General features: G+C 60.5%; 57 protein-coding genes and 1 pseudogene (2 of these 58 cut by a window edge). 31 read left to right on the top strand and 27 right to left on the bottom strand.

Translation table 11 applies throughout. The annotated features are described in order from the left end of the window. The 12 genes from RWK44_RS07470 to RWK44_RS07415 all read left to right on the top strand — a co-directional run. Positions 1-493 carry the final stretch of an ABC transporter substrate-binding protein gene (locus RWK44_RS07470; RefSeq protein WP_025394888.1) on the top strand. Its footprint begins 743 nt before the window's first position, so 493 of the gene's 1,236 nt are visible here — the last part of the coding sequence; its start codon lies beyond the left edge, outside the window; its stop codon occupies positions 491-493. 179 nt (positions 494-672) lie between these two features. Continuing rightward, positions 673-1,578 (top strand): carbohydrate ABC transporter permease, encoded by a 906-nt coding sequence (locus RWK44_RS07465; RefSeq protein WP_012757807.1) that lies wholly within the window; start codon positions 673-675, stop codon positions 1,576-1,578. After that, a complete protein-coding gene (locus RWK44_RS07460) occupies positions 1,571-2,515 on the top strand; it encodes a carbohydrate ABC transporter permease (protein ID WP_017960808.1) in 945 nt (314 codons plus the stop codon). Before RWK44_RS07465 ends, RWK44_RS07460 begins: the two co-directional genes overlap by 8 nt. A gap of 4 nt (positions 2,516-2,519) precedes the next feature. After that, positions 2,520-3,611, top strand: coding sequence for an ABC transporter ATP-binding protein (locus RWK44_RS07455; RefSeq protein ID WP_222061093.1), 1,092 nt, complete (start codon positions 2,520-2,522; stop codon positions 3,609-3,611). 346 nt (positions 3,612-3,957) lie between these two features. Continuing rightward, positions 3,958-6,417, top strand: coding sequence for a beta-mannosidase (locus RWK44_RS07450; protein WP_316028616.1), 2,460 nt, complete (start codon positions 3,958-3,960; stop codon positions 6,415-6,417). Between the two features lie 37 nt (positions 6,418-6,454). Next, positions 6,455-7,216 (top strand): sugar phosphate isomerase/epimerase family protein, encoded by a 762-nt coding sequence (locus tag RWK44_RS07445; RefSeq protein ID WP_222061095.1) that lies wholly within the window; start codon positions 6,455-6,457, stop codon positions 7,214-7,216. Between the two features lie 9 nt (positions 7,217-7,225). Next, positions 7,226-8,359 (top strand): Gfo/Idh/MocA family protein, encoded by a 1,134-nt coding sequence (locus tag RWK44_RS07440; RefSeq protein ID WP_222061096.1) that lies wholly within the window; start codon positions 7,226-7,228, stop codon positions 8,357-8,359. Between the two features lie 273 nt (positions 8,360-8,632). After that, positions 8,633-9,664 carry an L-glyceraldehyde 3-phosphate reductase gene (mgrA, locus tag RWK44_RS07435; protein WP_221943784.1) on the top strand — a complete coding sequence of 344 codons (1,032 nt, stop codon included), beginning with the start codon at positions 8,633-8,635 and terminating at the stop codon, positions 9,662-9,664. A gap of 94 nt (positions 9,665-9,758) precedes the next feature. Continuing rightward, the gene (locus tag RWK44_RS07430; protein WP_316028615.1) at positions 9,759-11,372 is read left to right on the top strand and encodes a glycoside hydrolase family 43 protein; all 1,614 of its coding nucleotides are present in this window, start codon (positions 9,759-9,761) and stop codon (positions 11,370-11,372) included. A 507-nt stretch (positions 11,373-11,879) separates the two neighbouring features. Next, complete coding sequence (locus RWK44_RS07425) at positions 11,880-12,806, top strand: ABC transporter ATP-binding protein (RefSeq protein ID WP_025394881.1); 927 nt, start codon at positions 11,880-11,882, stop codon at positions 12,804-12,806. Further along, positions 12,803-13,564, top strand: coding sequence for an ABC transporter permease (locus RWK44_RS07420; RefSeq protein ID WP_020050299.1), 762 nt, complete (start codon positions 12,803-12,805; stop codon positions 13,562-13,564). Before RWK44_RS07425 ends, RWK44_RS07420 begins: the two co-directional genes overlap by 4 nt. Positions 13,565-13,678: 114 nt before the next feature. Further along, a complete protein-coding gene (locus tag RWK44_RS07415) occupies positions 13,679-14,416 on the top strand; it encodes an SDR family oxidoreductase (protein ID WP_131642366.1) in 738 nt (245 codons plus the stop codon). Here RWK44_RS07415 and RWK44_RS07410 read toward each other — a convergent pair. The 5 genes from RWK44_RS07410 to RWK44_RS07390 all read right to left on the bottom strand — a co-directional run bounded on the left by RWK44_RS07410 (position 14,379) and on the right by RWK44_RS07390 (position 17,873). After that, the gene (locus RWK44_RS07410; RefSeq protein ID WP_131642367.1) at positions 14,379-15,302 is read right to left on the bottom strand and encodes a LysR family transcriptional regulator; all 924 of its coding nucleotides are present in this window, start codon (positions 15,300-15,302) and stop codon (positions 14,379-14,381) included. The two genes, RWK44_RS07415 and RWK44_RS07410, sit on opposite strands and share 38 nt — an antisense overlap. A gap of 130 nt (positions 15,303-15,432) precedes the next feature. Continuing rightward, positions 15,433-15,870, bottom strand: coding sequence for an EamA family transporter (locus RWK44_RS07405; protein ID WP_025394880.1), 438 nt, complete (start codon positions 15,868-15,870; stop codon positions 15,433-15,435). 285 nt (positions 15,871-16,155) lie between these two features. Next, a complete protein-coding gene (locus RWK44_RS07400; RefSeq protein WP_131642368.1) occupies positions 16,156-16,857 on the bottom strand; it encodes a TIGR02281 family clan AA aspartic protease in 702 nt (233 codons plus the stop codon). Then, a complete protein-coding gene (locus tag RWK44_RS07395; RefSeq protein WP_131642369.1) occupies positions 16,854-17,072 on the bottom strand; it encodes a DUF1289 domain-containing protein in 219 nt (72 codons plus the stop codon). The genes RWK44_RS07400 and RWK44_RS07395 overlap by 4 nt, the downstream gene beginning before the upstream one ends. A gap of 18 nt (positions 17,073-17,090) precedes the next feature. Then, positions 17,091-17,873 carry an adenosylcobinamide-GDP ribazoletransferase gene (locus tag RWK44_RS07390; RefSeq protein WP_131664950.1) on the bottom strand — a complete coding sequence of 261 codons (783 nt, stop codon included), beginning with the start codon at positions 17,871-17,873 and terminating at the stop codon, positions 17,091-17,093. 156 nt (positions 17,874-18,029) lie between these two features. On the opposite strand from RWK44_RS07390, the gene cobT reads away from it, so the two are divergent. Both cobT and RWK44_RS07380 read left to right on the top strand, forming a co-directional pair. After that, a complete protein-coding gene (gene cobT / locus RWK44_RS07385) occupies positions 18,030-19,046 on the top strand; it encodes a nicotinate-nucleotide--dimethylbenzimidazole phosphoribosyltransferase (protein WP_131642371.1) in 1,017 nt (338 codons plus the stop codon). 139 nt (positions 19,047-19,185) lie between these two features. Further along, complete coding sequence (locus tag RWK44_RS07380) at positions 19,186-19,575, top strand: diacylglycerol kinase (protein ID WP_077978392.1); 390 nt, start codon at positions 19,186-19,188, stop codon at positions 19,573-19,575. A gap of 105 nt (positions 19,576-19,680) precedes the next feature. Here the strand turns inward: RWK44_RS07380 and RWK44_RS07375 are convergent, their stop codons facing one another. Then, positions 19,681-21,216, bottom strand: a complete 1,536-nt coding sequence (locus RWK44_RS07375; RefSeq protein WP_221944267.1) for a sensor histidine kinase — start codon at positions 21,214-21,216, stop codon at positions 19,681-19,683. 106 nt (positions 21,217-21,322) lie between these two features. Between RWK44_RS07375 and RWK44_RS07370 the strand changes: the two genes are divergently transcribed. The 5 genes and pseudogenes from RWK44_RS07370 to RWK44_RS07350 form a co-directional block, all read left to right on the top strand. Then, complete coding sequence (locus RWK44_RS07370; RefSeq protein ID WP_221943763.1) at positions 21,323-21,880, top strand: thermonuclease family protein; 558 nt, start codon at positions 21,323-21,325, stop codon at positions 21,878-21,880. 4 nt (positions 21,881-21,884) lie between these two features. After that, positions 21,885-22,517 (top strand): uracil-DNA glycosylase family protein, encoded by a 633-nt coding sequence (locus tag RWK44_RS07365; protein WP_025394873.1) that lies wholly within the window; start codon positions 21,885-21,887, stop codon positions 22,515-22,517. A gap of 69 nt (positions 22,518-22,586) precedes the next feature. After that, the gene (locus tag RWK44_RS07360) at positions 22,587-23,075 is read left to right on the top strand and encodes an Lrp/AsnC family transcriptional regulator (RefSeq protein ID WP_003540387.1); all 489 of its coding nucleotides are present in this window, start codon (positions 22,587-22,589) and stop codon (positions 23,073-23,075) included. 719 nt (positions 23,076-23,794) lie between these two features. Then, positions 23,795-24,856 carry a porin gene (locus tag RWK44_RS07355; protein ID WP_221943761.1) on the top strand — a complete coding sequence of 354 codons (1,062 nt, stop codon included), beginning with the start codon at positions 23,795-23,797 and terminating at the stop codon, positions 24,854-24,856. A 292-nt stretch (positions 24,857-25,148) separates the two neighbouring features. Next, positions 25,149-25,370, top strand: a pseudogene (locus RWK44_RS07350) (LysR substrate-binding domain-containing protein); the annotation flags it as partial. 11 nt (positions 25,371-25,381) lie between these two features. On the opposite strand, the gene RWK44_RS07345 reads toward RWK44_RS07350, so the two are convergent. Together RWK44_RS07345 and RWK44_RS07340 are read right to left on the bottom strand one after the other, a co-directional pair. Continuing rightward, positions 25,382-26,065, bottom strand: coding sequence for a DNA alkylation repair protein (locus RWK44_RS07345; protein WP_221943759.1), 684 nt, complete (start codon positions 26,063-26,065; stop codon positions 25,382-25,384). Next, a complete protein-coding gene (locus RWK44_RS07340) occupies positions 26,062-26,931 on the bottom strand; it encodes an NAD(P)-dependent oxidoreductase (RefSeq protein WP_221943757.1) in 870 nt (289 codons plus the stop codon). Before RWK44_RS07340 ends, RWK44_RS07345 begins: the two co-directional genes overlap by 4 nt. Positions 26,932-27,094: 163 nt before the next feature. Here RWK44_RS07340 and RWK44_RS07335 point away from each other — a divergent pair, with 163 nt between their 5' ends. From RWK44_RS07335 to RWK44_RS07290, 10 genes are all read left to right on the top strand, one after another. Beyond that, positions 27,095-27,463 carry a hypothetical protein gene (locus RWK44_RS07335; protein WP_221943755.1) on the top strand — a complete coding sequence of 123 codons (369 nt, stop codon included), beginning with the start codon at positions 27,095-27,097 and terminating at the stop codon, positions 27,461-27,463. A 177-nt stretch (positions 27,464-27,640) separates the two neighbouring features. Next, positions 27,641-28,606, top strand: coding sequence for an aliphatic sulfonate ABC transporter substrate-binding protein (locus tag RWK44_RS07330; RefSeq protein ID WP_316028614.1), 966 nt, complete (start codon positions 27,641-27,643; stop codon positions 28,604-28,606). Between the two features lie 358 nt (positions 28,607-28,964). After that, positions 28,965-30,155 (top strand): FMNH2-dependent alkanesulfonate monooxygenase, encoded by a 1,191-nt coding sequence (gene ssuD / locus RWK44_RS07325; RefSeq protein WP_168336018.1) that lies wholly within the window; start codon positions 28,965-28,967, stop codon positions 30,153-30,155. Positions 30,156-30,232: 77 nt separating this feature from the next. After that, the gene (locus RWK44_RS07320; protein ID WP_077978382.1) at positions 30,233-31,069 is read left to right on the top strand and encodes an ABC transporter permease subunit; all 837 of its coding nucleotides are present in this window, start codon (positions 30,233-30,235) and stop codon (positions 31,067-31,069) included. A 10-nt stretch (positions 31,070-31,079) separates the two neighbouring features. Beyond that, positions 31,080-31,907, top strand: coding sequence for an ABC transporter ATP-binding protein (locus tag RWK44_RS07315; RefSeq protein ID WP_077978381.1), 828 nt, complete (start codon positions 31,080-31,082; stop codon positions 31,905-31,907). 232 nt (positions 31,908-32,139) lie between these two features. Further along, positions 32,140-32,463: an ArsR/SmtB family transcription factor gene (locus RWK44_RS07310; RefSeq protein ID WP_003540367.1), complete on the top strand. Its 324-nt coding sequence runs from the start codon at positions 32,140-32,142 to the stop codon at positions 32,461-32,463. Further along, positions 32,460-32,870 (top strand): SRPBCC family protein, encoded by a 411-nt coding sequence (locus RWK44_RS07305; protein WP_316028613.1) that lies wholly within the window; start codon positions 32,460-32,462, stop codon positions 32,868-32,870. Before RWK44_RS07310 ends, RWK44_RS07305 begins: the two co-directional genes overlap by 4 nt. Before the next feature lie 57 nt (positions 32,871-32,927). Beyond that, the gene (locus tag RWK44_RS07300) at positions 32,928-33,149 is read left to right on the top strand and encodes a hypothetical protein (protein WP_003560044.1); all 222 of its coding nucleotides are present in this window, start codon (positions 32,928-32,930) and stop codon (positions 33,147-33,149) included. 11 nt (positions 33,150-33,160) lie between these two features. Next, a complete protein-coding gene (locus tag RWK44_RS07295) occupies positions 33,161-33,631 on the top strand; it encodes a DUF1801 domain-containing protein (protein WP_077978380.1) in 471 nt (156 codons plus the stop codon). Between the two features lie 100 nt (positions 33,632-33,731). Then, the gene (locus tag RWK44_RS07290; RefSeq protein ID WP_077978379.1) at positions 33,732-34,199 is read left to right on the top strand and encodes a DUF1801 domain-containing protein; all 468 of its coding nucleotides are present in this window, start codon (positions 33,732-33,734) and stop codon (positions 34,197-34,199) included. Between the two features lie 78 nt (positions 34,200-34,277). Here the strand turns inward: RWK44_RS07290 and RWK44_RS07285 are convergent, their stop codons facing one another. From RWK44_RS07285 to RWK44_RS07270, 4 genes are all read right to left on the bottom strand, one after another. Then, on the bottom strand, positions 34,278-34,754 hold the full coding sequence (locus RWK44_RS07285) for an SRPBCC family protein (RefSeq protein ID WP_131642378.1): 477 nt from the start codon (positions 34,752-34,754) through the stop codon (positions 34,278-34,280). Next, on the bottom strand, positions 34,751-35,092 hold the full coding sequence (locus tag RWK44_RS07280) for an ArsR/SmtB family transcription factor (protein ID WP_131642379.1): 342 nt from the start codon (positions 35,090-35,092) through the stop codon (positions 34,751-34,753). The genes RWK44_RS07285 and RWK44_RS07280 overlap by 4 nt, the downstream gene beginning before the upstream one ends. Beyond that, positions 35,089-35,775, bottom strand: a complete 687-nt coding sequence (locus RWK44_RS07275) for a glutathione S-transferase family protein (protein ID WP_316028612.1) — start codon at positions 35,773-35,775, stop codon at positions 35,089-35,091. Before RWK44_RS07275 ends, RWK44_RS07280 begins: the two co-directional genes overlap by 4 nt. A 128-nt stretch (positions 35,776-35,903) precedes the next feature. Next, entirely contained in the window at positions 35,904-36,722 is an 819-nt protein-coding gene (locus RWK44_RS07270; protein ID WP_168287468.1) for a class I SAM-dependent DNA methyltransferase, read from the bottom strand. 132 nt (positions 36,723-36,854) lie between these two features. On the opposite strand from RWK44_RS07270, the gene RWK44_RS07265 reads away from it, so the two are divergent. After that, positions 36,855-37,580 (top strand): DUF2270 domain-containing protein, encoded by a 726-nt coding sequence (locus RWK44_RS07265; protein WP_168336029.1) that lies wholly within the window; start codon positions 36,855-36,857, stop codon positions 37,578-37,580. 60 nt (positions 37,581-37,640) lie between these two features. Here RWK44_RS07265 and RWK44_RS07260 read toward each other — a convergent pair whose 3' ends face one another. The 4 genes from RWK44_RS07260 to RWK44_RS07245 all read right to left on the bottom strand — a co-directional run bounded on the left by RWK44_RS07260 (position 37,641) and on the right by RWK44_RS07245 (position 40,649). After that, complete coding sequence (locus RWK44_RS07260) at positions 37,641-37,907, bottom strand: usg protein (RefSeq protein ID WP_003540344.1); 267 nt, start codon at positions 37,905-37,907, stop codon at positions 37,641-37,643. 221 nt (positions 37,908-38,128) lie between these two features. Continuing rightward, a complete protein-coding gene (locus tag RWK44_RS07255; protein WP_025394854.1) occupies positions 38,129-38,959 on the bottom strand; it encodes an ABC transporter permease in 831 nt (276 codons plus the stop codon). Further along, positions 38,956-39,762 carry an ABC transporter permease gene (locus tag RWK44_RS07250; RefSeq protein ID WP_025394853.1) on the bottom strand — a complete coding sequence of 269 codons (807 nt, stop codon included), beginning with the start codon at positions 39,760-39,762 and terminating at the stop codon, positions 38,956-38,958. The genes RWK44_RS07255 and RWK44_RS07250 overlap by 4 nt, the downstream gene beginning before the upstream one ends. Before the next feature lie 113 nt (positions 39,763-39,875). After that, the gene (locus RWK44_RS07245; RefSeq protein ID WP_077978374.1) at positions 39,876-40,649 is read right to left on the bottom strand and encodes a transporter substrate-binding domain-containing protein; all 774 of its coding nucleotides are present in this window, start codon (positions 40,647-40,649) and stop codon (positions 39,876-39,878) included. A gap of 331 nt (positions 40,650-40,980) precedes the next feature. Between RWK44_RS07245 and RWK44_RS07240 the strand changes: the two genes are divergently transcribed. After that, entirely contained in the window at positions 40,981-43,143 is a 2,163-nt protein-coding gene (locus RWK44_RS07240; protein WP_131664982.1) for an OmpA family protein, read from the top strand. 270 nt (positions 43,144-43,413) lie between these two features. Here the strand turns inward: RWK44_RS07240 and RWK44_RS07235 are convergent, their stop codons facing one another. The 11 genes from RWK44_RS07235 to RWK44_RS07185 all read right to left on the bottom strand — a co-directional run. Continuing rightward, positions 43,414-44,502: an ABC transporter ATP-binding protein gene (locus tag RWK44_RS07235; protein ID WP_131664983.1), complete on the bottom strand. Its 1,089-nt coding sequence runs from the start codon at positions 44,500-44,502 to the stop codon at positions 43,414-43,416. Positions 44,503-44,722: 220 nt separating this feature from the next. Next, on the bottom strand, positions 44,723-46,177 hold the full coding sequence (locus RWK44_RS07230; protein WP_316028611.1) for an ABC transporter substrate-binding protein: 1,455 nt from the start codon (positions 46,175-46,177) through the stop codon (positions 44,723-44,725). Between the two features lie 44 nt (positions 46,178-46,221). Further along, positions 46,222-47,250, bottom strand: a complete 1,029-nt coding sequence (locus RWK44_RS07225) for a carbohydrate ABC transporter permease (protein ID WP_077978370.1) — start codon at positions 47,248-47,250, stop codon at positions 46,222-46,224. Beyond that, a complete protein-coding gene (locus RWK44_RS07220; RefSeq protein WP_077978369.1) occupies positions 47,247-48,122 on the bottom strand; it encodes a carbohydrate ABC transporter permease in 876 nt (291 codons plus the stop codon). Before RWK44_RS07220 ends, RWK44_RS07225 begins: the two co-directional genes overlap by 4 nt. Next, complete coding sequence (gene rbsK / locus RWK44_RS07215) at positions 48,119-49,051, bottom strand: ribokinase (RefSeq protein WP_316028610.1); 933 nt, start codon at positions 49,049-49,051, stop codon at positions 48,119-48,121. Before rbsK ends, RWK44_RS07220 begins: the two co-directional genes overlap by 4 nt. A gap of 12 nt (positions 49,052-49,063) precedes the next feature. Then, positions 49,064-49,519 carry an RbsD/FucU family protein gene (locus RWK44_RS07210; protein WP_025394845.1) on the bottom strand — a complete coding sequence of 152 codons (456 nt, stop codon included), beginning with the start codon at positions 49,517-49,519 and terminating at the stop codon, positions 49,064-49,066. Between the two features lie 158 nt (positions 49,520-49,677). Continuing rightward, complete coding sequence (locus tag RWK44_RS07205; protein ID WP_316028609.1) at positions 49,678-52,065, bottom strand: aldehyde dehydrogenase family protein; 2,388 nt, start codon at positions 52,063-52,065, stop codon at positions 49,678-49,680. 5 nt (positions 52,066-52,070) lie between these two features. Continuing rightward, positions 52,071-53,099, bottom strand: a complete 1,029-nt coding sequence (gene deoC / locus RWK44_RS07200; RefSeq protein ID WP_165503828.1) for a deoxyribose-phosphate aldolase — start codon at positions 53,097-53,099, stop codon at positions 52,071-52,073. 174 nt (positions 53,100-53,273) lie between these two features. Next, complete coding sequence (locus tag RWK44_RS07195; RefSeq protein ID WP_316028608.1) at positions 53,274-53,996, bottom strand: DeoR family transcriptional regulator; 723 nt, start codon at positions 53,994-53,996, stop codon at positions 53,274-53,276. A 376-nt stretch (positions 53,997-54,372) separates the two neighbouring features. Continuing rightward, a complete protein-coding gene (locus tag RWK44_RS07190; RefSeq protein WP_131642389.1) occupies positions 54,373-55,131 on the bottom strand; it encodes an alpha/beta fold hydrolase in 759 nt (252 codons plus the stop codon). Between the two features lie 54 nt (positions 55,132-55,185). Further along, positions 55,186-56,247, bottom strand: the 3' portion of a protein-coding gene (locus RWK44_RS07185; protein ID WP_316028669.1) for a cytochrome c biogenesis protein DipZ. It continues 714 nt past the right edge of the window; 1,062 of the gene's 1,776 nt are visible here — the last part of the coding sequence; the start codon falls outside the window, past its right edge; the stop codon is at positions 55,186-55,188.

The following is a 56,247-nucleotide window of genomic DNA, read 5'->3' as shown; positions in this document are numbered from 1 at the left end:
GGCCACCAACCTTGTCATCACGGGCAAGGCCGGCGGCCAGATCATGGGCGACTGGGCGCAGGGTGAATTTGCGCTGGCCGGTCAGAAGGCCGGTACCGACTACACCTGCCTGCCGGGCCTCGGCGTGAACGAGATCATCTCGACGGGTGGCGACGCCTTCTACTTCCCGCTGCTGAAGGACGAAGAAAAGTCCAAGGCGCAGGGCGTGCTTGCCAAGACTCTGCTCGATCCCAAGACCCAGGTTGCCTTCAACCTGAAGAAGGGTTCGCTGCCGGTTCGCAGCGACGTCGATCTCGCTGCCGCCAACGATTGCATGAAGAAGGGTCTCGAAATCCTTCAGAAGGGCAACGTGATCCAAGGTACCGACCAGCTGCTTTCGGCCGACAGCCAGAAGCAGAAGGAAGACCTTTTCTCCGAATTCTTCGCCAATCCGTCGATGACGCCGGAAGACGCTCAGAAGCGTTTCGCCGGGATCATCGCTTCTGCTGACTGATCAGCAGACTTGCTGCCTTGCGGTCCGGCTCCTATGGGGCCGGATCGGTCCGGACGGCCGGTGATCGTCCGGAGGGTGGCGGCGTCTCTCCGGTATCTTCAACAGGTTCGGAGATGGGGACGACAGACGGCGTCTTGCCGTTTTGTTACTGTCGCAGTTGCGATTGAGGAGAAGTGTTTATGACGGGTCAAGCGCGAGCAGGCCGGCCAAACAAGTTACTGCGCAATCTGAATGCTAAGATTGCGTCTATCCCGATGATCCTGACAGCGTTGGTGATCTTTGTCGGCGGCACGTTCTGGACGATCTTTTATTCTTTCACCAATTCCAAACTGCTTCCGCGGTTGAGCTTTGTCGGATTCGATCAGTACCAGCGCCTCTGGGCGGCACCCCGCTGGGTGACGGCGATCGAGAATCTGGCGGTCTACGGCATCCTCTCGCTGATCTTCAGCCTGGTCATCGGTTTCATGCTCGCCGCGCTGATGGACCAGAAGATCCGTTTCGAAAACACCTTCCGCACCATCTTTCTTTATCCCTTCGCGCTGTCCTTCATCGTGACGGGCCTCGTCTGGCAATGGGTTCTGAACCCTGACTTCGGCATTCAAGCGGTGGTGCGCTCTATCGGGTGGACGAGCTTCACCTTCAATCCGCTCTATACGCCTGAAATCGTCATCTACGGCATTCTGATCGCGGCGCTGTGGCAAGGAACGGGTCTCGTCATGTGCCTGATGCTTGCCGGCCTCCGCGGCATTGACGAGGACATCTGGAAAGCGGCGCGCGTGGACGGTATTCCGATGTGGAGGACCTATCTCTTCATCGTCATCCCGATGATGCGGCCGGTCTTCATCACCACGATCGTGATCATCGCCTCCGGCATCGTCAAGGTCTACGACCTCGTGGTCGCGCAGACATCGGGCGGACCGGGCATTTCCTCTGAAGTGCCGGCGAAATATGTCTACGACTACATGTTTCAGGCACAGAACCTGGGGCAGGGCTTTGCCGCCTCGACGATGATGCTGGTCACGGTCGCGATCATCATCGTTCCGTGGGCCTATCTGGAATTCGGTGGAGGGCGCAAGCGTGGCTAATATAGAAGCTCTCAACACCGTTGCTGCCGGCATCGACGCCGTTGCGCCGAAGCTTGGCGACGGCCCCAGTGGCCCGAAGCCACGCCCGGCGCTGTCGGCGCGCAACATTATGCTCTACGGTACGCTGATCGTCGCAGCGCTTTACTATCTGCTGCCGCTCTATGTGATGGTCGTGACTTCGCTGAAGGGCATGCCGGAAATTCGTCTCGGCAACATCTTCTCGCCGCCGGTAGAGATCACTTTCGAACCCTGGGTGAAGGCCTGGGCGCAGGCTTGCACCGGCCTGAACTGTGATGGTCTGTCGCGTGGGTTCTGGAACTCGGTTCGCATCACAGTGCCGTCGGTCATCATCTCGATCGCAATCGCCTCGGTGAACGGCTATGCGCTGGCCAACTGGCGCTTCAGGGGATCCGAGCTTTTCTTCTCGATCCTGATCATCGGGGCATTCATTCCCTATCAGGTGATGATCTATCCGATCGTCATCATCCTGCGCGAAATCGGCATCTACGGCACGCTGACCGGCCTCGTCATCGTCCATTCGATCTTCGGCATGCCGATCCTGACGCTGCTCTTCCGCAACTATTTCGTGTCGCTGCCGGAGGAACTGTTCAAGGCGGCGCGTGTCGACGGGGCGGGCTTCTGGCAGATCTTCCTGCGGATCATGCTGCCGATGTCGCTGCCGATCTTCGTCGTCGCGATGATCCTGCAGGTGACCGGCATCTGGAACGACTTCTTGTTCGGCGTGGTTTTCACCCGGCCGGATACCTATCCGATGACCGTGCAGCTCAACAACATCGTCAATTCCGTCCAGGGCGTGAAGGAATACAACGTCAACATGGCGGCAACGATCCTCACCGGTCTCGTGCCGCTCATCGTCTACTTCGTGTCGGGACGGCTTTTCGTCCGCGGCATCGCCGCCGGCGCAGTGAAGGGTTGATCTCATGAATATGAATGCAAGCGTCTCCATCAAGGATCTGTCCCTGAACTTCGGCTCGGTCAGCGTGCTGAAGGATCTCAATCTCGACATTAACGACGGCGAATTCCTGGTTCTGCTCGGCTCGTCCGGCTGTGGCAAGTCGACCTTGCTCAACTGCATCGCCGGCCTGCTCGACGCCTCGGAAGGGCAGATCTTCATCAAGGGCAAGAACGTCACCTGGGAAGAGCCGAAGGACCGCGGCATCGGAATGGTGTTCCAATCCTATGCGCTCTATCCGCAGATGACCGTCGAGAAGAACCTGTCCTTCGGTCTTCGCGTCGCCAAGGTGCCGCAGGCAGAGATCGACAAGCGGGTGGCGCGTGCCTCCGAAATCCTGCAGATTCAGCCGCTCCTGAAGCGCAAGCCGGCCGAGCTTTCCGGCGGCCAGCGCCAGCGCGTGGCGATCGGACGGGCACTGGTGCGCGATGTCGATGTCTTCCTGTTCGATGAGCCGCTGTCCAATCTCGACGCCAAACTCCGCTCGGAGCTGCGCGTCGAGATCAAGCGCCTGCACCAGTCGCTGAAGAACACGATGATCTACGTCACCCACGACCAGATCGAGGCGCTGACGCTTGCCGACCGCATCGCTATCATGAAGAGCGGCATCATCCAGCAGCTCGACGATCCGACGACGATCTACAACAGGCCGCGTAACCTCTTTGTCGCGGGCTTCATCGGCTCGCCGTCGATGAATTTCCTGCGCGGCGAGCTGGTCAAGTCAGGCGACGGCATTGCCTTTTCGGCCAATGGCGTCATTTTCTCGCTCGCTGCCTACGACGCTAGCGAGGCGCTGCAGCCCGGCCGCAAGGTGGTGCTCGGCGTTCGTCCGGAACACATCAAGGTCAACGAGAACACCGGCGGCGAAGAACATGACGCCACCGTCGATATCGAGGAGCCGATGGGCGCGGACAATCTTCTGTGGCTGAAACATGCCGGTCACACGATGTCGGTACGCGTCAACGGCGCGCGCCGCTTTAACGTCGGAGCCAAGGTGAAGCTCAGCTTCGACATGTCGGTCGCCTCGGTCTTCGATGCCGAAACGGAGGACAGGATTTGATTGGCCGTCGGGCCTCCCACCGCTCCTGTCCGCTCCCCTGGCTCCAGCGGAGAAGAAGGGGACCAAGGCGCTGCTACACATCTCTTCTCCCCAGCGGGGAGAAGGTGCCGGCAGGCGGTTGAGGGGGTGAGCGACGACAGGAGCGAATGCACTGAGCGTAAGCGAGGGGCAATGAAGGGTGTGCCGTGTGGCCCCCTCATCCGACCCTTCGGGCCACCTTCTCCCCGCTGGGGAGAAGAGGGGAGCAAGCCGGAACCTCAGTCATCCACCGGACCCTGACGAACGACAGCTACCGGACGACGACCATGCGCCGTCTCTTTCAAAAACGTAAATCGGAAACGATATCGTGACGCATCGATCAACTACTCCCAACATCGACCTTTCCGGTTCGTGGCAGCTCGCCTCTGTCGACGGCGAGATCCGCACAGCGATCATGCTGCCGGGCGACGTTCACACGGCGCTTCACCGGGCAGGGCTGATCCCCGATCCTTATTTCGGCCGCAACGAGGAAAAGGTGCAGTGGGTCGCCGAGCGCGAATGGGCGGTCGAGCGTAGCTTCACACTGCAGGAGGTCGAGGGCGACTGGTATCTCGATATCGACTATCTCGACACGGTTGCCAGCGTCCACGTCAACGGCTTTCTGGCGCTCGAAGCCGATAACAGCTTCCGCCGCTACCGGCCCGATGTCTCCAGCATGCTGAAGTCAGGCGATAACAGCATCCGCATCGTCTTTGCCTCCAACGTCGCCGTCGGCGCCGCGCGACAGAAGCAGCAGCCCTTCTACATTCCCTACAGCACGGGCAACTCGCCGATCCCCGACGGCAACATGCTGCGCAAGCCGCAATGCCATTTCGGCTGGGACTGGAACATCGCCATTGCCCCGCTCGGCCTCTACGGGACGATCGCACTGAAGAAGCTCGAAACTGCGCGCATCGAACATGTGGTCACCCGCCAGACCCACAATAACGATGGCTCGGTCGACCTCAAAGTGACGGCGACGCTGTTTTCCAAGGGGCCAGACATTGCTCAGGTTTATTTCGACCTCGATGGCGAACGCGTGCGCCTGGATGTCGGCGTCAATGGGGAGACCCATGTCAACCATCTCTTCCATATCGACAATCCGCGCCTCTGGTGGCCCTCCGGCAGCGGCGAGCAGGCGCTCTACAGGCTTTCCGTCGAATTGCCGACGGATGAGGTGATCAAGCAGATCGGTCTTCGCACCGTCGAACTGGTCACCACGCCGGATGCGGCCGGCAGCCGCTTCGCGTTCAAGGTCAACGGCCGCGAGATCTTCTGCCGCGGCGCCAACTGGATACCGGCCGACGCGCTGTTTTCGCTGTCTTCGCCTGAGAAGACCGAAGACCTGCTGCAATCGGCCAAAGCGGCCAACATGAACATGATCCGCGTCTGGGGCGGCGGCTTCTATGAGCAGGATCATTTCTACGATCTCTGCGACCGGCTGGGCCTGATGGTCTGGCAGGACTTCATGTTTGCCTGCAACCTCTATCCGTCGACCGAGGACTTTCTCGACAATGTGACGATCGAGGTCGATTACCAGGTGCGCCGGCTCTCCTCGCATCCCTCGATCGTGCTCTGGTGCGGCGACAACGAACTGGTCGGGGCGCTCACCTGGTTCGAGGAATCGAGGAAGGACCGCGACCGCTATCTCGTTTCCTATGATCGCCTCAACCGCACGATCGAGCAGGCAGTGAAAAAGGCGCTGCCCGGCGCGCTGTGGTGGCCGTCGAGCCCGGCTTCCGGTTATCTCGATTTCGGCGATGCCTGGCATGCGGACGGGTCCGGCGATATGCATTACTGGTCGGTTTGGCACGAGAACAAGTCGTTCGACAATTACCGCTCGGTGCGTCCACGCTTTTGCTCGGAATTCGGTTTCCAGTCCTATACGTCGCTGCCTGTGATCAAGACCTATGCCGAGGCGAAAGACATGAACGTCGCTTCCCCGGTCATGGAGCTGCACCAGAAGAATGCCGGCGGCAACGAGCGCATCGCCGGCACGATGTTCCGTTATTTCCGATTCCCCAAGGATTTTCCGAATTTCGTCTATCTCTCCCAGATCCAGCAGGGGCTGGCGATCAAGACGGCGGTGGAATACTGGCGGTCGCTCAAACCCCATTGTATGGGCACGATCTACTGGCAGCTCAACGACACTTGGCCGGTCGCCTCCTGGTCGAGCCTCGATTATGGCGGCCGCTGGAAGGCGATGCACTATCTCGTCAAGCGCTTCTTCCAGCCGGTCGCGGTCGCTGCCATTCCTTCCGACGACGAGAAGACGATCCGCTTCTCGCTGGTCAACGATACGCTTGCCGATGTCAGCGTCGACCTTTCGATATCGCTGCTGACGACGCAGGGCGAGCGCCGGCACCTGAGAGACGTACAGGCCATATGTTCGCCGGATGCGGCCGTCACAGCGACGAGCATCGACGTTTCCGATATTCCCGAGGGAACGTTGCTTGCCTGGCGTTTCACCGCATCGAACGGCACCGGCGGCGAGGGGCACCATGTCAAAGGTACCTACAAGGCGCTGGAACTGGAACCTGCGGGGCTGACAGTCACCCACGAATATGTCGAGGAGAATGGCTCCGTCGACATCAACGTCACCGCAAAGGGACTTGCGCTTTTCGTGATGATCGAAACCGAGACCGACGGCAAATATTCCGACAACGCCTTCGATCTTGCGGCCGGCGAGAGCCGCCGCATCACCTTTACCCCGGCACGACCGCTTGATCGTGGCGCGCTTCCGGAGTTCCGGTTCTACGACCTGTATTCCTGCCAGTCGGCGGATTGATCTTGCAAGAATGGGCACGAGGCCCAAGGAGAACATGATGACGAAACTCAGCTACCAGCTCTATAGCGCCCGCAACTTCCAGCCCTATTCGGCGATCTTCAAAAAGCTCGGCAAGGCTGGCTATGCCGAAGTCGAGGGCTTCGGCGGCATCTATGCCGATCTCGACGATGCCGGGCTGAAGAGCCTTCGCGCCGACCTCGACAAGAATGGCCTGGTCATGGCGACCGGCCATTTCAGCCCTGATTTTCTGGAGAAGGAAGTCGAGAAGTCGCTTGATATTGCCAAGATTCTCGGCATGGATTCGATCTATGCGCCGCATTTGGCCGCCGACCAGCGGCCCTCCGACGCCGCCGGCTGGGTCGCCTTCGGCAAGCGTCTGCAGGAGATAGCCAAGCCCTACAAGGCTGCCGGCTACGAATTCGGCTGGCACAATCATGATTTCGAATTCTTCAAGCTGCAGGACGGCTCGCGGCCGATCGAGCGCATCTTCGAAGGCGCGCCCGATATTTCCTGGGAAGCCGACATCGCCTGGGTTATCCGCGGTGGCGCCGATCCCTTCGGCTGGGTCGAGAAGCTTGGGTCCCGCATCACCGCCGTGCACGTAAAGGACATCGCGCCGGCCGGCGAAGCGAAGGACGAGGACGGCTGGGCCGATGTCGGTCACGGCAAGGTTGAGTGGGCCAGGCTGATGACGGCATTGCGCGCCACCAAGGCCAAGCACTACGTCGTCGAACACGATAACCCGAATGACATCGACCGCAATATCAGCCGCTCGATCGCATCCTTCCAGACCTACTGAGGCTTCATCATGACCAGGGAACTTGGCGTCGGCATCATCGGATGCGGCAACATCTCCACCACTTACTTTTCGCTGGCACCGCTCTTCAAGGGGCTGAAGGTGCTGGCTTGCGCCGATATCAACGTGCAGGCGGCCGAAGCGCGCGCCAAGGAATATGGCGTCAAAGCGCAGACGATCGACGAGCTTCTCGTCAATGACGAGATCGACGTCGTCGTTAACCTGACGATCCCGGATGCGCATTTCCCGGTATCGAAGGCGATCCTCGAGGCCGGAAAACACGTCTATTCCGAAAAGCCGCTGGTGCTTTCGCTCGAAGAGGGCGAGGAGCTTCGTCGCATCGCCAAGGAAAAGAACCTCGCCGTCGGCTGCGCCCCTGACACGTTCCTCGGCGGCGCCCATCAGCTCGCCCGCAAGTTCATCGACGACGGCGGCATCGGCCGGGTGACCTCGGGCGCCTGCTACGTGATGAGCCCCGGCATGGAAATGTGGCATCCGAACCCGGATTTCTTCTTCCTGCCGGGCGGCGGCCCGATCCTCGATCTCGGTCCTTATTACATCGCCAACCTGATCAACCTGATCGGTCCGGTCAAACGTGTCGGCAGCATGACCTCGATGGCGTCGCCGACCCGCACCATCACCAGCCAGCCGCGCAACGGTGAAATCATCCCGGTCAAGACGCCGACGACGATCCAGGCGCTGCTCGAATTCGTCAACGGCGCCACGGTGACGCTGACGGCGAGCTGGGACGTGTGGTCGCACCGCCATGCCAATATGGAACTCTATGGCACCGACGGCTCGCTCTACGTGCCGGATCCGAACTTCTTCGGCGGCGTAGTCGAGGCAAGCGGCCGTGACAAGGACATCAAGCCGCTCGATGCCTGGGAGCATCCGTTCGGCAAGATCAACCAGGAAAGCCCGAGCGGATCGCGCGCCAACTACCGCACCGCCGGCTTGGCCGACATGGCCATGTCGCTGATCGAGGGCCGCGATGCGCGCTGCTCGCTCGACCGCACGCTGCATGGCGTCGACGTCATGACCTCGATCCTAAAGTCGGGCGAAGAGGGCCGTTTCATCGACCTGACCACGACCTGCACGCAACCGGCCGCGCTTGGTATCGAAGAAGCGCAGGCGCTTTTGAAGTAGAGGTGAGGCTTGGTTTGGGGCTTGGCTAAAACCGGTCCCGGATCATCATCAGGGCACCACGCTAGCGTCGTCATCCTCGGGCTTGTCCCGAGGACCTACTGATGGCGCGGCAGATCCTCTGGACAAGCCCGAGGATGACGGTGTTTGAGGGCAGGGCCTGCCAGTGCCGACGCGCTCGGTCTGACATGAGGGCGGCGACGTTTTTAGCTTTCGACCGCCGCTCTAGGCGGATACGAAAGAGAAGCAATTTTTATAAGTTGAGGAGACATTCAGATGAGCTGGCAACCGGCCGCAGACCGTTATTCGAAAATGAAATATAACCGCACGGGCCGTTCCGGCCTGAAGCTGCCGGCTGTCTCGCTCGGCCTTTGGCATAATTTCGGCGGCGACACGCCGCATGACCGCAAAATCGATATGTGCCGCACGGCCTTCGACCTCGGCATCACCCATTTCGACCTCGCCAACAATTACGGCCCGCCTCCCGGCAGCGCCGAGACCGCCTTCGGCGAAATCATGCGCACCGAATTCGTCGGGCTTCGCGACGAGCTGATCATCTCCTCCAAGGCCGGCTACGACATGTGGCCCGGCCCTTACGGCGAATGGGGCAGCCGCAAGTATCTGATCGCCTCCTGCGACCAGAGCCTGAAGCGGATGGGCCTCGACTATGTCGACATCTTCTATTCACACCGCTTCGACCCGGAAACACCGCTGGAAGAGACCTGCGGCGCTCTCGACCATATCGCCCGTTCCGGCCGGGCACTCTATGTCGGCATTTCCTCCTATAATTCGCAGCGCTCGCGAGAAGCCGCCGCAATCCTCAAGGAGCTCGGTACGCCGTGCCTGATCCACCAGCCGAGCTATTCGATGCTCAACCGCTGGGTGGAGGATGACAGGCTGCTCGATACGCTGGATGAGGTCGGCATGGGCTCGATCGTGTTCTCGCCGCTTGCCCAGGGCATGCTGACGACGAAATATCTCGGTGGCATTCCGGAAGACAGCCGCGCGGCGCAGAACCACTTTCTCAAGCGCGACTACATCCGCCCCTCGATCATCGACAATATCCGCAAGCTCAACGAGATCGCCGAAAGACGCGGTCAGACGCTGGCGCAGATGGCGATCGCCTGGGTACTGCGCGGCGGCCGTGTGACTTCGGCGCTGATCGGCGCAAGCCGCTCGTCGCAGATCGTCGATTGCGTCAAGGCGCTCGACAATCTCGAATTCAGCGTCGAGGAGCTTGCAGAGATCGATGTCTATGCCCGCGAGGCCGACATCAACCTCTGGGCCAAGTCCGCCGAACGCGAATAGTCATCTCAGGCCCGGAGGCAAGTCTTCCGGGCCTTTTTCTGCTATAATCTGATGTACGTACAGCAAAGCACCGCCGGTCGGAGGAGACCCTGTCATGATCCGCAATCCCATCCTGCCCGGGTTCAATCCCGATCCGTCGATCTGCCGCGTTGGCGCGGATTATTACATCGCCACCTCGACCTTCGAATGGTACCCCGGCGTGCAGATCCACCATTCGCGTGACCTGGCGAACTGGACGCTGGTGCGCCGGCCGCTGGAGCGGAGATCGCAGCTCGACATGCGCGGCAATCCCGATAGCTGCGGCATCTGGGCGCCGTGCCTGTCCTATGCCGACGGGCAGTTCTGGCTGGTCTATACCGACGTCAAGCGCTACGACGGCAATTTCAAGGATGCGCCGAACTACATCGTCACGGCACCCACGATCGAGGCCGAATGGTCCGAGCCGGTCTATGTCAATTCCTCCGGCTTCGATCCCTCGCTGTTCCACGACGATGACGGCCGGAAATGGTTCGTCAACATGCAGTGGAACCACCGCACCGAAAGCTATGGCGGCTCGCCGAAATCGCCGGCCTTCGACGGCATCCTGCTGCAGGAATGGGATCCGGTGGCAAAGGCGCTGAAGGGGCCGATCAAGAACATCTTCGCCGGCAGCCCGCTCGGCCTCGTCGAAGGCCCGCATCTCTTCAAGCGCAACGGCTGGTATTATCTGACCACCGCCGAAGGCGGCACCGGCTACGACCATGCCGTCACCATGGCGCGGTCGCGTGATATCGACGGACCCTATGAGATGCATCCGAACATGCATCTCATCACCTCCAAGGATCATCCGGGCGCAGTGCTGCAACGGGCAGGGCATGGCCAATATGTCGAGACGCCGGAGGGGGAGGCCTATCACACCCATCTATGCGGCCGCCCGCTGCCGCCGAAGCGGCGCTGCACGCTGGGGCGCGAGACATCTTTACAGAAATGCGTCTGGCGCGACGATGACTGGCTCTATCTTGAAAACGGCACCTCAGTGCCCGATGTCGATGTGCCGGGCCTCTTTGGCGCGGTGCCGGTGGAAAAGCCGATGCGCAGCGAATACAGCTTCGATGGCGGCACGCTGCCCGCCGATTTCCAATGGCTGCGCACGCCAGAGCCCGCGCGCATCTTCAACCTGACGGATCGTCCCGGCCATCTGCGCCTGATTGCGCGCGAAAGCATCGGCTCCTGGTTCGAACAGTCGCTGGTTGCCCGCCGCCAGGAGCATCACAGTTTCCGTGCCGAGACCGTGGTCGAATTCTCGCCTGACACCTACCAGCAGGTGGCGGGGCTGACGCATTACTACAACCGCCACAAATTCCACGCCGTCGCCGTGACGCGGCACGAGACACTCGGCCGCTGCGTGACAATCCTCTCTTGCAACGGCGACTACCCGAACGGACGCCTGAGTTTTCCCGCCGAAAGCGGCGTGGCGATTGCCGCCGAAGGTCGTGTCCAGCTCGCCATGGAAATCCGGGAGAACGACCTGCAATTCTTCTGGCAGACCGAAGGCAAGGGCGCCTGGCAACCGATCGGCCCAGTCCTCGATGCCGGCGTGATCTCAGACGAGGGCGGGCGCGGCGAACACGGCTCCTTCACCGGCGCTTTCGCCGGCGTGTTTGCCTTCGATACCTCAGGCCGGGCGAAGGCCGCGGATTTCGACTGGTTCAATTACGACGAGCTGTGAGGGATACCCTTAGTCCCTTTCATCCGCAGCGAGTCACGGAAAGAGCGAGGTGCGGAGGAACGAAAAAAGAAAGCCGGCACAGGGCCGGCTAAGACGAACGCGGCTGAACAGGGATACTGGCCGGTTCCAAGCACTTCGTGACTGAACAATAACTTTCACTACAAGCCGAGGCAGCAAAAAAGGGGCGCAACGAGAACACCCAAGACGGCTCCGCAAAGGGGTGGGCGGCGGGGCGGATACCGGTGCTGGCCTCGGTTCTCTTATCGGGCACGAAGATCACCGGATGATGACATCTGAAACCAGCTGCCGCTTTTCTTTTCGCCGGTGAGGTCGGCTTCCTGGGAAGACCCGATGCCGGCTATCTCACCAGTGGGTCGCCTAAGCCCTCCGGGCCAACTGTGTTAACGGCGCGCGAATGCAGTGTTCATGCGCTTAAGGATGTTAAAGCGTTACAAAGGGACTATATAGCGGGCCGAAGTAACTTCCGAGAATCCGCAAGAGTCCCGCATGGCCCCCATCATTTCCGTTCAGAACCTCACCAAGACCTACTCCAATGGGTTCGAGGCCCTGAAGGGCATCAATCTCGACGTCGAAAAGGGTGAGATTCTTGCGTTGCTCGGGCCGAACGGCGCGGGCAAGACGACACTGATCTCGATCATCTGCGGCATCGCCAATCCAAGCGGCGGCCGGGTGCTGGTCGCCGGCCACGACGTCGTGAAGGATTTCCGCGCCACCCGCGGGATGATCGGGCTGGTGCCGCAGGAGCTGACCACCGATCAGTTCGAGACGGTGTTCAATACAGTCAGCTTTTCGCGCGGGCTGCACGGCAAGAAAGCCGATCCTGCCCATATCGAGAAGGTGCTGCGCGCGCTCTCGCTGTGGGACAAGAAGGACAATATGCTGCGCCAGCTCTCCGGCGGGATGAAGCGGCGCGTGCTGATCGCCAAGGCGCTCTCCCATGAACCGGATATTCTTTTCCTCGACGAGCCGACCGCCGGCGTCGATGTGACGCTGCGCAAGGACATGTGGCATGTCGTCGAAGAGCTTCGGGCCTCCGGCGTCACCATCATCCTGACCACCCATTATATCGAAGAGGCCGAGGAAATCGCCGACCGTGTCGGCGTCATCAACGGCGGCGAGTTGCTGCTCGTCGAGGACAAGGCGGCGTTGATGGCCAAGCTCGGCCGCAAGCAGCTCATCCTCGATCTCACCGAACCGCTCAACCGGCTGCCGGATTGTTTTGCCGGCAACGGGCTGACGCTGGAGGCAGACGGCAACCGGCTGACCTATGATTTCGACACTGACGACGAGCAGGAGAGCATTGCAGCTCTGCTGACCAGGCTCGGCGAGAACAATATCCATTTCAAGGATCTCTCGACGCGGCAAAGCTCGCTCGAGGACATCTTCGTGGCGCTGGTGGGAGCGGAAAAATGAACGTCGAGGCCGTCAAATCGATCTATTTCTTCGAGATGGCGCGCACGCGCCGCACGCTGCTGCAGAGCGTCATCTCGCCCGTCATCTCGACCTCGCTCTATTTCATCGTCTTCGGTGCCGCTGTGGGATCACGCATTCAGGAGGTGGAGGGCGTGTCCTACGGCGCCTTCATCACGCCCGGCCTGATCATGCTGACGCTGCTCGGCCAGTGCATCAGCAACGGCTCTTTCGGCATCTATTTCCCGAAATTCACCGGCACGATCTACGAGGTGCTTTCCGCGCCGGTGGCGATGACGGAGATCCTGCTCGGTTATGTCGGTGCGGCGGCGACCAAGGGCATGATCATCGGCTTCATCATCCTCCTCACCGCCACTCTCTTCGTCGACGTCAGGATCGAGCATCCCTTCATGATGATCCTGTTCTTCCTGTTGACGGCGATCACCTTCAGCCTGTTCGGCTTCATGATCGGCATCTGGGCCGGCAATTTCGAGCAGTTGAACCTCATTCCCATGCTGGTCGTGCCGCCGCTGACCTTCCTCGGCGGCAGCTTCTATTCGGTCAGTATGCTGCCGCCCTTCTGGCAGGCGGTCAGCCACCTCAACCCGGTGCTTTATCTCGTCAGCGGCTTCCGCTGGAGTTTTTACGGGATCGCCGACGTCAACCCGGCGATCAGCCTGGCGATGATCACGGTGTTCCTGGTGATCTGCCTGGGAACCCTCGGCTGGATCTTCAAGACCGGCTACCGGCTGCGGAACTGATCAATCCACGCGAACACGCGCCATCGGAAAACCCGATGACACCATCGGTTTCTTCCGTTTTTCTTCGACTCTGATCCGAGGCATCTGCTGCATCAGCCGAGAAGGAGATGGCAGATGACAGATATCAGGATCGAAGGCGCGAAGATCGTTATTGTTGGCGGCAGTTCCGGAATGGGCCTGGCGCTGGCGAGGCGTTTGCTCGGGGAAGGGGCGGCGGTGACGATCGCCGGACGCAGCGAAGATAAGCTTACGGCGGCCCGTCGCGATCTCGGCGAGCATCCTGGATTGGCGACGGTTGCCGTCGATATATCGCGCGAGGAAGAAGTCGCGGCGCTGTTTTGCAATAGCGGGCCGGTCGATCACATCGTCAGCACGGCGGCCGATATCGAAGGCGCCTATCAGCTGCTGCCGTCGATCGAACTTGCGGCGGCGCAAAGGGTGGTCGAAAGCAAGTTCTACGGGCCGCTGCTGCTGGCGAAATATGGTGCCGTCCATCTGCCGCCCTCAGGATCGATTACCTATACGTCAGGTGTCGCGGCCTACAGGCCGGCGGCGCGTGGATCGGTGGTCGCAGCCGTCAATGCGGCGCTCGAAGGCCTGGTCAGGGCGCTGGCGGTCGAGCTGGCGCCGATCCGGATCAACGCAGTGTCGCCCGGATGGGTGGATACCCCGATCTGGAGCTTCGTCGCCGGCGACGCCAAACAGGCGACACTTGATGCGATGGCGCAGCGCCTGCCGGCCGGACGCGTTGGACGGCCCGATGATATTGCCGATGCGATCCGCTTCCTGATCGGCAACGGATTCACGACAGGCACTATCCTGCATGTCGAAGGCGGGCATCGCCTGGTCTGAGCGGCGAGAGTTCTTCGCTTGCCGATTGCAGCAGGAGGGTAAGCGCCGGCGGCTGCACGCGCCTGCGCCGCCACATCATCACCAGCGAGGCTGCGGGTGGTTTGCCCGGCCATGGCAGTTCGACGATGTTGTCCCGCATTGCCGCCGGGCCGACGGCAATGCGGGGGACGAGGCTAAAGCCGGCGCCGGATGCAACGAGCCGGACGATTGTCGCGATGCTGTCGGCTTCAGTCACGATTGGTGGTGCTGCAATATGTGCTTCGGCAAAGGCAGCGTCGAACAGGTGACGGTAGACGCAGCCGGTTTCGGTGGCGACGAAGGGGGCGGTGCTCAGCGCCGCGAGGCTCTCCGGTGGCCGGGCTTGAAAATCGCGACCGGCAATCAGCACCAGCGGTTCGCTGCAGATGCGGCGCGTCAAGAAGCGCTCATCCTGCTGTCCGCGATCGAAGGTGAAGGCGATGTCGATCGCGCTCTGCTGCAATTGCGCAAGCAATTCGCCGCTGCTGGTGACCTTGAGCTTGAGGCCGACGTCTGGGTTGTCCTTGCGAAACAGTGACAGCCAGGGCGCCAGCCGCCCGGAGGCGATGGTTTCGAGCGTACCCAAGGTGATGGACTGTCCGGCGCTGCCGGCTGCAGCACTGACGGCAGCCTTCGCCTCGTCGTTCAGCGCCAATATCTCTTCGGCATAGGCCTTGAGGACTGCACCTGCGGGTGTCGGGATGACGCCCTGCAGGGAGCGGAGGAAGAGCTCTGCGCCCAATTCCTCTTCCAGCGCCTGTATCTGGTCGCTGAGGCTTGACTGAGCGAGATTGACCTCGGCAGCGGCGCGCGTGAGACTTTCGTGCCGGATCACCGCGAGGAATGATTTCAACTGTCTTGGGTTCATGTCGGGCTCCGGTATGGGCGCAGAAGCGCCTTGACGGCAGGATATCAACAAAGCTGAAGGAGCTGCAACGCAGGAGCATGTGGCGGCGAACTGCTCGTCTTCTGCTGCTGCATATTGCGCCAGTTTTCCGTCAGGCGCTGCTGACGAGAAGGGCGCCGGAGATGATGAGTAGGGTGCCGGCGACGAGCTTTACGATGTCGAGCTCGGAGGCTTCGCCGAGAAAGACGGCGCCGATCGCCAGTGTCACCAGCACGTTGCAGCTCCAGATTGGGGCGAGTTTCGAGACCGGGACACCATAAGTGAAAAGCGCAAAGCTGATGAGGCCGGTGCCGACGGCAAAGCAGGCGCCTGATGTAGCGGCAAAGCCGAGACCTTCGGCGGTCCAGGGGGCGGGGCGCCAGATCAAGGCGGCGATCAGGCCGGCGAGCGCGCAGGTAGCGCCGAAGGCGATCAGGTAGACGGCCGAGCCGGTGGCAGCCGTGGCGCTCTGCTTCTGGAAGATGGCGGTAATGCCCCAGAACAGGGCGGGCAGAACGCCGCCGATAACGATCGGCCAGAGTGAATTCATTGCGAAGCTCCTGTCGCACCCATGGGTCAAGGCCTCGCTGCGGGCGAAGGCCGGCCGAACTGTGGTGCCACCAGACTACAGCGCCGCGCGTCTTTTCAGACGCGCAAAGGACGCTGTAGCACTTTGAATTGTTGCATAATTCCTTAAATCGATTCCGATTTAAGGAATTATGCGGCAGGAGTTTCTTTTTGCTCTTTGTAGTCTTGTTGTTGCCCTTGAAAGTGACAGATCCGACCGTTGCCGTAAAGGCGCCTGCAGCGGCAGCGGATCATGAGCGCTGCGAGGCTAATCGCGCATGCGGAGTTCGTCGGTCTGCATCTGCAGCGAGCCCAGCGTTTCCAGGAAGCTCATGCCGAGCAGGCTCTGGTCGAGCCGGCCGTCCTCGGCGACGCTGGCTGCGACATTGTTGCGGACGATCGGGCCGATCGCCACCTGGTCGAGGGTGACGGGTGCTGCACGGCCGCGGCCGTTGGCTGTCATGATAGTCATGGAATAGGTGAGGCGGGAGAGATCGATGCCGATCCGTTCGGCATCTTCGCGCGACAGCGCCACCATGCTGGCGCCGGTATCGACGAGCATCTCGATCGTCTGGCCATTGACCGCGACATCGGCTTCGAAATGGCCGTTCAGCAGCTTGTGCAGAATGATCTCCTGGCCGCCCTCGCTTGTCGTGACGACGACTGCGCGGCCCGGAACGAGGCCGGCGAGCAGCCTGTTGCCGACGCCGAGCGCTTCCTGGCGATAGAGATAGACGGTTACGAGCGCCAGGATGATGACCAGCCAGATCATCATCTGGCGCATCGTTTCGCCGACACTGCGCCGGCTCGCCCAGATGCCGGCAGACAGCATCAGTGCGATCGGCAGCAGATAGACGACGCGGCCGAAGTCATCGCTCTGCAGGCCAAGGATGCGGCTGTTGTCACTGTTGAGGATCAGCACGGCAAGGCCGATGCCGATTACGACGAGGAAGACGGTCAAACGAATCATAGAGGCCGCTCCGGCCCGGCGACGAGGCTTGATTTCATATGGTTCGGCACCGTGGCGGAACCTGCAAGCCTTGCCGGCAGCAGCGCCATGATCCGCCTTCGCTCAATGTCGGAATAGCTCGTCCAGCTGCCGATTTCCTGAAGAGTCCGGCCGCAGCCGGAACAAAATCCGGTGGCTGAAACCAGGGAGCAGACGTGAACGCAGGGTGTTTGCATGGAGGATATATCGGAATTTCAAAGAGCGGTGGCAAGGGCGCAAAGGGTGGCGATCTCGCAAATTTGTTGCGTTGCGCCCAAGGTATCGCCGGTGTGACCGGCAAGCTTGCGGCGGATGAAGGCGGTGAAGGCGAGCCCTGCGATGCCGGTGGCGAGCAGGCTTGCGATGAGCGGCCGCAAGCCGAAGGCGGGCCAGATCAGAAGCGCTGCGACAAGGCAGGCTGAGGCGAGCGAAAACTGCATCGCCGCCTCGTCTGGTTGGCCGGTCGAGGCGGCCACGCCGTCGGCCTTTGCCGGCGCCAACCGCTGCCAGTGCCAGGCAATGGCACCGCGGCTGAGGGCCGCGACAGCGGGAATGGCGAGGGCTGCCGCGAGCGGCGAGGAATGGCGGGCGATGGCGGCAAGCGCGGCTGCGCGGATCGCGAAGGAGAGGATCAGCGCTATCGCGCCATAGGTGCCGATCCGGCTGTCTTTCATGATGAGGAGGCTCTGTTCGCGGCTCTTGCCGCCGCCGATGCCGTCGGCCGTATCGGCCAGGCCGTCCTCGTGCAGCGCGCCGGTGACGAGGGCCTGGATGGAAAGCGCGATCAGGGCCGCCATCAGCGGGTCCGCACGCAGCCCCAAAAGGAGGAGGATGGCGAGTGCGGGGACGAAACCGATGACGATGCCGGCGAAGGGAAAGGCGCGCACCAGCCGGCTGAGCCTGCCGTCATAGCCTTTGAACAGCGATTGCGGCATGGGAATGCGGCTGAGGAAGGCGACGGCGCGGGCGGTATCGACCGCATAGTCCTTGATCTTCATTCTGCTTCGTTCTGCCGAAGGTTTCGGCTTATGGTCGCGGCGGCGCTTTTGGAGTTGTTCGCCTCGTCCGCCCGCTTTAAGAGAGTGGCCACCCGCAAAGAAGCTGATTTGCGGGAAAAAAACAAGAATACCCGGATTCATAGGAAAACCGCACAGATGAGCGTTTCAGGCCTGCCGTTCGACGATTTCCGTACCCTGCTCCGTGACCTGCCGGGGCCGGATGCCCGCGCGCTGGTGGCGGCGCGCGAGCGTGACGCGCAGCTGACCAAGCCGCCCGGCGCGCTCGGACGGCTCGAGGAAATCGCCTTCTGGCTTGCTGCCTGGACGGGCCGCACACCTGCCGTCAACCGGCCGCTGGTGGCGATCTTTGCCGGCAATCACGGCGTCACCAGGCAGGGCATCACGCCCTTTCCGCCAACGGTGACGCAACAGATGGTCGAGAATTTTGCAGCCGGCGGTGCTGCAATCAACCAGATCTGTGTCGCCTATGATCTCGGGCTGAAAGTCTTCGATCTGGCCCTCGATTATCCCACCGGCGACATCACCGAGGAGGCAGCGCTTTCCGAGCGCGATTGCGCCGCGACCATGGCCTTCGGCATGGAGGCGATCGCCGGCGGTACCGACCTGCTTTGCATCGGCGAGATGGGCATCGGCAATACGACGATTGCGGCGGCGATCAACTATGCACTCTACGGCGGTTCGGCGCGTGACTGGGTGGGGCCGGGCACCGGCTCGGAAGGCGAGATGCTGGAGCGCAAGATCGCGGCGGTGGAAAAGGCGGTGGCGCTGCATAGCGACCATCTCGACGATCCGCTCGAGATCATGCGCCGGCTTGGCGGCCGCGAGATCGCGGCGATGGCCGGCGCGATCCTTGCTGCGCGCATAGAGCGCATTCCGGTGCTGATCGACGGTTATGTCGCGACCGCAGCGGCGGCGATCCTCAAAGCGGCCAATCCGTCGGCACTCGATCATTGCCTGATCGGCCATGTCTCCGGCGAGCCCGGACATCTGCGCTCGATCGAGATGCTCGGCAAGACGCCGCTTCTGGCGCTCGGCATGCGGCTCGGCGAAGGCACCGGTGCGGCGCTAGCCGCCGGCATCGTCAAGGCGGCCGCCGCCTGCCATTCCGGCATGGCGACCTTCGCCCAGGCAGGCGTGTCGAATAAGCATTAAGGCCGCGGTAGGCGCCGTCGATCCGCACGCGTTCGCTTGCGCGGCCTAAGCGGATTCGGTATTTGCGTATTCGCTCATCAAAAAGGAGACGGCAAAGCCTCTCCCGGTCTGTGATGCAACGGAAAGAGGAGAGGGCATCTTGACGAAGCCTGCGGTGACGAAAGAGACCGGACTTCGGCATTTCATCGCCGCCGCCAGCTATTCCTGGGCGGGCTTCCTGAGGGTGCTGAAAGAGGCAGCCTTCCGCCAGGAACTCGGCTTCTTCGTCGTTTCGATCGCGGCGCTGGCGCTGGTGGGAGCTAGTGCTGGCGAGATCGTCGTCGCGGTGCTTCTGTTTCTCGGGCTCTTTTCGATGGAGGCGATGAATACCGCCGTTGAAGAGGTGATCGACCGGATTTCGCCGGAGATTTCAATCGTCGGCAAACACGCCAAGGATCTCGGCTCCTTCGCGGTGACCTGCATGATCGCCGCCTGCTGCCTCTATCTCGGCTTCGTTCTCGGCAAGCATCTGTTCTTTGGATCCGGATGATTTCACGCTGGATCGGCCGAATGTCATCCGGATCCAAGTCTAAGAATTGAAGCATGATGTTGCCCGAAAACCGCTCACACTTTTCGGCATCATGCTTTCGCTGAATCAGGCAAAACTTTTGCGCTTGCGCGCGACGGCCTGGGCCTCCTCGACGGCCGGCAGGCTCTGGAGCACGCGCCTGGCGGGCAGGATGGCGATAACTTCGGTGCCCTCGCGCAGCTTCGATTTCAGCAGGAACTGTCCGTCATGCTTGGCAAGGATCGCCTGGACGATCGGCAGGCCGAGGCCGGTGCCCTGTTCGGCGCTCTTGATGGCGATCGAGCCTTGGCCGAAGGCCGACAGGACGACGGGAATCTCTTCTTCCGGAATGCCAGGGCCGTTGTCCTTGATCGAGATGTACTGTCCGCCGCCGGCCGTCCAGCCGACCTTGACGTGGATCTCGCCGCCCTGCGGCGTGAACTTGACGGCATTGGAGAGAAGATTGAGCACCACCTGGCGCATCGACTTCTCGTCGGCCCAAATGGCCGGCAGTTGCCGCTCGAACTGGTCCGAAATGGCAATGTTCTTGGCGCGGGCGCGCAGCTGGACCATGCCGATGCAATCTTCGGTGATATCAAGAAGCGAAATCGCCTCCTCGCTCAACTCGTATTTGCCGGCCTCGATGCGCGACAGGTCGAGGATCTCATTAATGAGATCGAGCAGATGCTGGCCTGAACGGTGAATGTCGCCCGCATATTCCTTGTAGGTCGGATTGGCGAGCGGCCCCATGACTTCGGCAGACATCACTTCGGAAAAGCCGAGGATGGCGTTGAGCGGGGTTCTGAGCTCGTGCGACATGGAGGCAAGGAAGCGCGACTTGGCGAGGTTTGCCTCTTCGGCGCGGCGGCGAGCCTCATCCGACATCGACTTCGCCACTTCCAGCTCGGCGATCAGGTCGTCCTTCTCCGATTGGTAGGAAAGGATCCTGAGGTTCGACTTGAAGAGCCGGTCGCTGATATAATTGAAGAAGACGAGGGTGGTGATGAAAAGCCCCGTCAGGCTGATTTCGAGGAGATCGCGCGACAGGCCGCTCTTGGCGGCAAGCGCCAGGACCGCCGGCGAGAAGGCGGCGAGCACGGCGGGCGTCAGCATGAAGTTCGACATCGCCGTGATGGAGAGCGCGATCAGCAGCGTGGCGCCCTTATAAAGAATGAAGCTCGATGGCTCGCAGGTGTCGCAGCCCTGCAGCGCGAAGACGGCCCAGCAGCAGCCGAGCAGGAACTGGCCGGTGAGCAGCAGGCGGCGCCATTTGCGGGCGCTCTCGGCGGTGATCTCCTGCCGGCGCGCCCGCCTTGCAAGCAGGATATTGCCGGCGTGACAGGTGACTGTCAGCAGCGACCAGAAGAGCAATTGCGTATCTTCAGTGAAATAGACGCCAAGCGCGGTGATGATGACGACGAAGAGCGGCATGATCGTCGCGCCCTGCAGCACCGACGCCACATACATGTCGAGCACGTCACGATCGAAGGAGGAATTGGACGCATGACCGGACTGAAGACGTTCGCGCGTCTGCCGCACGGCCTTGGAAACGGCCTTGTTGCGGTGGCTGCGCGACCTGTCGACGATGATCTTGTCGGTCGATGTGCTTACGCCGGTACTCATGTGCACGTTGAAACTTCATCCCAGGGTGGATAAGAGCTTAACCGGCAATTCTTAAGAAGATGTTTGCCATCTTTGCCAAGGATTTGTTTTTTAAGGAGGCAAAAGCGTGACACGGGGCCTGCGCCTGATTCGCGACGGCGTCACCGCTTTTGCCCTGCTGGCGCTCGTGGCGCTGATCGCTGCCAAGCTCAACGATGCAGCAAAAATCGAGCATGCGGGCGCCTTCCATGCTGCCGACGGCGACAGCCTGGTATTGGGAGACGAACGTTTGCGCCTCGAAGGCATCGATGCGCCGGAACTCAACCAGAGCTGCGAGCGGGCGGGGAAGGGCTGGGCCTGCGGGCGGGCGGCGCGCGAGGCGCTGCAGGACATGGTGCTGGCATCGGGAACGCTTTGTCAGGGCAGCCGGCACGACCGCTACGAAAGGCTGCTCGTCGTCTGCCGGAGCGGGGCGGGCGGCGACATCAATGCCGCCATGGTGCGCCGGGGCATGGCCATCTCCTATGGCGATTATGGCAAGGAGGAGGCCGAGGCGAAGGCTGAGAAGGCCGGTCTCTGGGCCGGGACTTTCGAGCGGCCGCGCGATGTGCGCGATCATGCGCGCCAGAGTTCCGGCTTCGATGGCGCCCTGCGCTTCATCGGGCAGATCGTCGGGTGGGAGTAAAGCCATGAGCGACGAAGCCATGCTGGAGACGCTGCGACGGGAGATCGCCTGCTGTCGCATCTGTCGCGACGCACCGGCGAAAGGCCTCGAATACCGGCTGCCGCACGAGCCGCGGCCAGTGGCGGTGATCTCATCGAGCGCGCGCATCCTGATCGCAGGGCAGGCGCCCGGGCTTCGGGTGCATGAGAGCGGCCTGCCATTCGACGATGCATCGGGCGACCGGCTGCGATCATGGCTCGGCGTTGACAGGGCAAGCTTCTATGACCGCGGCCGATTCGCCATCGTGCCGATGGGCTTCTGCTTTCCCGGCTATGATGACAAGGGCGCGGATCTGCCGCCGCGGCGCGAATGCGCGCCGTTCTGGCGGCAAAGAGTGATCTCGGCCATGCCGCAGATCGAACTGGTGCTGGTCATCGGCCAATATGCGCAGGCCTGGCATATGGCCGGTGAAAGACAGGACAATATGACCGAGACGGTGCGAGCGTGGCGCGACAGTCTTCGGTCCGACCGATCGCCGGCGGTGCTGCCGCTTCCGCATCCGAGCTGGCGCAATAGCGGCTGGCTGAAGCGCAATCCCTGGTTCGAGAAAGAATTGCTCCCGATCCTGCAGGAACGGACGAAAATGCTGCTTTCCTGAAACAAAATTCTTTTCGTTGCGCGGAATCGAGTTATACAAAGAAAATAATTCGAAAGGACTGTTGTGCGCATGGATCGCCTCGACCGAAAAATACTGCGTCTTCTGCAAGAAGATTCGACGCTTGCCGTTGCCGATCTCGCCAAGAAAGTGGGTCTCTCGACGACGCCATGCTGGCGGCGCATCCAGAAGATGGAAGAAGACGGTGTCATCAAGCGCCGAGTCGCCATCCTCGATCCGGAGAAGGTCAACACCAAGGTCACCGTCTTCGTGTCGATTCGCACTGCCACCCATTCGATCGAATGGCTGCGCCGCTTTTCCGAAGTGGTCGCCGAATTCCCCGAAGTGGTCGAATTCTACCGGATGAGTGGCGATGTCGACTATCTCCTGCGAGTCGTCGTGCCCGATATCGCCGCCTATGACGCCTTTTATAAGCGGATGATCGCCAAGATCGAGATTCGCGACGTTTCCTCCGCCTTTGCGATGGAGCAGATCAAGTATTCGACGCAACTGCCGCTCGACTACATGATTCTCGACAATGCCAAGTCCAACGAGGATTGAGATCAAGCGTGCGGCCGTGACCGCACGCGACACTGCAAGGGTTCAGCGGGCCTCATATCAGGCGTGAGTCTGCGACCTCGGATATGCCCGTTGGAGGCGACTTGTGACATCCTGGCCGCACCTGGGAATGCCAGTTAGCAAGGCCGAGTTTGGTGATGTGTGGTCCCCCGATTGAAAAAAAGCCTCAAAAATAGCGAAAAAACGCTCAAATCGCCCCTAATTCCTGAAAAAATGAATAGCCTGGTAAGGATTCCGGGGTTATGGTCGATGTAACCAATGGGCGATGTGTCATAATTTTGTCTCATTGGTATCGAATTCAGGACACTATGTTCTAAGCCGCCACCTTGTTTGTGCTTGTTAGCCGGCGGTAGAGTTTATGCGCTTCACCAGCATGTTCGACGGGGGTCGGACGGTGGAGAATTTGACAAATGGGGTGTAGCGTTTGCGGCTTGCGATGGAGGATTTCCGTCGCGAAGCCGTTTGGCGTGTTTTTTCTATAAATATTTGAAATTGTTGTATAAAAATCACGTTGTCGAGGAAAGTAGCCCGTGAGAACCCATCTGGCGTGTATCGAGAATTGCTTGATAGGGCCTTGTATGTGATGACGGTTTGGCGGTTCGATCGATCCGCACGCCGAGATGGCTGTTCAAACTGGGCCGGCTTCAAATCGACTACCCGATCTGAAGCCAGCCCCGATCGACAAAGGAATGGATTGGTAAATGAACATCAGAATGGTTTTGCTTGCATCAGCAGCAGCATTTGCTGCATCGACGCCGGTTCTTGCAGCTGACGCTATCGTTGCTGCCGAGCCGGAACCGGTTGAATATGTTCGCGTCTGCGACGCCTACGGCACCGGCTACTTCTACATCCCGGGCACCGAAACCTGCCTCAAGATCGAAGGCTACATCCGTTTCCAGGTCAACGTTGGCGACCAGCCAGGTGGTGACAACGATTCTGATTGGGATGCAGTAACTCGCGGTCAGGTTCAGTTCACGGCCAAGAGCGACACCGAGTATGGTCCGCTGACCGGCGTCATCGTCATGCAGTTCAATGCTGACAATGCCACCGATCAGGATGCCATCCTCGACTCCGCTTACCTCGACGTCGCGGGCTTCCGCGCCGGTCTGTTCTACAGCTGGTGGGACGATGGTCTCTCCGGTGAAACCGACGACATCGGCTCCGTCGTAACCCTGCACAACTCCCTCCGCTATCAGTACGAAAGCGGCACCTTCTACGCTGGCCTCAGCGTCGATGAACTGGAAGACGGCGTTTACCAGGGTACCGTGGACCCCGTCACCGGCGACTTTACTGCGGACGATGGTCCGAACAATGTCGGCGTTGCCTTCGGCGTTGGCGGCACTGCCGGCGCATTCAGCTACCAGGTCACTGGCGGCTGGGACTTCGACAACGAAGACGGCGCCATCCGTGCGATGGGTACGGTTGAAATCGGTCCCGGCACGCTCGGCCTCGCCGGCGTATACTCTTCCGGCCCGAACTCGTACTACTCTTCGGCTGAATGGGCTGTTGCTGCCGAATACGCTATCAAGGCAACCGACAAGCTCAAGATCACCCCGGCCGTTCAGTACTACGGCAACTACTTCGGCGGTGGCACGGAAGTTCCGGAAGACTTCGACGGTCTCGGCGATGCATGGAAGGTCGGTCTGACGGTTGATTACCAGATCGTCGACAACTTCTACGCCAAGGCTTCGGTTCAGTACCTCGATCCGGATGATGGTGAGGACTCTACTTCGGGCTACTTCCGCCTGCAGCGTTCGTTCTAATCCACTTGGTGGATGCTCCCGGTCTTCGGATCGGGAGCACTACAATCAGTTTCTGATCCGAGTGACCTCCGATCAGCTACGGGGACGGGTCCGGTCTTCCCTGCCGGACCGTCCTTGCAGCGTTTTTAGTGTTGCAGTCTTCAAGGCAGTCGATCACGATGGCCCTTCAGGTGAGCCGAACCGGCGTTGCGTATCGTATGTCGGCATCCCTGCCAGCCTCGTTTCTTGAAGCACCCGGATTTTAATTTTTTCAACGAGTTGGATCGACCGTGCGGACGGCTATCGATCCGTTCTGACCGCCATCCTCGACGCGGCTCGTGCTGGCCTCGGCTTTGGACTTTTACTCGAAAGTGCCTGTGAGGCCGATCTCCAGGCTGGCAAGCTGGTGCGGGTGCTGCCGGACTGGCAGTCGGAGGAGAGCCAGTTCTATATCGTCTTCACGACGGCCAAGGGCATGGCGCCGGCGGTGCGGGTGCTGATCGATTTTCTGGTCGAAAAATCCAGGCAGCATTGACGGCCTCGGGCTTATCTCAGCCGTGCCCGCAGCTTTTCGCCGGTTAGCTCCCTAACCGCATCCTTGCCGATCCAGCGGGCGGTTTTGTCAGGGCTTTCCGCTAGGGACTGTGCGAGTGCCAGCGCCGGCGCATGGCAGGCGAGATTGCGTTTGCCGATGTTGCGCAGCGCCCAATTAACCGCTTTGCGCACGAAGTTTCGAGGGTCGCCGGAATGAGTCTCGATCAGCGGCAGCCATGCGAGAATAGTCGCATCAGGTTCCTTCTTCAAGTGAACCGTAGCACCGGCAATCATGGCGAAGGCTGTGCGCCTGATAAATTCACGCTCGTCGGCGGCGAAGTCTGAGATGAGCTCGTCCAGCCCCGCCTCGACGAAGAGATCGGCGGCGCAATCGACGATCTCCCAGGAGTTGAAATCATCGGCCCAATGTCGGGCTTCTTCCGTCGTCAACCGCTTCGGTTCGGCTGTGTAGAGGGCGAGCAGGCGGGCTTCGCGGATATCGCTTCGCCAGAGCTGCATTGCCCTGAGGTGATCCTTCTTCGCCAGTCTGGCGACCGCCCGGATATCGGGATTGGAGATGCCGAGGGCGCCGCCGGTAGCGATGCCGAAGCGCGCCATGCTGGCGACATTCTCCTCCGAACGCAGCGTTTCGAGATGCGCGATCAATTCTGCCGCATCGGAGGAGGGGCCGATCATTTCTCGAGGCGGGCGAGCAGCGAGGATGTGTCCCAGCGATTGCCGCCCATTGACTGCACGTCGCCGTAGAACTGATCGACGATGGCGGTGACCGGCAGTTTGGCGCCGTTGCGGCGGGCTTCAGTGAGCACGATGCCGAGATCCTTGCGCATCCAGTCGACCGCGAAGCCGAAGTCGTATTTGCCAGCGTTCATGGTTTTGTGGCGGTTTTCCATCTGCCAGGAACCGGCCGCACCCTTGGAAATCACCTCGACGACTTTTTCAATATCGAGGCCGGCGCGCTTGCCGAAATGCAGCGCTTCGGCAAGTCCCTGGACGAGACCGGCGATGCAGATCTGGTTGACCATCTTGGTCAGCTGGCCCGAGCCTGCCGGCCCCATCAGGCCAACCATGCGGGCATAGGCGTCGATGACAGGCCTGGCGCGTTCGAAAACGGCCTCGTCGCCGCCGCACATGACGGTCAGGATACCGTTTTCGGCGCCGGCCTGGCCGCCGGAGACGGGAGCGTCGATGAAGTCGACGCCTTTTTCCTTGGCCGCGGCATAAAGTTCGCGGGCGACCTCAGCGCTGGCGGTGGTGTTGTCGATCAGCACCGAACCGGGCTTCATGCCGTGTAAAGCGCCGTTCTCGTCCAATGTCACCGAGCGGAGATCTTCGTCATTGCCGACGCAGACGAAGACGAAATCGGCACCGGCGGCGGCCTCGGCCGGGGTGGGGGCGGCGTGGCCTGAAAATTTCTCGGCCCAGGCGGCGGCTTTTGCCGGCGTGCGGTTATAGACGGTGACATCGTGGCCGCCTTTCGTCTTCAAATGCCCCGCCATAGGGAAACCCATGACGCCGAGACCGATGAACGCGACTTTTGCCATATGTCCTATCCTTTTCCTCAAGTGCAGGCCCGAGGATTAACCGAAACGGCGGGAGCAGAAAAGCCCGTGAAGGCGGACTTCGTTCCGATTGACGCAGATGAGGCTGGCCGCCGTTCGGCCGAGCCCTAGATCGGGAGAAGGCAAAATGTTTCCGGGAGGTGACATGACGGAAATTCCGACGATCGAGCCGCGGCGCAAAGGCCGCAGCGGAATGCAGGCGATGCTCATTCCATCGCAGCAGATGGTCGCAGAGCAGATTCGATCGGCACCGGAAGGTGTCATCACCGAAGTAGGCACTCTCCGTCGCCGTCTCGCCGCTCAATACGGGGCGGACGCCTGTTGTCCGGTGACCGTGCAGCGGCATTTGCGTGCGATCGCCGAGTTGTCATTCGGCGCGCTGGAGAAGGGCGAGCCGGTTTCGACAGTTACGCCCTATTGGCGCATGGTCGATCCCGCAAGCTTGCTTGCGAAGCGTCTTGCCGGCGGGCCCACCTTCATCCGTGAGCGCCTGGCCGGCGAAGGTCGGGAGTGAGGGACGCGCGAAAAAAATCCGCTTGAGGCCGATTTCCCGGCTGCAAAATTTCAGCAAAGGCCATATGTTGCAAATAAATTTGTCGATATAAATTATCGATTTCATCATCATGAAGCTCGTAACTGACAGGTCGTCCAGCCGAAGGCAGGCCCGACACCGTACAAGAAGGGGATAGTCATGATTTCACGTCGACAAACGCTCGGGCTTTTTGGAGCTGCTGCGGCCACGGCAATCCTGCCGGCAGTCAGAGCGGCATGGGCTGCCACCAGCGAGTTCCGTATCGGCTGGCAGAAGAACGGCGTGTTGGCGCTCGCCAAGCGGCGTGGCGCACTTGAGAAGCGGCTTGCCGATCGCGGCATTACCGTCAGCTGGTTGGAATTCACCTCCGGTCCGCCGCTTCTCGAAGCGCTGGGTGCCGGGGCTCTGGATTTCGGTGCGACCGGCGATGTGCCGCCGCTCTTTGCCCAGGCGGCCGGCGGGCAGCTCTATTATGTCGGTCTCTACAAGGGCAGCCCGGCAGCGTCGGCCATCCTCGTGCGCAAGGATTCGCCCATCAAGACGCTTGAAGATCTCAAGGGCAAAAAGGTTGCCTTCAAGCGCGGCTCCAGCGCGCATAACGTAACCGTCAAGATTCTGCGCCAGGCGGGGTTGAAGCCCGAAGATGTCGAGCAGCTCGACCTTTCGCCGCCGGATGCCGCGGCCGCCTTTAAGAATGGCAGCATCGACGCCTGGTCGATCTGGGATCCCTATCTGGCGATTGCCGAAGCCGATCCGGAGACGCGTATCCTGACGACCGCCGAAGGCATCGTCGACTCCTACAGTTTCTTCCTCGCCAATCGCGATTTCACCGATGCCAACGGGCAGGTGGTCGTCGATGTGATCGATGAGCTTGCCAAGGTCGGCACGTCGGCTCAGAGCAATATCGACGAGACGGTGAAGGAGCTTTCCGAGATCACCGGCGTGCCGATTGACGTGACGCGCGTGACATTGACGCGAAAGGGTGCCGATCTCGGCAGCGTCTCGACCATCACCGATGCCGCCGCCGCCTATCAGCAGGCGCTCGCCGACGAGTTCCACGGGCTCGGCATCCTGCCGAAGAAGCTTACGACCGGCGATATCGTCTGGCGTCCCAAGGCAAGCTGATTTTCCGGCCGGGCCAAGATTTCCGCGAGGCGGCATGGAGAGGGCCCCATGCCGCCGAACCGGAAAAATATTCCCCAAAACGGATTAGAATAGCAAATTGATATTGTCGATCTAATTGGTGGTCTATGTCACTATCCTCATGATCGAGCAGACACCGAAAGGTATCTACCTGCTGCCATCCGATCGACAGGGATATTTCAGATGCTCGCACATAGAAAGACAGCCGGCCTTCTTGCCGCCTCCGCCGCCACTACGATCCTCCCAAGCATCTGTCCGGCGGCGCTATGCAAGGCAGACAGAGAGCCATCTCGACCAGCGAGTTGATTTTCGAATTCCGCAGCTAAAGGACCGTCTTCCAATGACCACCATCTCCCATACTGGCCAATCCGAGCCCATCAATTTCCTCTGGTTCATCCCGACATCGGGGGACGGCACCTATCTCGGCTCCGCCGATCTCAACCGCGCGCCCGAGATCGGCTATCTCACGCAGATCGCCCAGGCCGTCGACCGGCTCGGCTATTCCGGCGTGCTGCTGCCGACCGGGGTTGCCTGCGAAGAATCCTTCGTGACAGCGGCTGCCCTTGCCGCCAAGACCGAGAAGCTGCAGTTCCTGGTGGCGATCCGCCCGGGCACGGCGTCTCCTGCCTATTATGCGCGTCTGGCTACGACGCTCGACCGCATCTCCAACGGCCGCCTGCTGCTCAACATCGTCGTCGGCGGTAGCCCGGCGGAGCTTGCCGGAGATGGCATCCATCTCGAGCATGACGAGCGCTACGCCCATGCCGAAGAGTTCTTCACCGTGTTCGAGGAACTGCTGGAAAAGGGAACGGCAAGCTTCGACGGCAAATACATCAAGGCAACCAACGCGCGCCTCGGCTTTCCCTCGGTGCAGAACCCGCGTCCGCCGCTCTATTTCGGCGGCTCGTCGGATGCCGGCATCGACTTCTCCGTCGGACGCGTCGACAAATACCTGACCTGGGGCGAGCCGCCGGCACAGGTTGCCGAGAAGATCACCAAGGTGCGCAAGGCCGCCGGCGAGCGCGGCCGCGAGGTGAGCTTCGGCATCCGTCTGCACTTCATCGTGCGCGAAACCGACGAGGAGGCGTGGGAGGCGGCCGAGCGGCTGATCCGCCATCTCGACGACGAGACGATCCGCGAGGCGCAGGAGCGCTTTGTCCACGAGTCCGACTCGGTCGGCCAGAAGCGCATGGCCGCCCTTCACGGTGGCCGGCGCGACAAGCTCGAAGTCTCGCCGAACCTCTGGGCCGGCGTTGGCCTGGTGCGCGCCGGTGCGGGCACGGCGCTGGTCGGCTCGCCGAAGACGGTGGCCGCGCGCCTTCGCGAGTATCAGGAGATCGGCATCGATACGGTGATCGGCTCCGGCTATCCGCATCTCGAAGAGGCCTATCGCGTCGCCGAGCTGCTTTTCCCCGAACTCGGCATTAGCCGCGAGCAGCAGCGCCTGGGCTTCAACAACGAGTTCGGCCGCAAGCAGGTCTTCGCAGGCGGAAGCCATGGCGGCAATCTGAAAGTCGTCTCCGGCTCCTGATCTCGAACAGAGCGTGACATGTCGCAAGCCGTTCAAGGCTTGCGGCATCCTGCTTTCGATAAGCGCGAGGATAATGCATGTCGACTTTCGATACTCCGTTCGTACGGTCTGTCGTTTCCGAAAAGGCCGGGAAGGCGGGTTTGCGCCTGCCGCTACCCGGCCTGGAGAAGCTGACGCCCTATCTGGTGCCGGTGGCGATCGTGGCGTTCTGGCAGCTTGCCTCCTCGGCCGGCTGGATCTCATCGCGGATCATGCCGTCGCCGGCCGATGTCGGCCTTGCCTTTTGGTCGACGATGGTTTCCGGCCAGTTGCCGAATGACGTGCTGGTGAGCGCCGGCCGCGCCTTTGCCGGTCTTCTCGTCGGCGGCTCGATCGGCTTCCTGCTCGGTATTGCCAATGGCGTATCGCGCATCTCCGAACAGCTGACGGATACGACGCTGCAGATGCTGCGCACCATCCCGCATCTGGCGATGATCCCTCTTGTCATCCTGTGGTTCGGGATCGGTGAGGAATCGAAGCTGTTTCTGACCTCGCTCGGCGTGCTCTTCCCGGTTTATCTCAACACCTATCACGGGGTGCGCAATGTCGATCGCGATCTGATCGAGATGGGCAAGGTCTATGGCATGGGCAACTGGACGCTTTTCCGCAAGGTGATCTTTCCAGGTGCGCTGCCGTCGATCTTCGTCGGCCTCAGATATGCGCTCGGCATCATGTGGCTGACGCTGATCGTATCGGAATCGATCGCCGCATCGTCAGGCATCGGCCACATGGCCAACAATGCCCGCGAATTCATGATGACCGACGTCGTCGTTCTCGCCCTCGTGATCTATGCCGTGCTCGGCAAGCTTGCCGATGTCATCGCCCGGGTGCTGGAGAGGCGGCTGCTTGCCTGGAACCCGGTCTATCAGAAATAGGAGAGACGCCATGACATCGATCGCACATGAGCGTTTTCACGCCGTCGCCGAAGAGCCAGCTTATGCGCGCGAAAACGCGCCGGCAGTGGGCCGTAGTGCGCCCGCGGCGATCAGCCTGACGGGGCTTGAAAAGAGTTTTGGGGCCAACCGCGTGCTGCGCGGCATCAACCTGCATATTCCGGCCGGCCAGTTCGTCGCCGTGATCGGCAAGAGCGGCTGCGGCAAGAGCACGCTGCTTCGCATCCTGATGGGCCTCGACGAGCCGACTGCCGGCGAGCTGCATTTCGAAGATGCCGACGGCGCGCCGGCGAGCCCGAACGCGCGTATCGTCTTTCAGGAGCCGCGGCTGCTGCCCTGGCTCAGTGTCGCAGACAATGTCGTGGTCGGGCTCGGCGACGGCATCGACAGCCGGGCGGCGGTAAAGGCGGCCGATGCCGTGCTTGCCGAAGTCCAGCTTGGCGAAAAAACCGGGGAATGGCCGGCGCGGCTTTCCGGCGGGCAACGGCAGCGCGTGGCGCTGGCGCGGGCGCTGGTCAGCCGGCCAGGCGTGCTGGCGCTCGACGAACCGCTCGGTGCCCTCGATGCGCTAACGCGGATCAGCATGCAGGAGCTCATCAACCGTGTCTGGCGCGAACTCGGCTTCACCGCAGTGCTCGTCACTCATGATGTCAGCGAGGCGGTTCATCTCGCCGATCGGGTCATCGTGCTCGATGAGGGGCGGATCGCACTCGATCTTCCCATTCCGTATCCGCGTCCGCGCCGGCACGGCCATCCTGGCCTCGCCGAGCTGGAAGGCCGGCTGCTTGCCGCGATTCTCGGCACCGACGGCGGCCATTGATCCCAAGTCTATTCGCGACGCTACATGACCTCGGCATAGGCGAGGCGTGTTCGCGCAAGCATGCATGTCTAATGGCGAAAATGTATAGCCGCTTGGGTATGTGAAATTTACTCACCTCTGCCACGCGCACTAGATGCAGCAATATTTTCTCGAGTTGTTTTACGTCCAGCTTGACTTACTCATATCTCCATGGCTATACGTTAATCCATAGCTAACGGGGTATGGATTGTAGATGTCGGACACCCAGGATGTGCTCTTCAGAACGCTCGCCGACCCGACCCGGAGGGCTCTTTTCGAACGGCTGTGCCGCGAAGGGGAGAAGACGGTCGGGGCTCTGACGGCTCGGGCCGGGGTCTCGCAACCGGTCGTCTCGAAACATCTCGGAATCCTGAAGCAGGCCGGATTGGTGCGTGATCGTCACGAAGGTCGCCAGACCCACTATAGTGCCCAGCTCGGTGCGCTGGCACCGCTGGTCGACTGGACAAGTGAGATGGCGGGCTTTTGGCAAAATCGGTTCGACCAGCTGGAAGATCTATTGAAAAGGATGGACCAATGACCGAAATTTCAAACGAAACCCGTTCCGTCATCGTCGAACGAGAGATCCCTTTTCCGCCGGAAAAGATCTGGCGCGCGCTCACGCAGCCGCATCTGATCGCTGACTGGCTGATGAAGAACGACTTCGTGCCGGTCGCGAATCACCGTTTCAAGCTGAGCGGGGATTGGGGCTCCGTCGATTGCCAGGTCCTGGAAGTCGAGCCGAACAAGACCCTGTCTTACACCTGGGCTGCCTATGATCTCGAAAGTGTCGTCACCTGGACTCTCACGCCCACGGGCGCGGGCACGCAGCTGCGCATGGAGCAGTCGGGCTTCCGGCCGGATCAGCGGCAGGCTTACGGGGGCGCCAAACGCGGCTGGCAGCAGTTCTTCGCAAAGCTGGAGCAGGTGCTGACGCGGATAGAGTGAGACCGTTGCCAAAACGGATCACGCCATCCGCTTCGCTTGTTTTCGCAGGAGGTTCCCTTGAACTGGAATAACTGGCTTCGGCAGATCCACCGTTGGCTGTCCATTGCCTTTACGCTGGCCGTCATAATTAATATCATCGCGATGGTGCAAGAGAAATCGTCCGTCTGGGTGGGCCTCATGGCGCTGCTGCCGCTGACCTTGCTGCTGCTCACCGGTCTCTACTTGTTCGCGCTGCCATATGCCACCAGGTGGCGCGGCGCAGGACGCAGCGGAGGGTAGGAGTGAAGGCAATGTCCGGGAAGACATCCAAGACCGCGGCAAAGGTCACGAAGAAGACAGTCGCCAAGCCTGATACCGCGGAGCCGGTCCTTCTCTCGGGCGGCAATCCTCAGATCGCCAAGGGTTACGGCGACGCTCCCGTGCAAGCCTACATCGCCGCCATGCCCGGCTGGAAAAGCGATGTCGGGCATCGCCTCGATGCGCTCATCACGCGCACGGTGCCCGGGGTGTATAAGGCCGTGAAATGGAACTCGCCCCTCTACGGCATCGAAGGGCAGGGCTGGTTCCTCGGTGTCCATTGCTTCGCGAAATATATCAAGGTTGCTTTCTTCCGCGGCACGTCGCTCAGCCCCATCCCGCCCGGCGAGTCCAAACAAAAGGAAGTGCGTTACTTCCACATCCATGAAGACGACCAACTCGACGAGGCTCAGTTCGCCGCCTGGGTCGAGCAGGCCAGCCAATTGCCCGGCGAACGAATGTGAGCGGAGACGAAGATTGAAAGAGTAGAGCGTCCTTTGTGCGTCCGAAAGGACACACAGCGCTCTAGGCCATCAGCACCTAAGGGATGGAGGGGAGATATCGATGAAGAAAGTCACGGCAACCCTGAAGAAGAGCGACTCCAGCGAAGAGAAGGTGGGAGACTCTCCTTCTCGTTTAATCGATGCGAGAATCGAGGAGTTGAGCGATTGGCGCGGCGAGATGCTCGCCCGCGTCCGAACTCTCATCAGACAGGCCGAGCCCGACGTGGTCGAGGAATGGAAGTGGAGAGGCGTTCCGGTGTGGGAGCACGCCGGGATCATCTGCACTGGCGAGACCTACAAAAGCGTGGTGAAACTGACCTTCGCCAAAGGCGCCTCGCTGGAGGACCCTTCAGGCCTCTTCAACTCCAGCCTTGACGGCAATACCAGGCGCGCCATCGATTTTCGTGAGGGCGACGAGATTGACGAGGAGGCGTTGAAGGCGCTCATTCGCGGTGCTGTCGCACTCAACACCTCAAAGCGGACCGCCGCTCGTCCTGCCGGCTCGGGCAAGAAACCAAGCAGCGCTTGAGGCTTGGCTTATTTCGCCTGAAACGCGTCGCGTCAAACTTGATTCATGCGAGGCGATTTGGTTTTGCGTGACATGCGATCAGTGGATCGGGCTTTCCTCGCGCTCGAGGAAGAGTTGCAGATTGTCGAGGCCGATCTCGGTGCCCTGGAGGCGGGCGCCGTTGTCGGCGTAGCCGTCGAGGAAGACCACCTGTTCGGTGAAGACCATCCTGGTGCCGCCGGGTGCGGCTTCGAAGGCAACGGTTGTGAGCGACGCGGAGATGCGGCTTTCCCCAAGCTTCATCTCATAGGCATAGATGATGCGGGCATCGGGCACGATATCGATGTAATGGGCGTCATAGGCGTGCAGGAGGCCGTCAGTATCGGCGACGTAGTTCCTTTCCGTGCCGCCGGGGCGGAAATCAAGCCCGTAGTCCAGCGGCACCCACTCGCCATGGCACGCGAACCATTGCCGTTTGGATTCCGGTGTTGACCAGGCGCGGAAGGCGCGGGAAATCGGCGCCTTGAGGTGGCGTTCGATGACGAGAGTGGCGTGTTCGGCGGATCGTGTCGTCATTCGGGGAGGGTCTCCGTCTCGTCGGTGAGAAAGTGGTCCAGCCTGTCAAAGGTGCTCGTCCATTGGATCTTCCGCTGTTCCACCCAGCGCTCGACGGCGGCAAGCGCGTCCTGCTGCAAGCGGTAGGTTCGCACCCGGCCGGATTTTTCGGAGAAAACGAGGCCGCTTTCCTCCAGCACCTGCAGATGTTTCATCACCGTCGGCAGGGCAACCGCGAGCGGCGCGGCCAGTTCGGTGACGGAGGCCGGGCCGCGGCCGAGACGATCGATCATGCCGCGGCGGCTGCGATCGGAAAGTGCATGGAACATGCGGTCGAGATCCGCCTGGCCGTCCATCATTCCGCCGCATTCCGGAAGCGAGCCGGCAGTCTCTCTTTGTAGGGGTAGAATTTGAAGTAGGGGCGGGCCTCTTCCAGTGCCCTTGCAAAGGACGGGCGGGCCAGCAGTCGATCGTAGTAGCCGCGAAGGTTCGGCTGTTCCGATGAAAACGGAACCAGAGTCTCGGCATAGAACAGGGCGGGGGCGGCGGCGCAATCGGCCATGGTGAAGCCGTCGCCTGATATCCATTGCTTGTCGGCGAGCTGCTTTTCGATCATCGCATAGGCGGTCGCGAGTGTTGCTTTGGCGGCTGCCACCTCCATTTCATCTGCCGTGCCCTCGGGGCGCCGACGATTGCTGACGATGGTCTGCATCGGTGCCTGGACATAGTTGTCGAAAAAGCGGTCCCAGAGGCGAACCTGCAGCGCCCGATCGATCTCCGGCGGCAGCAGGCGAACGGGGCCGGGATAGTATTGCTCGAGATATTCGATGATGATCGATGTCTCGGGAATGGTGCTGTCGCGCGCCTCGTCCCGCAGCAGCGGCATCTTGCCGATCGGCCAGAAGCGAAAGAAATCGGCGCGCGAGCTCTCGTCGGAAAGATCGACGATGCGATTCTCGAAGGGAGTGCCGTTTTCGTAAAGCGCGATCAGCACTTTGTGGCAGAAAGAGGCGAGCGGATGCCCATAGAGCACGAGCGACATGCGGCGACCTTTCCTATCGTTGTGGTAAACTTTACCGATCGACTAACTATCAGGTCGTGACGCATTTTGCAACAGATACTTCGCCAACCGGGCAAGTCTTCCGTCAGCCGATATATCAGGTGTTGGCGTCAGCCATTATACCGGGCGATCACCAAATGGCCTGGTGTCGGCTGGCCGTCTTCCATGCGCACGTTGATATCCGATATCTCGACGAGTTCGAAACCGGTGGCCGTCAGGCGTTCTCTGACATAGGCGTCGGCATGGGCGAAGCGCTGGTGTGGGCCGACCATATAGGCGCGGCCGGCGAGTATTTCCTCGGGCAGGGTTTCTGAGGAGAAGATGAACAGGCCTCCCGGCGTCAGGTTCTCGGCGGTGCCGAAGAACAGCGGTTCGAGCGCGCCGAGATAGGGCAGCACGTCGGTGGCGGCGATGATGTCGAAGGCTTCCTCGTCGTTGTCGTCGAGGAAATCCTCGACCTCGGCAACAAAGAGCGTCTCGTAGAGATCCTTCTCATGGGCGATCTCGACCATCTTCTCCGATATGTCGATGCCGGTCATATCAGCGCAGAGGTCGCGCAGCGCGCCGCCGGTGAGGCCCGTGCCGCAGCCGAGATCGAGCAGCCGCTTGAACGGTCCGAGCTTCAGCGCCTGCAGGCGCTGGCGCACCAGCATCGGCACGTGATATCCGAGCTGCTCGACGAGCACATCCTCGAAAACCTCGGCATGCTGGTCGAATAAGGTCTCGACATAGGCGTCGGGCGCCTTGACCGGCGTTTCGCCGCGACCCATCGCGGCAATGCGCACGGCCGCACCACCGTGATCGTCGGGATCGATCGCCAGGACTTCCTCATAGGCTGCAACGGCGGCGTCGACATCGCCGGCCTTTTCCAGCGCGAGCGCCCGGTTATAGGCCTCGCCAAGAGCTTCCTCGTCGATCTTCTTTGCCATCGCAGTCCATCGTCCTTTTGTTTCAGGCCGTCCTTTTGTTTCAGGCATGCGTCTAAGACGGCTTTCGATGTTTTGCAATGGCGCGATTGCGGGCGCAGAATGGCCGAAAACAAGACCAAGGGAGGAGAGGCCATGAAAACGGAGCCAGAGAGGACCTCATCGGCGAGGGAAGGAGATGCCGGCCGGGCATTACTGCTACCTGCGACACCAAACGAGGTCACCAACACGCTCAGCCATTATTACCGTGGTGAACTCGGGCGGATGACGAGCTGGCGCGACCGCATCGACCGGACGTCCAACTGGGCGATCACCGTGGTCGCAGCACTGCTTTCGGTGTCGCTGTCGACGCCGAATTCGCATCACGGGGTGCTGCTGTTCGGGATGATGCTGGTGACACTGCTTCTGATGATCGAGGCGCGGCGCTACCGCTTCTTCGATATCTATCGCGCCCGCATTCGCCAGATCGAGCGCTGCTATTTCGCGCAAATCCTGGCGCCTGATGCCAATGCCGGCAGCGAATGGGCGGTTGTGGTCGCCAGCAGCCTGCGCAAGCCGCGCTTCCTGCTCAGCTATCAAGAGGCGATGCACCGCCGGCTCAAACGCAATTACGGCTGGATGTATTTCATCCTGTTGCTCGCCTGGTGCCTGAAGATCTCGACGCCGAAGCTGCAGACGGAGGGCATGCCGGCGCTGCAGGCGCAGTCATGGGACTATGTCATCGACAATGCGGTGCTCGGGCCGATTCCCGGCCTTGCGGTCATTGCCATCGTCGTCGCCTTCTATCTCGGCATGCTCGGTTTCGCGCTTCGCCGGGATCGCGACGAAGGCGAATTCGGCCATGGCGAGGCGCATGTCTGACGCGGTCAGAACATATCGCCCGAACCGTTCACACTTTTCGGCATCATGTTGCAGAGCCGATCAGTGCAGGATGAACTCGCCCTTCAGTGCCCGCCACTCGGTTGCCGAGATCAGTTTGCGGTGGATGTAGCGCACCGAATGCAGCGGCCCGTCCAGCTTCTCTTCCCAGAATTTTAGGAAACCGCGCATTTCGGGAAAATCAGGAGCGAGGTCGTAATCCTGCCAGACATAGGTCTGTAAGATCACCGGGTGGTCCGGCAGACGGTAGAGGATCTGGGCGGTCGTCAGACCATAGCCCTTCAATTGTTTTTCCATGTCCTTGTGCATCGTATTCCGCTTCTTCTTGTTCCCACTCGCGCGCTTATTAGCGCTACATGATATGGAAACATGCGAGTGGTTAACGGAAGCTTTACAGATACTTCGTAAAAGGACAATTTATTTTTAATATCAATGTCTTGGCAGCATCGTCCCAAGAGTGCTGCCAAACGGGCTTTTGTTTGATGAATGCAGTTATCCCAAAGCCGCGACACAGTTTTGGGCGTCATGCATCAGCGCTTGAGGTGCCGGGTCAGGCGGCGCTCGAACCAGGCCCAGAGATGGCGTAAGGCCTCTACGATGGTGAGGTAGAAGATCGCCGCCCAGAGATAGGTCTGGTAGTCGAAAGTGCGGGAGAAGGCGTAGCGGGTTTCGCCCATCAGGTCTAGCACGGTGATGATGGCGACGACCGCCGAGCCCTTGATCAAAAGGATGATCTCGTTGCCGTAAGGGCGAAGTGCGACGATGAAGGCCTGCGGCAGGATGATCTTGCGGAAGGCGATGCTGTTATGGATGCCAAGTGCCGCGGCGGCTTCGCGCTGGCCGTGCGGCACGCTTTCGATCGCGCCGCGCAGGATTTCCGCCTGGTAGGCCGCGGTATTGATGGTCATGGCAAAAAGGCCGCAATACCAGGCTTCGCGGAAGAACCACCAGATACCGACGGCCTCAAGCTGCGGCCGGAATACGCCGAGGCCGTAATAGACCAGGAACAGCTGGGCAAGCAGCGGCGTGCCGCGGAAGAAATAGATGTAGCCGTAGGCCAGCGCGTTCAGCACGCGATTGTTTGACATTCGCGCCACGGCAAGCGGCAACGACAGGATGGCGCCGCAGATAACGGAAATGAAAACGAGGCTCAGCGTTATCCAGAGACCATGGAGGTAACGCGGTCCGTAGCGGATGAATTTTTCCGGATCCCAGCCATTGATGACGGAAATGACAAGAAGAGCCGCGAGCACGGCCCAGATGGCGACGAGAATATAGCCGGCCACGCGCGCCGGCGTCATCGGCTTCATCAACTCGCGGGGCGCTGGCTGCGGCGGGATCAGCGTTTCGGCGTAGCTCATCGACGGACCTCCGAACGTTTGGCCCAACGCTCGACATAGACGAGCAGAAAGGAGGAGAGGATGGCAAGCACCAGATAGAGACAGCAGGCCACACCATAAAAGAAGAAGGGCTCCTTTGTCACGCGCACGGCGACACTCGTCTGGCGCAGGATATCGGCGAGGCTGATGATCGAGACGTAGGAGGTGTCCTTCAGGAGCACCATCCAGAGGTTCGTCAGGCCCGGCAACGCGATGCGCACGAGCTGCGGCAGGATGATCAGGCGCAGCGTGCGGCCGCGATGCAGCCCAAGCGCGTCGCCCGCTTCATATTGACCCCTGGGAATGGCGTGGAAGGCCGAGAGCAACACTTCCGAACAGTAGGCGGAGAAGACGACCGAAAGCGCGATGACGCCGGCGAGAAAGGCGTTGATCTCGATCGGCGGCCCGTCATAACCGACGAAGGCAAGCAGAGACTGGATCAGCATCTGCATGCCGTAGTAAATGATGAAGAGCGTCAAAAGCTCCGGCAGGCCGCGGAAGATCGTCGTGTAGATGCCGGCCGCCAGCCGCAGCGACTTTTCCTCCGACTGCTGGCCGAGCGCCACCAGGAAGCCGATGGCGAGGCCGATCGGCAGGGTGACGATCGCCACCGAAACGGTGACCTGCAGGCCAAGCGCAATCTCGTCGCCCCAGCCGGTATCGCCACAGGCAAGGATCGTCGACTGACCGAACCAAGTGAAGATGCCAACGGGCCCGCACAGCGGATCGAAAATGTGCACAATCCAGCTCCAGAAGGAGCCCAGCGCGGAAAATAATCCGCCCATGCGAGAATTCCCCTCACGGCTTTTGCCGTTTTAATCTTGCTATCTTTGTCAAACAAAAATGGCGGAAGAGCAAGCCTTCCGCCATTACCTTCATCGGCGAGATAACGAATTTCTTATTCGCCGTAAACGTCGAAGTCGAAGTACTTGTCCTGGATCTTCTTGTATTCACCGCTGGCGCGGATCGCAGCGATCGCCGTGTTCAGCTTTTCCTTCAACGGGTCGCCCTTGCGGATGGCAATGCCCGCGCCGTTGCCGTTGATTTCCTTGTCGACCGGCAGGGTCGTCAGAATCTTGCAGCAGGCGCCGGCGTCGGACTTGACCCATTCGGAGAGAACGACGACGTCGTCGATGACGGCGTCGACGCGGCCGCTGGCAACGTCGAGCTTGTATTCGTCAGCGGTCGGATAGAGCTTCAGCTCGGTGTCGGCGAGATGCTTCTCGGCATAGTTGGCGTGCGTGGTGGAGGTCTGCGCGCCGATCACCTTGCCCTTGAGGCCGGCGACGTCTGATATCGTCGAATCCTTCGGCACGGCAATGGCCGGCGGGGTGTTGTAGTATTTATTCGAGAAGTCGACGAGCTTCAGACGCTCCGGCGTGATCGACATGGAGGAAACGATCATGTCGAATTTCTTGGCATTCAGGGCCGGGATGATGCCGTCCCAGTCGGTGCTGACGAAGGTGCATTCGGCCTTCATTTCAGCGCAGAGCGCCTTGGTGATGTCGATGTCGAAGCCCTGGATCGTGCCGCTGGCATCGACGAATTCGAAGGGCGGATAGGTCGAATCGGTGCCGATCACGTATTTCTCGCCCTCGGCCATGGCCGAGCCGGCAAAGAGAGACATTGCCGCGATCGAGGCTGCCGCGAAGATACGGGTAGGGTTAAGCATGAGGATCCTCTCTGTTGGTAGCCGTCGCTCGTTTTTCTGTTGGGCTGACGGCTGCAGTTCAACGGTGTCGACACCGCCTTGTGGCGATAATCAGACTTTTTTTCATGGAATTGCAACAGAAATTCCCGCGCAATTGTGCTGTGCAAATAACAGGCGAGATGAACGAAAGCAGACTGCAACATTCACGGGAGGTTAATCCGGAGCTTTCTAGAACCGGAACAAATCGGTGGGTTGGCGCTTTGCCATTTCGCCGTTTCGCCTCATTGCGACGCTAGGGGCGGAACCAGGGCCTGGCGGCCTCAAGAAGCTCAAACAGGATCGAGGAAACCCGATGGGCAAGAAATCAAGTTTGTTTGCGAGCGCAGCCTTCCCGCTGCTATCCCTCTCGCTGGCGCTGCAGCCGGCATCGGCAATGGCCGCCGCGCGCGGCGCCGCAACCGAGACTGCAGCCGTGCGGCAGATTGAACAGGGCAGCTTCGAAGTGGCGCAGGACGCGCCCTCCGAGGAGGAGCTCTTAAAGAAGAAGCGCAAGCAGAAGGAGGAAGCACCGGCTGAACAGGCGCCGGCCGCCGAGCAGCCGAAGGAGGCGCCCGCCGAGAAGCCGAAGGCCGAGCGGAAGGAGGCGCCTGCGCCCGAACCCAAGGCAGAGCCGGAACCGCCGAAGGCCGAAGCGCCGAGGGAGGAGCCTGCGCCCGAAAGCAAACCGCAGCGGAAAGCCAAGCAGGCAGCTCAGCCGGAAGCCGAGCCGCAGCAGGAAGAGCAACCCGTAACGCAGGAAAAGCCGAGAAAGCCGAAGAAGCAGGAGACGCAGCAAGCCGAGCCTGAGGCGCAGCCGGCGCCCGAGCAGCAGCCTGCCGCCAAGGAAACTCAGCCGGAGACGAAACAGGCCCAACCCGAGGCCAAGCCTGAAGGCGGTAAGCGGGAAAAAGGGCAGGATAAGGCCCAGGGCCGAGACAAGGGCAAGACTAAGACCGAAACTGCCGCTCCCGAGGCAGTGTCGCCAGCTGAGGAACAGGCAAAGCCCGAAGTGAAGCCGGAGGCAAAACCCGCTGCCGAAGCGCCTGCCAAGAAGCCGACAAAGGGCGAGGCTGCAGCACCCACAGAGAAGCCAACCGAAGACAAGGCGGCCGCTCCCGAAGCCGCGCCCGCCGAAACGCCCAAGGATGGCACGGCTGCAAAGCCTGCCGCCAAACAGCCCACCGGCGAGCAGCCCGCCGGCGGACAGCCGGCTGCGCCCGCCACCGACACCGCCCAGCCGCTACCGGATGCCAGCAGTGGTCAGCAGGTGGAGCAGGCCATTCCGGCGCCGGAAAAGGTTTCGCCCGAGGAGCTGGAGCGCCGCAAGAAGATCGCCGCAGATCCGGCCAAGAGCAACGAGACCGTCGTGCTGCCGGTCGAAAACGGTGCAGCCGTGCTCGACAGCGACAAGGATGCCGACCGCAGCAAGGGGCGGGAAGGTCGCCGTGACCGTGACAAGCTGCGCGCCGAGAGCCAGGAAGTGAAGGTGCCGACCTCGGACGCCGATGCGCAGGCCGCTGCCACCGCTGCGGCACCGGCGATCAAGCTCGAGGCAGTGACCAGCGAGAAAGGCACGAGGCTCGATACCCGGCCGCAATTCGTCCGACCTGAGGGCGCGCGCATCGACGACCGCACCGACGACAGCCGCGTGATCATTCAGTACAACAATCAAGTGATCGTGCGCAGCGACGACGACAGGCGGTTTCTGCGCGACGGCGAACGGCCAAGCTATGAGCAACTGTCGGGCGATCGTTATCGCGAGACGATCGCGCGGCCGGAGGGCTATCGCATCGTCACGATCCGCAACCGCTACGGCGATATCATCCAGCGGTCGCGCGTCGATGCCCGCGGGCGCGAATACGTACTCTACTACTCGCCCGATCTCTACGAGGACCCTGATCGCGACTACTTCGAAGATCCGGGCGCCGATCTGCCGCCGATGCGGCTGCGCGTGCCGCTCAACGACTATATCATCGACACCAGCAGCGATCCGGACCGGGATTATTACGAGTTCCTCAGAGAGCCGCCCGTCGAGCAGGTAGAGCGCGTCTATTCGCTTGACGAGGTGAAGTATTCCGCCCGTATTCGCGACAAGGTGCGTCGTATCGATCTCGACACGATCACCTTCGCCACCGGCAGCGCCGAAATCCCGATGGCCCAGGCACGCACATTGCGCAAGGTCGCCGACGCGATCAACCAAGTGCTGGAGAAGGATCCGAGCGAGACCTTCCTGATCGAGGGCCATACGGATGCGGTTGGTTCCGACCAGAGCAACCTGATCCTCTCCGACCAGCGGGCGGAGTCGGTCGCCAACGTGCTCTCCGATGTCTACGGCATCGCGCCGGAAAACCTGGCGACGCAGGGTTATGGCGAGCGCTACCTGAAGGTTAGTACATCAGAGCCAGAACAGGAAAACCGCCGCGTCACCATCCGCCGCGTTACGGCACTGGTCCGCCCGGTCGCTGCCAACAAGTGATGATGTGGGTGCCCCTCTCCATTTTGGGGAGGGGCATTCCGTTTGCTTCTTCTTTCCAACTGGCTTGAAGGATAATTGAGAAGTGCGGTTCGCTCGCTCTTCTGGGAGGTGCCGGCAGGAGAGCGGATTGTCGTCGATCACCGGAGGCATTGCGACGCCTTTTAGCCCCACGTGGCGCTGCCGACGCCACGTGTCTTTGAATTCATACGGCGCAGATTGCGATGTTCGAATGTCCTCTTGGTGGATTGCCGTATAAGTTCACGGTACTTCTTAGCCCACCGTGTCGCCGGTACTTTTAAGGAAAAAATGCATTTTTTGGGTATCAATTGGAACGCTAATCCTGTCATCCGGGCCAACGCGCGATGACGCGTGAATCTGGGCAGTAAAGGCCGCTGCCCCGACCTTGCCGATCGCCAGTGTGTATGGACCGAGGGGCTCGATATCGGCGACATGAAGGCTCACAGTTGAAACGTTGGAATCCCCAACCATAGTATGTTCCGGTCGGATTCCCAGAACCACTGACTGTCCCACTGCCACCGAAAGGCGCTCGGCTCTTTGTGTCGGAACCGGAATGTCGACCCCACCCTCGGCCTGGAAGGCAATTCCACCGGCGTTTTGCACAAGTTGCCCCTCGATGAAGTTCATGCTTGGCGAGCCGATAAAGGCAGCAACAAAGAGATTTTTCGGAGATTCGTAAAGGGTAATCGGATCAGCGGCCTGTTCGATCCGCCCTTGATTCATAACCACCACCCGATCTGCCATCGTCATCGCCTCTACCTGATCATGTGTAACGTACACGATCGTGGTTTTGAGCCTGCGATGTAAGAGCTTGATTTCTGTTCGCATTTCAATGCGCAATTTAGCGTCGAGGTTGGACAACGGTTCGTCGAACAGGAACACATCCGGCTGGCGAACAATCGCCCGGCCAATCGCCACGCGTTGGCGTTGGCCACCTGAGAGCGCGTTCGGCTTGCGTTTCAAATAGGCACCGAGATTGAGAATGCGCGCCGCATTTGCAACGGCGGCATCGATGTCCTGCTTCGGCGTTCCGCGCACCTTCATGCCGTAGCCGATGTTTTCGGCAACTGTCATATGCGGATAGAGCGCGTAATTCTGAAACACCATCGAGCAATTGCGCAGACCCGGGCGCAGCGTGGTAACGTCCCGCTCGCCGATACGGATTTCCCCTGATGTCGTCTGTTCCAGCCCCGCGATCATCCGCAGGGTGGTTGTCTTCCCGCAGCCGGAAGGTCCGACAAGAACCACGAATTCCTTGTCGGCAATTGCCAAATCGAGCGGAGGGATGACCTCAACGCTGCCAAAGGACTTGGTGACCTGATCCAAACGCACCTGGGACATGCTGTAACCTTTTCATGAGAATTCCATCGCCTGGCCCAGCGCATCGGCCCGAAAATCGGAGTCGATTTTCGGAAGGCGCCATGCGTGGATTGAAAGAGTTAGAGCGTCCTTTGTGCGTCCGAAAGGACGCACGGCGCTCTAAGCGGCGATGGTTTGCTTCTTCTTCCAACGATGTCTAATCCCATCCCGACACCGCCGGGATGGGTTGTTGAGGATGGGTTTACTTTGCAGGCAAGCCCATCGACGAACGATAGGCTACCAGTTGCTTGTCGCGGCCAAACTCGTCCGTCAGCTTGTCCCATCCGGCAGCCACGGTATCCAGCGCCTGCTGCGGCGTCACTTCTCCAGCCAATGCCTTGGAAAGCTCGATCTCAAGAATTTCCGTATAGGAGAAATAGCCCGGCAGGCGCATGTCGAGCGCCGTGTTCTTGGCGGTCACCGCGTCCTTCTGGCTTCCAAGATATTCCTTGGCCTCACGCTCGGAAAAGATCTTCGACCACAATGCCGTATTTGTCGTGTGCGAAAGACGGTAAGGATTGACGCCTGTGCCGCCGGTGATGGCCGCCTGACCGGAAACCGCCGGGCTCGTCAGGAACTGGATATAGTTCCAAGCGGCCTCTTGGTTCTTGGAGGACGACGGTACGGCTGCCTGCCAACCGCCGAAGGCCATGAAGGAAGTCTGGACGACCTCGGGCTGCTTGTCCCACTTTTTGGTCTTGTAGTTCCAGATCTCGTCGGATCCCGGCAGGGATGCCGAGCCGACGCTACCAGCAACCTTCGACTGCTTCGGGTCGGCGGCGATGACGCCGGTATCGCCCCAGCCGATCGATTCCGCGACCTGGCCACCGGCAAAGGCGGCATTGACTTCGCCAAAGGAGAAGTTGAGCGCGTTCGGCGGCGCCAGTTTCGAAGCGCGGATATATTCCTCCAGGCCGCGCACCCAGCCCGGATTGTTGACCTGCGCATCCATCGTATCCGGATCGAAGAACATGCCGCCGGGATTGTCGGGATGGCTGGTGTATCCCGCCACGTGACTGAACAGGAACCAGAATTGCTGGCCACCACGGCGGAAGGCTTCCGCCGTGCCCCAAAGGCCCTTGTCCGGCTGCTGGAAGAATTCGGCGATGTCAAGATACTGCTTCCATGTCTTCGGCGGGGCCAGATCGTAGCCATACTTCGCCTTGAAGGCACTCTGGTTTTCCGCGTTTTCAAACAGATCAATGCGGTAGGTATAGGTATGGGCATCACCGTCCATGGTCTGCGACAGGACCTTGCCGTTCCAGACCATCAGTTGCTCGCGGTAAACCGGCGCGATGTCCTCCCAGTCGGCACCTGATTGCATATTCTTCGGCATTTCCGAGAGAAAGTCGGTGAAGTCCGGTGCCCAGGCCGGCGCAAAGGCAACCACGTCGAACGTGTCTTCGCCCGAGGTCAGCGAGGTTACGATTTTGGGATAGAGTTCCGACCACGGAAATTCCACCACATTCACCTTGCCGCAGGTCTTTTCCTCCCAGCCCTTGGCTGCCAGTTGCAGCGCAGATGCGATGTAAGGCCCCGTCTGCGTCGTGGCGGTGAGCGTGACACCGGTGTAGTCCGGTTCGCATGCGAGCGCGGATGGGACGCCCGCCACAGCAAGTAGTCCTCCGGCCGTTGAACTCAGTAGCAATCTTCTCATGTTTTCCTCCCTGGAATTGAACAATGACTAGGCTTCTCGAACGGTCATTTTATTGCTCCTAAAAGCAGGCCAGACCGCATCAGCCTGCTCAAAATGCCCGCCATGACGACCATGGGTATGATCGCAACCAGGGCGGCTGCCGATATCGACCACCACTCGTCACCGCGCTGGCTGTTTTGCCCGGCGACGAGAATGGGAAGGGTCTGCCATTTGGAACTGGTCAGGAAGAGTGCGAACAGGAACTCGTTCCAGACGAAGGCGAGCGTGATCATGAATGTCGCGATCAGGCCCGGCTTGGACATGGGCAGGACGATACCGAAAAAAATTCTCCACGACGGCACATTGTCGACCATCGCCGCCTCTTCGACCTCCACCGGCAGTGCCGCAAAGAAATCGCGCATCAGCCAGATCACGATCGGCAGCGAGAAGGCGACATAAGCGAAGGTGAGGCCTGTATAGGTGTCCACCAGCTTGAACCCCAACTTGCCCATTTCCGTATACATCAGGAACAAGGCAAAGGCGGCGACGATCGGCGGAAACATGCGCTGGCTGACAAACCAGAAGACGATATCATCATTGCCGAGGAGCGGCCCTGGAAGCTTCATTCGGCTGGAGCCGATGGCGAGCGCAAGCGCTGCAACAAAGGCAAAGATCAGCGAAATGGCCTGCCCGTAGCCCAGTACATGACGGCCAAGCAGATATCCGCCGAAGGCAACAACGACGAAAATCACGCCGGACAGCAGCTTGACCTCAAAGGTGAAGCGCACCAGCGCATAGGCTGCCATCGATCCGATGAAGGTGGCCAGCAACGATGCGGAGAGCCCGACGATCGTGGAGGCGATGAAGGTGTTGTAGAACTGGCCGCGGGCGCCCGACAGGAGCTCGCTCCAGGCCGTCAGCGTCGGGTCGAAGTCGACAAATGGAATATAGGTCGGCCCGCCGACGACGCCGAGCGGCGACTTGAACGAGGTGATCGCGACCCAGTAAAGCGGAAAGAAGGTGAAGGCCAGCCAGAGCAGGCAGCCTGCGAGCGCCCACCAGCGGCCGGATCCTTTGAGGTCACGCACGCTCATTTGTGCTTCTCCAGATAGGGCTTCAGGATGGCGAGATAGACGAGCCCGATCACGGTAATGACGATCAGGAAGAGGAAGGAGAGGGCGGAGGTGTAGCCGAGGTTGAACTTCTTGAAGCCCTCCTGATACGCGAACAAGGTCAGCGTTTCGGTCGAAATGCCGGGCCCTCCGCCTGTCATGACGAACACCGTGTCGATGATCTTGTAGCTCTCGATGAGGCGGATGAAGACCACGGCCACCGAAATCGGCAGCATCATCGGGAATGTGATCCCCCAGAACTGTTGCCAGGGGCTGGCATTTTCAAGCGCGGCAGCCTCGTAGACGTCCTCGGGCAGGGTTTGCAACCCGGCAAGAAGCATAAGGATGACGAAGGGTGTCCACTGCCACACTTCGACGGAAATGATGGCGCCGATAGCCCATCTGGTCTGCGTCAGAAACGGCAGGTTGGGAAAACCGAAGACGGTCATCAACTCATTGAGCGGGCCCATCGTAGGATTGAGGATCTGGCGGGCAATGAGTGCGACGGCAACGGGTGCTACAAGCATTGGCACCAGGAAGCTGACCCGAAACAAACCTTCGCCGGGCACCCGACGGTTAAGCGCCAGCGCCACGGAAAAACCGATGACATACTGCAGCGTCACCGCCACAAAAGCGATGATCGTCGTCGTCCAGGCGACATTCCAGAAGCGCGGATTCTGAAGCAGTTCCGTATAGTTGCCGAAGCCGACGAAACGCGAGGGAATCGGCGGCACGAGCCGCAGGCTCATGAAGCTGGTGGTCAGCGAATAGATCAGCGGGAAGATCGAGATCACCAGCACGATCAGCAACGCTGGCCAGATGAAGAAGTGTTTGATCGGGTCGTTGCGGGTCATGCTGCGCCTCCTTTCTCGAGAAGCACCTCGATTTCTTCGATCTTCGGCATGGCAGGCGCGGTACCCCGCCGCGTCACCGCAATACCAGCGGTCGCGCAGCCGAAACGCACGGCCTCGACCGGACTAGCGCCCCGCGAGAGCGCTGCCGAGAAGCCACCGACAAATGCGTCGCCGGCGCCGGTGGTATCGATGACGGCTCCCGACGAGATCGCCGGAACATGAACCGATTGCCCGGCCGTATGATAGAGCACACCGCGACCACCCAGGGTGATCAGCGCGGCTTTCACGCCCTTGGCAAGAAAGGCGTCGCCAGCCCGTCTGGCGTCGTCGAGCGTGTCGAGCGGAAAACCGACGATGGCGGCTGCTTCGGTTTCGTTTGGCACGATATAGTCACAGAGCGGATAGATCGTGTCTGGAAACGGCTCGGCCGGCGCAGGATTGAAAACAGTGGTGACGCCGGCCGCATGGGCGATTTCGAGGGCGCGCTGCGCCGCTTCGGCCGGTTGTTCGAGTTGGGTCACGAAAACAGCCGATTGCTCGATGGTTTTGCGTGCCGCCTCGACATCGCCAACGCCGATGGTGCCTGCGGCACCTGGATAGACGATAATCGCATTGTCGCCGTTACCATCATTGACGTAGATGAAGGCAGCGCCGGTCGGCATATCGTCCATCTGCACAACCTTCGGCGTCACGCCTGCTTCCGCATAGGTCTTCAGCGCCATGTCGCCGAACGTGTCGCGGCCGATCTTCGAGATGAAGGAGACTGTTCCACCGGCGCGGGCAGCAGCGACAGCCTGGTTGGATCCCTTGCCGCCCGGCCCTACTGCAAAACCGGTCCCGGTGATGGTCTCGCCAACGTTTGGCATGCGCTTGGCCAGATAGGCCGTGTCGGCGACGAAAATCCCGAGGATCGAAACACCCACCTTCATTATCGTTTCCCCTCAAACGGCTTCCGGCGGAATCACGCCTTTGGTGAAAAGGAAGCAGCCGTAGAAGCGGTTTTCTCCCGTGGTGATGACGCAATAGGCCCTTTTGGCTTCCTCATAGAAGGCGAAACGCTCGATGCCATACATCGGCGCCGGCTTGCCCTCGGCGCCGTCGATAACGGCCTGGACTTCCTGCTGCACGGGAGGGATCTCGTCCGGCGCGCCCATGATTTCCATTCGCCCGGCAGACGGCTGCAGCGGCGTATCCAGCGGCATTACCGAAAGAATAGCGTTGATGGCGCGGGCAGCAGACACATTGTCTATCCGCAACAGCTTGCCGAGCATCGTTTGCCGGGCAATGGAATCCGAAGGAAAATTGGTGTCGGAAACGACGACCGTGTCGCCATGCCCCATGGACCGGAGCGCATGCAGCACATCCGCATTCAGAGCCGGATCGATATTCTTCAGCATGAAAATCCTCCCTTAGTTGCACCATTTCGCAGCATCCCGTGCCGCAAAACAGAGCCCATAACCGCAGCTCCTTTACAGCTCTGCGATTTCCTCAAATTCCGTCGTTCTCGCCTGCCGGTGCGGTTCTCCTCCCGCCCGGATGACCAGAGTTGGAGCCCTTATTCTCCGTAGGGGATCCAGATATTCTTCACATCCACAGCGCGGCGAAGGTATAGCGCGCCTTCGGCAGCGGCTCTGTCCATCCAGTCCGTCGCCTTGCCATTGTCCACGAAGGTTCGCTTGAGATTGCCCGACGACAGCTTCTCCACCGTCGTCGAAAGTTCTGCCGAGCCGAAGGCCCACAACGCATCAACGTCATTGTGCGCGGCAAGGATCTTTGCCAGTTCGATCGCCGACCCGGTGACGATATTGACGACACCGGCAGGCACATCCGACGTTTCCAGGACGGAATAGAAATCCGTAGCCGAAAGCGGGAAGGGCTCACTCGGCACCGCGACGACACGATTGCCGGCGGCAATCAACGGCGCAACCAAACTGATAAAGCCGAGCAGCGGCGCTTCCGGCGGGCAAATGACGCCAACGACGCCGATGGCTTCCGGCATGGCCAGGGCAACGCCGCGAAGCGGCGGCTGGTGAATGCCGCCTTCATATTTGTCCGCCCAGGCTGCGTAGGTGAAGAGACGCGAAATCGCGGCGTCGACCTCGGCGTTTGCATTGGCTGCGGAAGCTCCGGTCATCGCTGTTATCCGCGCGGCGAACTCGTCGGCGCGGCCACTGAGGTTTTCGGCGATGTAATAGAGAATCTGGGCGCGGTTATGAGTGGTCGCATTCGACCAGGCGGAGGCGGCCTGTGCGGCAACCACCGCATTGCGGATGTCCTTGCGGTTGCCTTCGCCGACCTCCCCGATCGCCTTGCCCTTGGGCGAGGCGATGACACGGGAATAATTGCCGTCCGGGCGTGCCTGCTTGCCGCCGATGAAGAGCTTTGCCGTCCGGTCGATGGTTGGCAGGGCAAAATCGCCGGCAACCGGCTTTACTTGCAAAAGTGCGGGCATTGCTGCACGGGCCTTGCGACCGACCCAAGCCTTCGGCTTCAGATATTCATAGCAACCTTCCCGGCCGCCTTCGCGGCCGAATCCGGATTCGCGCTTGCCGCCAAAACCGACGGCGGCATCGAAAAGATTGGTGGCATTCACCCAGACCACGCCGGCTGCGAGCTTTGCCGCCACGTTCAGCGCCAAGCCGATCGTCTCGCTCCAGACGCTGGCGGCGAGGCCGTAGCGGGTGTGGTTGGCAAGCTGGATGGCCTCTTCCGGTGTGCGGAAAGTCATGGAGACCGCAACCGGCCCGAAGATTTCCTCGGTCGCGACGATCGATGTCGGCTGCACGCCGCTCAGAAGCGTCGGCGGGTAGAAGCTGCCACCCTTCGGCAGGTCGATCTTGGCCTGATGCAGTGTCGCGCCTTCTGAAACTCCCTTTTTCACCAGCGCTTCGATACGCGTCATTTGGACTGGCGCTATGATCGCACCCATATCGATGCACTTGTCCAAAGGCTGACCGACCCGCAATGTCTCCATCCGGCGCTTCAGCCGTTCGTGGAAAAGATCGGCAATGCCTTCCTGGACCAGAAGCCGCGAACCGGCGCAGCAGACCTGTCCCTGGTTGAACCAGATCGCGTCGACTACGCCTTCCACGGCGCCGTCGATATCGGCGTCGTCAAAGACGACGAAAGGGGACTTGCCGCCGAGTTCCAGCGTCAGCGATTTACCGCTACCTGCGGTGCGCTCGCGAATAACGCGCCCGACTTCGGTGGATCCGGTAAAGGCAATTTTGTCGATATCCTGGTGCCCGACGAGCAGCGCGCCTGTTTCGCCTTCTCCCGTCACGATATTGAGTACGCCCGTCGGAAGGCCCGCCGCGGATGCCAGTTCGGCAAAGAGAAGTGCCGTCAGCGACGTGAATTCGGCAGGCTTCAGGATCACGGTGTTGCCGAGCGCCAAAGCCGGCGCCACTTTCCAGGCCAGCATCAGGAATGGAAAATTCCACGGGATGATCTGGCCGACGACGCCGACCGGCACATGATCGGCAAATTCCGTGTCCTGGATCTGCGCCCATCCAGCGTGATGATAGAAATGACGGGCCGCCAGGGGCACGTCGAGATCGCGGGTTTCGCGGATCGGCTTGCCGTTGTCGATCGCCTCGACCACAGCAATCAGACGCGCGTGGCGCTGGATCATCCGGGCAAGCGCATAGAGATGGCGCGCCCGCGCATGGCCCGGCAATCGCGCCCATGATGCCTGTGCCTTGCGGGCAGCAGCAACCGCGTTGTCCACATCCGCCGCGCCGCCGTTCGCGAGCTTCGCCAGGACCTTGCCGGTGGCTGGCTCGAACGTGTCGAAGTTCTTACCCGACGCGGAGGGCACGAACGCGCCATTGATGAAGTGACCGAAACCGGAAGCGTGGCGCGCTAGCCAGTCGCGAGCTTCGATATCGGATTCAGGGGCAGGGCCGTAGGACATTTCGTCGAAATACTTTGCAACAGTCATCTGGATCATCCAATCGGGTGTCTGTTGAGGGCCGAATAGGCACCGGTGACGTGATGCTCCAGCTGCCGCTCGATATCCGCAAGCAAGCTTGATGCACCGATGCGGAAGAGATCGGACTCCAGCCACTCGCGTCCCAGTTCGTCCTTCATCAGGAACTGGTAGTTCAACACGTCCTTCGCCGCGGAAATGCCTCCGGCCGGCTTGTAGCCGATCTTGATACCAGTGCGCTCCTGATAGGCGCGGATCGCCCGCAGCATGGTCAATGTCACGGCCAGCGTCGCATTGACGCCTTCCTTGCCGGTCGAGGTCTTGATGAAATCGGCTCCCGCCATCATGCAGACCAGCGAGGCCCTGGTGACATTGCGGAGCGTCTTCAGGTCGCCGGTCGCCAGAATGGCTTTAACATGCGCATCACCGCAGGCGGCGCGATATTCTTTCATTTCCTCGTAGAGTGCTGTCCAGTTGCCGGTCAGCACATGCTCGCGGGTGATGACGATGTCGATTTCCTTTGCGCCATCGGCAACTGACGCCTCTATTTCCTTGAGCTTGAGGTGGTGCGGGCTGAGGCCGGCAGGGAAACCGGTCGAAACCGCGGCGACCGGAATGCCGGAATCTCCGAGCGCCTCGACCGCCGTTGCAACAAAACGATGGTAGACGCAGATGGCGCCGGTGGTGATCGAACGCCCGCTCATGCCAAGGGAATCCAGAATGTCGGCGCGTATCGGATTCATCGCCTTCGCGCACAACCGCTTGACGCGTTCGGGGGTATCGTCGCCGTTCAACGTCGTCAGGTCGATGCAGGTCACCGCCTTCAGGAGCCAAGCCGCCTGTGCGTCCTTTTTGACGGTCCGGCGTCCGGGAAGCGAGGCTACGCGGCGCTCTGTAGCAGACAGGTTGACTCGGGTATCAAGCACCCACGACAGATCGAGTTCCATACCGGCATTGCGCGGCCGGTTATGGGTGCCGTCCGGCAATCGCGAAGGGGCTGCGTGATGCGCTGCGTTTGCCGCATTGTGAACAGCAACGGTTTCCAAATCGAATCCTCCCGACCAGAGCGTGAAAGTCTTGTTGCCATCAGTGCAGACGCACGAAGCGGAAGTTTCACGATTGGATCACATGTGATTTTTTTTTCACTGTTTGTGAGGTTTGCATCACCGCGCTGCTGCGTCAAGTTTAGATTTCAGTAGGCGGGGAAAAATGGGGACTTCTCAGTCGAAATTGTTCATGCCGTTTTCAGTGATGACCACGTCGAACGACTTCATGTCGCTGAAAAAGGCCGGCTTGAGCTTGCCGATTTTGCTGCTGTCGGCGAGAAGAATATTCTTTTGTGCCCGGGACATCGCCTTTTTCTTGATCTCCGCTTCGTGAAAATGCGCGCAGGTCGCACCACGTCGGGAATCGACACCGGCTGCAGAAAGAAATGCCACGTTGATCACAAGCTGATCGAGCATTTCCAGCCCCGACGCCCCGGAAAAGCTCGCCGATGCGGGATGGTAAAGACCACCGAGCATAACAAGGCGAACGTTAGGTTTTCGCGTCAGGCGATCGGCGACATTCATGGCGTAACAGATCGCCGTTATGTGAATCTGGTCTGGGAGGAGATCGACCAGATAAGGTAACGTGGTGCCGCAGTCGAAAAACACCGTATCGTCATGGTGAATGTAATCAACGGCTTGTGTGCAAACTTGCCGTTTTGCAGCTGCATGACTGTCGGCTGCCGCGGAGATTTCGTAGGGATCGGTTTCCGCTTCGATAGCCGGAACGATATGGCCGCCGAGAAATGCGAATAGGTCTGCATTGGCGCTGACATCACGCCGAACCGTCATCTCCGAGACGCCCAGGATCTCGGCAGCATTCTTGATGTGTAGAATGCGATGTTGTGAAAGGGCCTCGGATAAGACTGCTATACGCCGGCCCCTGCGACTATCCATATTGGATGTCTCCCTTATGTTTACACCGGATAGTGTTCTGATCAAAATTTAACAAGGGACTGCCATTCCCATCTCGTTTGCCACTCGATCCCCGATTCAGCATCTGAGCTATGATACAGCTTCTGCACCAGCCGGTTGCGCGAACAAACCACATCATCTCAATTTTATAGCGAAGCCCCGGAATTTGAAATGAGAATCTGTGACTGATATTCCATTTTGTGTAGGAATAGTCACAAAATCGCATCGGCGGGGCAGGACGGTAACAAGGAGATCGACAATCTAGGTCGGCGGAGGCGACTTCGTCAGCCCCTGGTCGGGCGACCTTCCGACCAGAGGCTATCCTTGCGATGGCTTAGAATATTTCTGACTGCGTCTGCTAGTCGCCGGCTTTCCTCGCTGCCGTTTCGATCACATCAGCGACCTTTTCCGGTTGGGATGCGAAGACGGCGTGGCTTGCCTTTATTTCAGTCACGTCGCTTCCCGCACGTTTTGCCATGTCGCGTTCCAGCTCGGGGTTGATGGAGCGATCCTCGGTGGCGACGATCGACCAGCTTTTCTTCGACCGCCATGCAGGCTGAGTGATCTTCGCGGAGAATGCCTGCTTTGCGGCGAAGACCTGTGACTTTGCCATGAAATTGGCTTCGGCTTGCGGAAGGTCGGCTGCGAAATCCGCGGCGAAGGCGCCCGGATCGAGATAGAGATATTTGCCGTCCTTCGTTTCCTTTATATCCATGCTGCCGGCGGGCTTCGAGCTGGCGAGGCTTAGCAGGCTTTCGCCCTTGTCGGGCTGAAATGCCGCGACATAGACCAGGCCCGCGACCGCGGGATCGTTGCCGGCTTCGGTGATGACCATGCCGCCGTAGCTGTGTCCGACGAGCAGGACCGGTCCGTCCTGAAGGTCGAGAACCCGCTTGGTCGCCGCCACGTCGTCGTCGAGCGAGGAAATGGGCTGCTGGACGATGGTGACGTTGAAGCCGCGTTTCTCGAGAATGTCCGTCGCCTTGCGCCATCCCGAGCCGTCGGCCAGCGCGCCGTGGACGATCACGATGTTCTTGACCGCGGCAGCCTCTGCTGCGAACGCGATGGCGGTGGTGGCAAATGCAAGCGCTGCAGTGAAAAGAAGACGTTTGTACATGACTGTCACTCCTTTGGTCATTGTTGATGATCGGGATATCGATGCGTTTCAGGTTCAGCCGAATGTGAAGGCGTAAGCCTGCACGCCGGGATCGAGGAAGCGGATCTCGAAGTTGCGGGCGGCGACCGTGCCGGACTGGCGGACGAGTTGATAAAGCCTCGTCGCGGTCACGGTGCCATTGCCGTCGGCATCGATGTCGGAGCCGTGGTCGGGTCCTGGCGCCTTGCCGTCGATCTTCACCTGGAAGCGGATCGGCTTGTCGCCGGCGCCGGGACCAAGAACGAGATGCAGATCGCGGGCGCTGAAGCGATAAGTGATGCCGCCGCCCGGCTGATCAAGCGTCGCCTGATCCCGGCCGACGGTCCAGGTTCCAGACAGGCCCCAGCCATTGAGGCCGGGTTCGGCGATCGAATAGTTTTTCGCCGTGTCGGCCTGCAGCCCTTCCGGAGAGGCGAAGTTCGCCGCCTGTTGGTAGCCGAGATAGGTTTCGCCGGAGCGGATATTGCCGAGATCAGGACCTGCTTCCACGCCCTTGGCATCCGGCACGACCGGCGCACTTGCCGTCGTTTGGCTGCCGGCTTCGCGCAGCAGGTCCTGAATGGCCTTTTCGGTCCTGTTGTAATTGCCTTCGCCGAAATGGTGGTAGCGGATCTGGCCCTTGGCATCGATCAGATAGGCGGCAGGCCAGTAGCTGTTTTCGAAGGCGCGCCAGATGCCGTAATCATTGTCGATCGCAACGGGATAGCCGATCTGGAAGTCGCCGATCGCCTTCTTGACGTTGTCGATCTTCTTCTCGAAGGCAAATTCCGGGGCGTGGACGCCGATCACCACGAGACCCTGATCCGCATATTTTTCGACCCAGGCCCTGACATAGGGGATGGTACGAATGCAGTTGATGCAGGAATAGGTCCAGAAGTCGACCAGCACGACCTTGCCTCGCAGCTGTTCCGTGGTGAGAGGCTCAGAGTTCAGCCATTCGACCGCGCCGGCGAGCGAAGGGGCGAGGCCTTCGACGGGCAAGTCGCTACGAAAGGGCTTCTTCACGCCGGCTGCGGCGATCATCACCTCGTTGCTCGCCAGCTCGGAAGATGCGCCGCTGAGCGGCTTTGCATGCAG

This window comes from Rhizobium sp. 25PS6, from assembly GCF_032464655.1.
Lineage (GTDB): Bacteria > Pseudomonadota > Alphaproteobacteria > Rhizobiales > Rhizobiaceae > Rhizobium > Rhizobium laguerreae.
The sequence above is the reverse complement of the archived record's forward strand: the minus strand, read 5'-3'. Positions and strand labels throughout refer to the sequence as shown.

Excerpts from the sequence above, each read along its gene's own strand:
- RWK44_RS07335 (WP_221943755.1), top strand. The coding sequence starts at position 27,095 with ATGACGGAAATTCCGACGATCGAGCCGCGGCGCAAAGGCCGCAGCGGA.
- RWK44_RS07270 (WP_168287468.1), bottom strand. The coding sequence starts at position 36,722 with ATGGCAAAGAAGATCGACGAGGAAGCTCTTGGCGAGGCCTATAACCGG.
- RWK44_RS07230 (WP_316028611.1), bottom strand. The coding sequence starts at position 46,177 with ATGAGAAGATTGCTACTGAGTTCAACGGCCGGAGGACTACTTGCTGTG.
- RWK44_RS07225 (WP_077978370.1), bottom strand. The coding sequence starts at position 47,250 with ATGAGCGTGCGTGACCTCAAAGGATCCGGCCGCTGGTGGGCGCTCGCA.
- RWK44_RS07190 (WP_131642389.1), bottom strand. The coding sequence starts at position 55,131 with ATGTACAAACGTCTTCTTTTCACTGCAGCGCTTGCATTTGCCACCACC.
- RWK44_RS07425 (WP_025394881.1), top strand. The coding sequence starts at position 11,880 with ATGGCCCCCATCATTTCCGTTCAGAACCTCACCAAGACCTACTCCAAT.
- RWK44_RS07375 (WP_221944267.1), bottom strand. The coding sequence starts at position 21,216 with ATGAGTACCGGCGTAAGCACATCGACCGACAAGATCATCGTCGACAGG.
- ssuD (WP_168336018.1), top strand. The coding sequence starts at position 28,965 with ATGACCACCATCTCCCATACTGGCCAATCCGAGCCCATCAATTTCCTC.
- RWK44_RS07430 (WP_316028615.1), top strand. The coding sequence starts at position 9,759 with ATGATCCGCAATCCCATCCTGCCCGGGTTCAATCCCGATCCGTCGATC.
- RWK44_RS07340 (WP_221943757.1), bottom strand. The coding sequence starts at position 26,931 with ATGGCAAAAGTCGCGTTCATCGGTCTCGGCGTCATGGGTTTCCCTATG.
- RWK44_RS07260 (WP_003540344.1), bottom strand. The coding sequence starts at position 37,907 with ATGCACAAGGACATGGAAAAACAATTGAAGGGCTATGGTCTGACGACC.
- RWK44_RS07220 (WP_077978369.1), bottom strand. The coding sequence starts at position 48,122 with ATGACCCGCAACGACCCGATCAAACACTTCTTCATCTGGCCAGCGTTG.
- RWK44_RS07310 (WP_003540367.1), top strand. The coding sequence starts at position 32,140 with ATGTCGGACACCCAGGATGTGCTCTTCAGAACGCTCGCCGACCCGACC.
- RWK44_RS07275 (WP_316028612.1), bottom strand. The coding sequence starts at position 35,775 with ATGTCGCTCGTGCTCTATGGGCATCCGCTCGCCTCTTTCTGCCACAAA.
- RWK44_RS07255 (WP_025394854.1), bottom strand. The coding sequence starts at position 38,959 with ATGAGCTACGCCGAAACGCTGATCCCGCCGCAGCCAGCGCCCCGCGAG.
- RWK44_RS07390 (WP_131664950.1), bottom strand. The coding sequence starts at position 17,873 with ATGAAGATCAAGGACTATGCGGTCGATACCGCCCGCGCCGTCGCCTTC.
- RWK44_RS07465 (WP_012757807.1), top strand. The coding sequence starts at position 673 with ATGACGGGTCAAGCGCGAGCAGGCCGGCCAAACAAGTTACTGCGCAAT.
- RWK44_RS07285 (WP_131642378.1), bottom strand. The coding sequence starts at position 34,754 with ATGACGACACGATCCGCCGAACACGCCACTCTCGTCATCGAACGCCAC.
- RWK44_RS07400 (WP_131642368.1), bottom strand. The coding sequence starts at position 16,857 with ATGATTCGTTTGACCGTCTTCCTCGTCGTAATCGGCATCGGCCTTGCC.
- RWK44_RS07295 (WP_077978380.1), top strand. The coding sequence starts at position 33,161 with ATGTCCGGGAAGACATCCAAGACCGCGGCAAAGGTCACGAAGAAGACA.
- RWK44_RS07415 (WP_131642366.1), top strand. The coding sequence starts at position 13,679 with ATGACAGATATCAGGATCGAAGGCGCGAAGATCGTTATTGTTGGCGGC.
- RWK44_RS07445 (WP_222061095.1), top strand. The coding sequence starts at position 6,455 with ATGACGAAACTCAGCTACCAGCTCTATAGCGCCCGCAACTTCCAGCCC.
- RWK44_RS07315 (WP_077978381.1), top strand. The coding sequence starts at position 31,080 with ATGACATCGATCGCACATGAGCGTTTTCACGCCGTCGCCGAAGAGCCA.
- RWK44_RS07355 (WP_221943761.1), top strand. The coding sequence starts at position 23,795 with ATGAACATCAGAATGGTTTTGCTTGCATCAGCAGCAGCATTTGCTGCA.
- RWK44_RS07235 (WP_131664983.1), bottom strand. The coding sequence starts at position 44,502 with ATGTCCCAGGTGCGTTTGGATCAGGTCACCAAGTCCTTTGGCAGCGTT.
- RWK44_RS07455 (WP_222061093.1), top strand. The coding sequence starts at position 2,520 with ATGAATATGAATGCAAGCGTCTCCATCAAGGATCTGTCCCTGAACTTC.
- RWK44_RS07440 (WP_222061096.1), top strand. The coding sequence starts at position 7,226 with ATGACCAGGGAACTTGGCGTCGGCATCATCGGATGCGGCAACATCTCC.
- RWK44_RS07290 (WP_077978379.1), top strand. The coding sequence starts at position 33,732 with ATGAAGAAAGTCACGGCAACCCTGAAGAAGAGCGACTCCAGCGAAGAG.
- RWK44_RS07250 (WP_025394853.1), bottom strand. The coding sequence starts at position 39,762 with ATGGGCGGATTATTTTCCGCGCTGGGCTCCTTCTGGAGCTGGATTGTG.
- RWK44_RS07280 (WP_131642379.1), bottom strand. The coding sequence starts at position 35,092 with ATGATGGACGGCCAGGCGGATCTCGACCGCATGTTCCATGCACTTTCC.
- cobT (WP_131642371.1), top strand. The coding sequence starts at position 18,030 with ATGAGCGTTTCAGGCCTGCCGTTCGACGATTTCCGTACCCTGCTCCGT.
- RWK44_RS07205 (WP_316028609.1), bottom strand. The coding sequence starts at position 52,065 with ATGACTGTTGCAAAGTATTTCGACGAAATGTCCTACGGCCCTGCCCCT.
- RWK44_RS07360 (WP_003540387.1), top strand. The coding sequence starts at position 22,587 with ATGGATCGCCTCGACCGAAAAATACTGCGTCTTCTGCAAGAAGATTCG.
- RWK44_RS07395 (WP_131642369.1), bottom strand. The coding sequence starts at position 17,072 with ATGCAAACACCCTGCGTTCACGTCTGCTCCCTGGTTTCAGCCACCGGA.
- RWK44_RS07240 (WP_131664982.1), top strand. The coding sequence starts at position 40,981 with ATGGGCAAGAAATCAAGTTTGTTTGCGAGCGCAGCCTTCCCGCTGCTA.
- RWK44_RS07345 (WP_221943759.1), bottom strand. The coding sequence starts at position 26,065 with ATGATCGGCCCCTCCTCCGATGCGGCAGAATTGATCGCGCATCTCGAA.
- RWK44_RS07410 (WP_131642367.1), bottom strand. The coding sequence starts at position 15,302 with ATGAACCCAAGACAGTTGAAATCATTCCTCGCGGTGATCCGGCACGAA.
- RWK44_RS07365 (WP_025394873.1), top strand. The coding sequence starts at position 21,885 with ATGAGCGACGAAGCCATGCTGGAGACGCTGCGACGGGAGATCGCCTGC.
- mgrA (WP_221943784.1), top strand. The coding sequence starts at position 8,633 with ATGAGCTGGCAACCGGCCGCAGACCGTTATTCGAAAATGAAATATAAC.
- RWK44_RS07330 (WP_316028614.1), top strand. The coding sequence starts at position 27,641 with ATGATTTCACGTCGACAAACGCTCGGGCTTTTTGGAGCTGCTGCGGCC.
- rbsK (WP_316028610.1), bottom strand. The coding sequence starts at position 49,051 with ATGAAGGTGGGTGTTTCGATCCTCGGGATTTTCGTCGCCGACACGGCC.
- RWK44_RS07420 (WP_020050299.1), top strand. The coding sequence starts at position 12,803 with ATGAACGTCGAGGCCGTCAAATCGATCTATTTCTTCGAGATGGCGCGC.
- RWK44_RS07320 (WP_077978382.1), top strand. The coding sequence starts at position 30,233 with ATGTCGACTTTCGATACTCCGTTCGTACGGTCTGTCGTTTCCGAAAAG.
- RWK44_RS07265 (WP_168336029.1), top strand. The coding sequence starts at position 36,855 with ATGAAAACGGAGCCAGAGAGGACCTCATCGGCGAGGGAAGGAGATGCC.
- RWK44_RS07195 (WP_316028608.1), bottom strand. The coding sequence starts at position 53,996 with ATGGATAGTCGCAGGGGCCGGCGTATAGCAGTCTTATCCGAGGCCCTT.
- RWK44_RS07210 (WP_025394845.1), bottom strand. The coding sequence starts at position 49,519 with ATGCTGAAGAATATCGATCCGGCTCTGAATGCGGATGTGCTGCATGCG.
- RWK44_RS07405 (WP_025394880.1), bottom strand. The coding sequence starts at position 15,870 with ATGAATTCACTCTGGCCGATCGTTATCGGCGGCGTTCTGCCCGCCCTG.
- RWK44_RS07245 (WP_077978374.1), bottom strand. The coding sequence starts at position 40,649 with ATGCTTAACCCTACCCGTATCTTCGCGGCAGCCTCGATCGCGGCAATG.
- RWK44_RS07305 (WP_316028613.1), top strand. The coding sequence starts at position 32,460 with ATGACCGAAATTTCAAACGAAACCCGTTCCGTCATCGTCGAACGAGAG.